The sequence below is a fragment of the Xanthomonas nasturtii genome (genome assembly GCF_001660815.1).
Classification (GTDB): Bacteria; Pseudomonadota; Gammaproteobacteria; order Xanthomonadales; family Xanthomonadaceae; genus Xanthomonas; species Xanthomonas nasturtii.
Map to the genome: position 1 here is coordinate 1 of NZ_LYMI01000019.1, position 57,671 is coordinate 57,671.

Annotated in this window: 45 protein-coding genes, 1 other RNA gene and 1 CRISPR repeat array (1 of these 47 running past the window's edge); of the genes, 19 read left to right on the forward strand and 27 right to left on the reverse strand. The window is 64.4% G+C overall.

Annotated features, from left to right (window positions below):
• Positions 1-163 precede the first annotated feature (163 nt).
• A CRISPR array of direct repeats spans positions 164-4,514; the repeat unit is 28 nt; unit sequence TTTCTGAGCTGCCTATGCGGCAGTGAAC.
• 129 nt (positions 4,515-4,643) lie between these two features.
• From cas6f to A7D16_RS08565, 7 genes are all read right to left on the reverse strand, one after another.
• The gene (gene cas6f / locus A7D16_RS08535) at positions 4,644-5,210 is read right to left on the reverse strand and encodes a type I-F CRISPR-associated endoribonuclease Cas6/Csy4 (protein WP_064631668.1); all 567 of its coding nucleotides are present in this window, start codon (positions 5,208-5,210) and stop codon (positions 4,644-4,646) included.
• A 4-nt stretch (positions 5,211-5,214) separates the two neighbouring features.
• The gene (gene csy3 / locus A7D16_RS08540) at positions 5,215-6,249 is read right to left on the reverse strand and encodes a type I-F CRISPR-associated protein Csy3 (RefSeq protein WP_064631669.1); all 1,035 of its coding nucleotides are present in this window, start codon (positions 6,247-6,249) and stop codon (positions 5,215-5,217) included.
• Between the two features lie 22 nt (positions 6,250-6,271).
• The gene (gene csy2, locus A7D16_RS08545; protein ID WP_064631671.1) at positions 6,272-7,270 is read right to left on the reverse strand and encodes a type I-F CRISPR-associated protein Csy2; all 999 of its coding nucleotides are present in this window, start codon (positions 7,268-7,270) and stop codon (positions 6,272-6,274) included.
• The gene (csy1, locus tag A7D16_RS08550; RefSeq protein ID WP_064631674.1) at positions 7,267-8,622 is read right to left on the reverse strand and encodes a type I-F CRISPR-associated protein Csy1; all 1,356 of its coding nucleotides are present in this window, start codon (positions 8,620-8,622) and stop codon (positions 7,267-7,269) included. The genes csy2 and csy1 overlap by 4 nt, the downstream gene beginning before the upstream one ends.
• Before the next feature lie 78 nt (positions 8,623-8,700).
• The gene (cas3f, locus tag A7D16_RS08555; RefSeq protein WP_064631676.1) at positions 8,701-12,066 is read right to left on the reverse strand and encodes a type I-F CRISPR-associated helicase Cas3f; all 3,366 of its coding nucleotides are present in this window, start codon (positions 12,064-12,066) and stop codon (positions 8,701-8,703) included.
• The gene (cas1f, locus tag A7D16_RS08560; protein ID WP_064631678.1) at positions 12,063-13,052 is read right to left on the reverse strand and encodes a type I-F CRISPR-associated endonuclease Cas1f; all 990 of its coding nucleotides are present in this window, start codon (positions 13,050-13,052) and stop codon (positions 12,063-12,065) included. Before cas1f ends, cas3f begins: the two co-directional genes overlap by 4 nt.
• A 232-nt stretch (positions 13,053-13,284) precedes the next feature.
• On the reverse strand, positions 13,285-14,241 hold the full coding sequence (locus A7D16_RS08565) for a LysR family transcriptional regulator (RefSeq protein WP_064631680.1): 957 nt from the start codon (positions 14,239-14,241) through the stop codon (positions 13,285-13,287).
• Between the two features lie 118 nt (positions 14,242-14,359).
• Between A7D16_RS08565 and aceB the strand changes: the two genes are divergently transcribed.
• From aceB to A7D16_RS08585, 4 genes are all read left to right on the forward strand, one after another.
• Positions 14,360-15,976: a malate synthase A gene (gene aceB, locus A7D16_RS08570; RefSeq protein ID WP_064631682.1), complete on the forward strand. Its 1,617-nt coding sequence runs from the start codon at positions 14,360-14,362 to the stop codon at positions 15,974-15,976.
• 172 nt (positions 15,977-16,148) lie between these two features.
• Entirely contained in the window at positions 16,149-17,444 is a 1,296-nt protein-coding gene (aceA, locus tag A7D16_RS08575) for an isocitrate lyase (protein ID WP_064631684.1), read from the forward strand.
• 305 nt (positions 17,445-17,749) lie between these two features.
• Positions 17,750-18,808, forward strand: coding sequence for a GGDEF domain-containing protein (locus tag A7D16_RS08580; protein ID WP_064631686.1), 1,059 nt, complete (start codon positions 17,750-17,752; stop codon positions 18,806-18,808).
• Between the two features lie 3 nt (positions 18,809-18,811).
• Positions 18,812-21,472 (forward strand): putative peptide modification system cyclase, encoded by a 2,661-nt coding sequence (locus A7D16_RS08585; RefSeq protein WP_064631688.1) that lies wholly within the window; start codon positions 18,812-18,814, stop codon positions 21,470-21,472.
• Here the strand turns inward: A7D16_RS08585 and A7D16_RS08590 are convergent.
• Positions 21,412-21,750 carry an NHLP-related RiPP peptide gene (locus tag A7D16_RS08590; RefSeq protein WP_064631778.1) on the reverse strand — a complete coding sequence of 113 codons (339 nt, stop codon included), beginning with the start codon at positions 21,748-21,750 and terminating at the stop codon, positions 21,412-21,414. The genes A7D16_RS08585 and A7D16_RS08590 overlap by 61 nt on opposite strands.
• 92 nt (positions 21,751-21,842) lie before the next feature.
• Between A7D16_RS08590 and A7D16_RS08595 the strand changes: the two genes are divergently transcribed.
• The gene (locus A7D16_RS08595) at positions 21,843-23,048 is read left to right on the forward strand and encodes a putative peptide maturation dehydrogenase (protein ID WP_064631690.1); all 1,206 of its coding nucleotides are present in this window, start codon (positions 21,843-21,845) and stop codon (positions 23,046-23,048) included.
• Positions 23,049-23,309: 261 nt separating this feature from the next.
• Here A7D16_RS08595 and A7D16_RS08600 read toward each other — a convergent pair whose 3' ends face one another.
• The 4 genes from A7D16_RS08600 to A7D16_RS08615 all read right to left on the reverse strand — a co-directional run bounded on the left by A7D16_RS08600 (position 23,310) and on the right by A7D16_RS08615 (position 30,547).
• The gene (locus A7D16_RS08600) at positions 23,310-25,394 is read right to left on the reverse strand and encodes a S9 family peptidase (RefSeq protein WP_064631692.1); all 2,085 of its coding nucleotides are present in this window, start codon (positions 25,392-25,394) and stop codon (positions 23,310-23,312) included.
• A 100-nt stretch (positions 25,395-25,494) separates the two neighbouring features.
• Positions 25,495-27,522, reverse strand: coding sequence for an acetyl/propionyl/methylcrotonyl-CoA carboxylase subunit alpha (locus A7D16_RS08605; RefSeq protein WP_064631694.1), 2,028 nt, complete (start codon positions 27,520-27,522; stop codon positions 25,495-25,497).
• A gap of 240 nt (positions 27,523-27,762) precedes the next feature.
• On the reverse strand, positions 27,763-29,373 hold the full coding sequence (locus A7D16_RS08610) for a carboxyl transferase domain-containing protein (protein WP_064631696.1): 1,611 nt from the start codon (positions 29,371-29,373) through the stop codon (positions 27,763-27,765).
• Positions 29,374-29,383: 10 nt separating this feature from the next.
• Positions 29,384-30,547 carry an isovaleryl-CoA dehydrogenase gene (locus A7D16_RS08615; protein WP_064631698.1) on the reverse strand — a complete coding sequence of 388 codons (1,164 nt, stop codon included), beginning with the start codon at positions 30,545-30,547 and terminating at the stop codon, positions 29,384-29,386.
• Positions 30,548-30,675: 128 nt separating this feature from the next.
• Between A7D16_RS08615 and A7D16_RS08620 the strand changes: the two genes are divergently transcribed.
• From A7D16_RS08620 to A7D16_RS08630, 3 genes are all read left to right on the forward strand, one after another.
• Positions 30,676-31,296: a TetR/AcrR family transcriptional regulator gene (locus tag A7D16_RS08620; protein ID WP_064631700.1), complete on the forward strand. Its 621-nt coding sequence runs from the start codon at positions 30,676-30,678 to the stop codon at positions 31,294-31,296.
• 82 nt (positions 31,297-31,378) lie between these two features.
• Positions 31,379-31,753, forward strand: coding sequence for a hypothetical protein (locus tag A7D16_RS08625; protein WP_064631702.1), 375 nt, complete (start codon positions 31,379-31,381; stop codon positions 31,751-31,753).
• Positions 31,750-32,277 carry an RES family NAD+ phosphorylase gene (locus A7D16_RS08630; protein ID WP_064631704.1) on the forward strand — a complete coding sequence of 176 codons (528 nt, stop codon included), beginning with the start codon at positions 31,750-31,752 and terminating at the stop codon, positions 32,275-32,277. Before A7D16_RS08625 ends, A7D16_RS08630 begins: the two co-directional genes overlap by 4 nt.
• Positions 32,278-32,316: 39 nt before the next feature.
• On the opposite strand, the gene A7D16_RS08635 is transcribed toward A7D16_RS08630, so the two are convergent.
• The 4 genes from A7D16_RS08635 to A7D16_RS08650 are packed head-to-tail and all read right to left on the reverse strand — an operon-like array spanning position 32,317 to position 35,243.
• Positions 32,317-32,652 (reverse strand): DUF3325 domain-containing protein, encoded by a 336-nt coding sequence (locus A7D16_RS08635; protein ID WP_064631706.1) that lies wholly within the window; start codon positions 32,650-32,652, stop codon positions 32,317-32,319.
• Positions 32,649-34,265 (reverse strand): PepSY-associated TM helix domain-containing protein, encoded by a 1,617-nt coding sequence (locus A7D16_RS08640; protein ID WP_064631708.1) that lies wholly within the window; start codon positions 34,263-34,265, stop codon positions 32,649-32,651. The genes A7D16_RS08635 and A7D16_RS08640 overlap by 4 nt, the downstream gene beginning before the upstream one ends.
• Positions 34,262-34,573 carry a DUF3649 domain-containing protein gene (locus A7D16_RS08645; protein ID WP_064631710.1) on the reverse strand — a complete coding sequence of 104 codons (312 nt, stop codon included), beginning with the start codon at positions 34,571-34,573 and terminating at the stop codon, positions 34,262-34,264. The genes A7D16_RS08640 and A7D16_RS08645 overlap by 4 nt, the downstream gene beginning before the upstream one ends.
• A 25-nt stretch (positions 34,574-34,598) precedes the next feature.
• Positions 34,599-35,243, reverse strand: coding sequence for a hypothetical protein (locus tag A7D16_RS08650; protein WP_064631712.1), 645 nt, complete (start codon positions 35,241-35,243; stop codon positions 34,599-34,601).
• Positions 35,244-35,522: 279 nt separating this feature from the next.
• On the opposite strand from A7D16_RS08650, the gene A7D16_RS08655 reads away from it, so the two are divergent.
• Both A7D16_RS08655 and A7D16_RS08660 read left to right on the forward strand, forming a co-directional pair.
• A complete protein-coding gene (locus tag A7D16_RS08655; protein WP_064631780.1) occupies positions 35,523-36,041 on the forward strand; it encodes a c-type cytochrome in 519 nt (172 codons plus the stop codon).
• A 395-nt stretch (positions 36,042-36,436) separates the two neighbouring features.
• Entirely contained in the window at positions 36,437-38,155 is a 1,719-nt protein-coding gene (locus A7D16_RS08660) for an ExeM/NucH family extracellular endonuclease (protein ID WP_064631713.1), read from the forward strand.
• A gap of 69 nt (positions 38,156-38,224) precedes the next feature.
• On the opposite strand, the gene A7D16_RS24075 is transcribed toward A7D16_RS08660, so the two are convergent.
• The gene (locus A7D16_RS24075) at positions 38,225-39,025 is read right to left on the reverse strand and encodes a hypothetical protein (RefSeq protein WP_239686969.1); all 801 of its coding nucleotides are present in this window, start codon (positions 39,023-39,025) and stop codon (positions 38,225-38,227) included.
• 624 nt (positions 39,026-39,649) lie between these two features.
• Between A7D16_RS24075 and A7D16_RS08670 the strand changes: the two genes are divergently transcribed.
• Positions 39,650-39,725: non-coding RNA, sX9 sRNA (locus A7D16_RS08670), on the forward strand.
• Positions 39,726-39,785: 60 nt separating this feature from the next.
• On the opposite strand, the gene A7D16_RS08675 is transcribed toward A7D16_RS08670, so the two are convergent.
• Positions 39,786-40,172: a MerC family mercury resistance protein gene (locus A7D16_RS08675; RefSeq protein ID WP_064631715.1), complete on the reverse strand. Its 387-nt coding sequence runs from the start codon at positions 40,170-40,172 to the stop codon at positions 39,786-39,788.
• A gap of 64 nt (positions 40,173-40,236) precedes the next feature.
• On the opposite strand from A7D16_RS08675, the gene A7D16_RS08680 reads away from it, so the two are divergent.
• A complete protein-coding gene (locus A7D16_RS08680) occupies positions 40,237-41,562 on the forward strand; it encodes a GTP-binding protein (RefSeq protein WP_064631718.1) in 1,326 nt (441 codons plus the stop codon).
• Between the two features lie 132 nt (positions 41,563-41,694).
• Here the strand turns inward: A7D16_RS08680 and xopR are convergent, their stop codons facing one another.
• Together xopR and A7D16_RS08695 are read right to left on the reverse strand one after the other, a co-directional pair.
• Positions 41,695-42,894: a type III secretion system effector protein XopR gene (xopR, locus tag A7D16_RS24240; protein WP_275655043.1), complete on the reverse strand. Its 1,200-nt coding sequence runs from the start codon at positions 42,892-42,894 to the stop codon at positions 41,695-41,697.
• Positions 42,895-42,992: 98 nt separating this feature from the next.
• Complete coding sequence (locus A7D16_RS08695; RefSeq protein ID WP_064631724.1) at positions 42,993-43,868, reverse strand: EamA family transporter; 876 nt, start codon at positions 43,866-43,868, stop codon at positions 42,993-42,995.
• A 66-nt stretch (positions 43,869-43,934) separates the two neighbouring features.
• Here A7D16_RS08695 and A7D16_RS08700 point away from each other — a divergent pair, with 66 nt between their 5' ends.
• From A7D16_RS08700 to A7D16_RS08715, 4 genes are all read left to right on the forward strand, one after another.
• Positions 43,935-44,597 carry an alpha/beta hydrolase gene (locus A7D16_RS08700; protein WP_064631785.1) on the forward strand — a complete coding sequence of 221 codons (663 nt, stop codon included), beginning with the start codon at positions 43,935-43,937 and terminating at the stop codon, positions 44,595-44,597.
• A 78-nt stretch (positions 44,598-44,675) separates the two neighbouring features.
• Positions 44,676-45,770, forward strand: a complete 1,095-nt coding sequence (zapE, locus tag A7D16_RS08705; protein ID WP_064631726.1) for a cell division protein ZapE — start codon at positions 44,676-44,678, stop codon at positions 45,768-45,770.
• Between the two features lie 182 nt (positions 45,771-45,952).
• Positions 45,953-46,414, forward strand: coding sequence for a MarR family winged helix-turn-helix transcriptional regulator (locus A7D16_RS08710; RefSeq protein WP_064631728.1), 462 nt, complete (start codon positions 45,953-45,955; stop codon positions 46,412-46,414).
• A gap of 104 nt (positions 46,415-46,518) precedes the next feature.
• On the forward strand, positions 46,519-46,947 hold the full coding sequence (locus A7D16_RS08715) for an organic hydroperoxide resistance protein (RefSeq protein ID WP_064631730.1): 429 nt from the start codon (positions 46,519-46,521) through the stop codon (positions 46,945-46,947).
• Between the two features lie 241 nt (positions 46,948-47,188).
• On the opposite strand, the gene A7D16_RS08720 is transcribed toward A7D16_RS08715, so the two are convergent.
• Positions 47,189-48,055 (reverse strand): DUF2884 family protein, encoded by an 867-nt coding sequence (locus A7D16_RS08720; RefSeq protein WP_064631732.1) that lies wholly within the window; start codon positions 48,053-48,055, stop codon positions 47,189-47,191.
• Positions 48,056-48,218: 163 nt separating this feature from the next.
• Between A7D16_RS08720 and A7D16_RS08725 the strand changes: the two genes are divergently transcribed.
• Positions 48,219-48,635 (forward strand): hypothetical protein, encoded by a 417-nt coding sequence (locus A7D16_RS08725; protein ID WP_064631734.1) that lies wholly within the window; start codon positions 48,219-48,221, stop codon positions 48,633-48,635.
• Positions 48,636-48,950: 315 nt separating this feature from the next.
• Here A7D16_RS08725 and A7D16_RS08730 read toward each other — a convergent pair whose 3' ends face one another.
• The 4 genes from A7D16_RS08730 to A7D16_RS08745 all read right to left on the reverse strand — a co-directional run bounded on the left by A7D16_RS08730 (position 48,951) and on the right by A7D16_RS08745 (position 52,647).
• On the reverse strand, positions 48,951-49,253 hold the full coding sequence (locus A7D16_RS08730; protein ID WP_064631736.1) for a hypothetical protein: 303 nt from the start codon (positions 49,251-49,253) through the stop codon (positions 48,951-48,953).
• Between the two features lie 368 nt (positions 49,254-49,621).
• Entirely contained in the window at positions 49,622-50,425 is an 804-nt protein-coding gene (dkgB, locus tag A7D16_RS08735; protein WP_064631738.1) for a 2,5-didehydrogluconate reductase DkgB, read from the reverse strand.
• 90 nt (positions 50,426-50,515) lie between these two features.
• Entirely contained in the window at positions 50,516-51,544 is a 1,029-nt protein-coding gene (locus A7D16_RS08740) for an NADP-dependent oxidoreductase (RefSeq protein WP_064631740.1), read from the reverse strand.
• Between the two features lie 131 nt (positions 51,545-51,675).
• Complete coding sequence (locus A7D16_RS08745) at positions 51,676-52,647, reverse strand: aldo/keto reductase (RefSeq protein ID WP_064631742.1); 972 nt, start codon at positions 52,645-52,647, stop codon at positions 51,676-51,678.
• 232 nt (positions 52,648-52,879) lie between these two features.
• On the opposite strand from A7D16_RS08745, the gene A7D16_RS08750 reads away from it, so the two are divergent.
• Both A7D16_RS08750 and A7D16_RS08755 read left to right on the forward strand, forming a co-directional pair.
• Complete coding sequence (locus tag A7D16_RS08750) at positions 52,880-53,734, forward strand: class I SAM-dependent methyltransferase (RefSeq protein WP_064631744.1); 855 nt, start codon at positions 52,880-52,882, stop codon at positions 53,732-53,734.
• A 140-nt stretch (positions 53,735-53,874) separates the two neighbouring features.
• On the forward strand, positions 53,875-54,447 hold the full coding sequence (locus A7D16_RS08755; RefSeq protein ID WP_064631746.1) for a pseudouridine synthase: 573 nt from the start codon (positions 53,875-53,877) through the stop codon (positions 54,445-54,447).
• Positions 54,448-54,556: 109 nt separating this feature from the next.
• Here the strand turns inward: A7D16_RS08755 and A7D16_RS08760 are convergent, their stop codons facing one another.
• Positions 54,557-54,988, reverse strand: coding sequence for a hypothetical protein (locus tag A7D16_RS08760; protein ID WP_064631748.1), 432 nt, complete (start codon positions 54,986-54,988; stop codon positions 54,557-54,559).
• Between the two features lie 382 nt (positions 54,989-55,370).
• Positions 55,371-57,671: the 3' portion of an ATP-dependent helicase HrpB gene (gene hrpB, locus A7D16_RS08765; protein WP_064631750.1), read on the reverse strand. Its footprint extends 201 nt past the window's final position; the window shows 2,301 of its 2,502 coding nt (coding positions 202-2,502); the start codon falls outside the window, past its right edge; its stop codon occupies positions 55,371-55,373.

Consider the following 57,671-nt stretch of genomic DNA (forward strand, 5'->3'; position numbering starts at 1 on the left):
CACTTGCAGGTTGGTCATGCCGACATTGCCGCGCTGCCTCGGCAGACACTGTTCGATGAGAGAAAATTGTGCGGGTGTGATTTCCATGCGCAATAGTTTAACCGCTCAGATCATTAGTGTTAACAGGCTCTAGCAAGTCCTCGATGCGCTCCAATGCTTCGTTTTTCTGAGCTGCCTATGCGGCAGTGAACCCGACGAAGAGCAGCTGGCCTTGCTCCTGTCGTTTCTGAGCTGCCTATGCGGCAGTGAACTCGGCGCGGGGGGGGGGTGTGGGCGCGGTTCATTTTCTGAGCTGCCTATGCGGCAGTGAACTGTCCAGCTATGCCGCGCGGCTCCCGTGGGTTTTTCTGAGCTGCCTATGCGGCAGTGAACTTCATCGATCGCAACAATGGTCCGCTGCTCCATTTCTGAGCTGCCTATGCGGCAGTGAACAACGCGGTCAACGCAGTCATGACGCCGGTGATTTTCTGAGCTGCCTATGCGGCAGTGAACAAGCCGCATCAATTTCGGCTCGGCGAAGATGGCTTTCTGAGCTGCCTATGCGGCAGTGAACCCGCACCAGTCTGATTGCAGAATGCAGCGTCTTTTCTGAGCTGCCTATGCGGCAGTGAACGAGTCCTGCAATTGGGATAAGGTCGAAGGAGGTTTCTGAGCTGCCTATGCGGCAGTGAACGCCGGATGACGTGACCCCAATGATTTGGCCGTTTTCTGAGCTGCCTATGCGGCAGTGAACGATCGAATAAGTATAGCGCGGGTTATCCGTCTTTTCTGAGCTGCCTATGCGGCAGTGAACGCTGCACGAGCCACCCGCCCCCAGCCGGCAGATTTCTGAGCTGCCTATGCGGCAGTGAACACGGCCTGGCTGGTCACCTGCACTGCGGCATTTTTCTGAGCTGCCTATGCGGCAGTGAACCCCAGAAGAAGAAGCGCACGCCGGCGGCCAGGTTTCTGAGCTGCCTATGCGGCAGTGAACAACGTCACGCTCGCGGTGCGCTCGGCGCAGTTTTTCTGAGCTGCCTATGCGGCAGTGAACAGCAGCCGCCGGGGGCGAATTGGAAGGCAGTTTTTCTGAGCTGCCTATGCGGCAGTGAACTGGTGAAGATCCATGCGGCTACCTCTTTCATATTTCTGAGCTGCCTATGCGGCAGTGAACCTGATGCTGGGGACCGGGATGGGGATCATTGTTTTCTGAGCTGCCTATGCGGCAGTGAACTTCAGCGTCGCCAGGGTTTCGTGGTCCTCGGTTTTCTGAGCTGCCTATGCGGCAGTGAACTTCGAAATGACGTTATAACGGCACGTGATCCTTTTCTGAGCTGCCTATGCGGCAGTGAACTTTACGTCCAGTTTCGACGGTTTATCCATCCCTTTCTGAGCTGCCTATGCGGCAGTGAACGGGGCACGTCGGCGCCCGCCTGTACTCATCCGTTTCTGAGCTGCCTATGCGGCAGTGAACTCCACGCTTTGCCCCGTAGTCTCTTTCGCGTTTTTCTGAGCTGCCTATGCGGCAGTGAACTCTCAAGCGGTTTGTAACCGACATTGGGCGGTTTTCTGAGCTGCCTATGCGGCAGTGAACATGAACTGCTCCTGGAAGTCGTCGATCTGCAATTTCTGAGCTGCCTATGCGGCAGTGAACATTTCCGCGCACTACAGCTGGACCGCAACGCCATTTCTGAGCTGCCTATGCGGCAGTGAACGCCCTGTACGATCCAGGTGCGGCCCACGTCGTTTTCTGAGCTGCCTATGCGGCAGTGAACTTGCCATTACAGGGCCCAATACTTCAGAAGTTTTTCTGAGCTGCCTATGCGGCAGTGAACGCGGTGGCCACCGCCGCGCCGGCCGGCTTCTTTTTCTGAGCTGCCTATGCGGCAGTGAACATGGTGATTGCGGCATTGTCAGCAGGCGCATTTTTCTGAGCTGCCTATGCGGCAGTGAACCGTTGGCTTGGCCGCGTCACCGACGAGGGTAGTTTCTGAGCTGCCTATGCGGCAGTGAACCCATCCCCTTGACCACGTTCAGCGCGCTTGATTTTCTGAGCTGCCTATGCGGCAGTGAACTACTCGAAATCGTATGTCAGCCACATCGCCGATTTCTGAGCTGCCTATGCGGCAGTGAACAGGAGCTGATGGGCGCGTTCGGCGCCGAGCACTTTCTGAGCTGCCTATGCGGCAGTGAACACTTGCCGGCCAATCACTGCCGGCTCGCTCATTTTCTGAGCTGCCTATGCGGCAGTGAACCGCCACTCGCGCTCGTACCCTTCGATCTGCTTTTTCTGAGCTGCCTATGCGGCAGTGAACGCTGCGGATTCGGTGGCGCCGCCGCCGAGGTATTTCTGAGCTGCCTATGCGGCAGTGAACCCTCATCGCGCTGATTCTGCGCAAAAGCAACTTTTCTGAGCTGCCTATGCGGCAGTGAACCGGGGCAAGGCGTTGCCGGAGGCCTTGCAGGCTTTCTGAGCTGCCTATGCGGCAGTGAACGCGCTGGTCAAGAAAGCTGCGCAGACGCTGCCTTTCTGAGCTGCCTATGCGGCAGTGAACGTTTTCCGGTATTGAGGCTGCCCACCTCGCATTTTCTGAGCTGCCTATGCGGCAGTGAACTCTGGCTTTAATCGCATGACCAACGGCCTCAATTTCTGAGCTGCCTATGCGGCAGTGAACCTGGTGGTGGCGAGCGCGTGCAGTACGTTGTCTTTCTGAGCTGCCTATGCGGCAGTGAACCGTCTCGCGGGTCTTGCCGGGCAGTGGCATCATTTCTGAGCTGCCTATGCGGCAGTGAACGCCAGTTCGGCGCACTCGGCGAGGTGCTTGATTTTCTGAGCTGCCTATGCGGCAGTGAACCAGCGGTTGGCTGCGTTGCTGGCGTTGCAGTGTTTCTGAGCTGCCTATGCGGCAGTGAACACCGATCCTGAAGGCAAGGCCGAGCTATCCAATTTCTGAGCTGCCTATGCGGCAGTGAACACGCGCGAGGCCGACGGCCAACTCAATTATTTTTTCTGAGCTGCCTATGCGGCAGTGAACAGTTCGCGATGTACGTTGTCGAATGTGGCCAATTTCTGAGCTGCCTATGCGGCAGTGAACTGCGCATCAGTTGTTCCTCAGGTCAGCAGGCATTTCTGAGCTGCCTATGCGGCAGTGAACACGCACGGCGCTGTACTTGCCGTGGTTGATCATTTCTGAGCTGCCTATGCGGCAGTGAACGGTAACAGTTCCTTTAATCGGAACGCCGAGGCTTTCTGAGCTGCCTATGCGGCAGTGAACGACCAGTTCAATTACGAGCAGGACGCATATCTTTTCTGAGCTGCCTATGCGGCAGTGAACAGAGCTGCATCCCGACATGCATAACATTTGCATTTCTGAGCTGCCTATGCGGCAGTGAACTGATGGGACGCTGCACGGCGCAATCGATCATTTTTCTGAGCTGCCTATGCGGCAGTGAACGCGGCAGCCGGTGCGGCACGATGGACCAAGCTTTTCTGAGCTGCCTATGCGGCAGTGAACCTGTCAATTTCATCGACGCGGATACCTATAGCTTTCTGAGCTGCCTATGCGGCAGTGAACGGCGAACTGGACGAGCGGCAGCTGGCCTACGTTTTCTGAGCTGCCTATGCGGCAGTGAACTGGGTCTATGACGGGAATGGATGGGGCGCAGCTTTCTGAGCTGCCTATGCGGCAGTGAACGTGAAAGGCGACGTCACCGTCGCACCGGTTCCTTTCTGAGCTGCCTATGCGGCAGTGAACCATGTGCGGGCCTTTTTCATGGGCGACCATATTTTCTGAGCTGCCTATGCGGCAGTGAACCAATGACCGCCGAGATTTACGGATGGGCTGGTTTTCTGAGCTGCCTATGCGGCAGTGAACCCAAGTATCTGGACCCGGTGAACTTTGCCGGATTTCTGAGCTGCCTATGCGGCAGTGAACGTTGAGGCCAAGCTACGTTTGAATGCCAAGGTTTTCTGAGCTGCCTATGCGGCAGTGAACATTTGGTGATGAGCGCCGACCAGCTGCTTTGTTTTCTGAGCTGCCTATGCGGCAGTGAACGTTGACCGGTACATCCGCAACCGAACGCCGATTTTCTGAGCTGCCTATGCGGCAGTGAACTGAGGTACGTCACTATCAACGACGCTGGTAGCTTTCTGAGCTGCCTATGCGGCAGTGAACGCGCCCTGCAAGCGGCTTCGCAATCAGCGTGATTTCTGAGCTGCCTATGCGGCAGTGAACCCCGAGGTCGTAGCGGTAGCTGTAGCCGACGTTTTCTGAGCTGCCTATGCGGCAGTGAACGGTTAGGCAGCGTGCCGATGGTTCCGTATGCCTTTCTGAGCTGCCTATGCGGCAGTGAACATGATAATCATCTGCCAGTACCGGTGCTTACCTTTCTGAGCTGCCTATGCGGCAGTGAACCGTGAGGTTGCGAGGAAACATTGAAGATCCTTTTTCTGAGCTGCCTATGCGGCAGTGAACGGGTGCCATCGATCACGTCGAAGTGAGTGTCCTTTCTGAGCTGCCTATGCGGCAGTGAACAAGGGTGTAATTTAAATAAATGATTGATAGATATAGGAATTGTGCCAAAACAAAGGCAGGCACCCTTTGAGAGAGGTGCTTGCCAAGTGCTTGATTCTAAAGCCGCCTTTTTCTACCCCGGAAAAAGGGTCAGAACCATGGCACCGTCGCTTCCTGGCTCAGACCATAGCTGTTGAAGCTGCCGTTCTTGGGCTCAGATAGCAGGGGGCCATGGCGGATAAACAGTGGGAACGATGCCTGTCCGGTGCTGCAACTGCCCAGTACCACGAAGGGAAGTGACAACTGTTCGGCTACCGCGTCCGGGATGCATTGGGCGGCTGTCACGGCATCGATCCCGTGCCGCCGCATGGCGCGGCGACGCAGGCGCGAGGGGCTGCTCTTGGCCTGCACGCGGGTGACCTGACGGTGCTGGCTGCCGGCCGGAGCGCGGACAATGGGCGATACCGTCAGGTGATCGTGTATCCCCTGTAGCCAGGCGCTCGCCATCAACGCTTGCAAGGCGGTGTGTCGGCCATGCAGGCGCAGGTTGGTGCCCAGATGCGGCTTACGCGTGTCATGGCATGGAAAGCTGACCCCGATGTCCTGTCGCTGTTGCTGCACCAGTGCGCGGTGCAGGCGCGCATACAGGCCGCTCAGCAGCTGATGCGGCGCAAGTTCCGGGTCGGGTCGAAGCTGGAGATCCACATAGTGGTCCATGGCCTCAGCCCGCATCGCCGAAGACGCCGCCACGGATCAAGGTGGCAATCACGAAGTGCTGCTGGTCGGGATCGGGCAGCTTGTCCTTGAGTACCCAATTATCGAGCAGGTTGTAGAAATCCAGCTTGGCCTTGGGCTGCCGGTAGGCCTTGCCTTGTGTGGTGACCGAGCCGTAGGGCTCCACCGCGATCGGGCCGTTGTCTTCTGCCTCCGGGTACCAGGTGTCGATGGTGCGCAGCGCATTGCCGATCTTCTGCGAATGGATCGCAGCCACTGCGTTGTCGCCATCGCCGACAGCGTAAAGGGTCTTGCTCTTCTTGCTGCCGCCCCTGTCAAGAATGAGTTCCTGCGAGGGGAATACCTCCTGGCCCGCACCCACCCGCGCGAATGCGGTCACCTGCAACAGCAGATGCGCACTGCCCGCCAGCGCGGCGGCAATCATCGAGGACAGGGCTGCCAGATCCGCAGCCTCGGCGGCCGGGGCCTGCAAGCTGCGCAGCGAGTGGTCGTGCGCCTGGAACGTCCACTGCGCGGCAGGCATACCGCTCTTCAGATGCGCGACATTCACTTCCACCTGCTCGGCGCCGATCCGGTTGCGCCACAGAAAGCGTCCGTTGGCCAGGTTGGCGGCATAACGCTGCGCCAGCGTATCGAAACCATGCTGTTGCACATAAGCGGCGACGGTAGTGGTGAGTTTGTTGCGGTAGTCGGTGTCGTTGCAGGCCGAGGGTGTGCCGGTGCCACCGAGCACGCGCAGGGTGAACTGCACCTTCAGCGTATCGGCATCCAGCGGCAGGGCGGCCACGTCCACGGTCTGCAGGTTGGGGCTCTCGATGGCCGCATCAAGTTTTGCCGGGTCCTGGTCCTTGGTCTTGAGCCGGTTGGAAATGGTGCCGCGCACGGATTTTTCGCGCAGTTTGACGGGCTGCCAGTCGGACGTGGCACGCGCTGCCCATGCGCCGGAAAACAACAGCGCGTCGGAGGGATCGAGCTTGCGCTCGAAGGCGAGGACGGAGGCGGTCTTGAGGTCGGTTGCCATGCTGGAATTCCTTGTCGTGAGGTCAGTCGAGAGAGAAAGTGAAATCCGGTGTTTCCTCGGCAATCACTGCCGCAGCGAAGTCGTTGCGACAGCGGTACAGGCCTTGGTCGGGGTCGCTGTTGGCGTACCAAAGCAACTGCTGCGGTATGTTCAGGCGGTGCGGGCTGATCCACTGACCGAGCGTATATAAGCTCTCGACGAAGCGGAACCGGGTACTAGTGTCGCGTGCATTGGCCACGCTGCCGGCTGCCTGGAGGTCGCCCAACGCGCCGTAGCCCACCGGGATCGGAACGGTCCAGCCACACCCGCTGCGGTCATGGCTCCATCCCGGCGTGTCGTCCGCGTGATAGCGCCAGTTAATGCGCGACAGCGACAACCAGGCATCCAATCGAGTGGCGTGGGGATTGGTCGCCTGTAGGTCGACCAGGCGGGCGTCGAGTAGATCGGCGCGTTCCACCAGCGCGAAGCCGGGCAGCAGCCGCATGCGTGCCTTACGGAACTGCGTCGCGCGGTCGTTCTCGGTGCCGGTCAGCTCCAGCGTCCATGGCTGATAGCGATGCCGCCAGGGCTGCGCTGGTGGCCGCACGCTGCCGCCGGCGATGCGCATGCTCGCAAGCAACTCGACCACGGTGGCAGTGTCGGCCTGCTGCGCCTGCGGGTCGTCCCGCCAGCGTTGGCTACGCATGCCCAGCACCAGGCTCAGTTCCAGGTGGATACGGCCTTCTTCGACGATGGCGGCGGTCCTGCCGTCCTTGCCGACCGGATTACGGGTCAGGTGAAAGGCCTTGACGAAGCTGGCTTCGGTCGCCTGTTCTTGTTGGGCGTGGCAAACCGCACCGATGGCGTGAAACGTCAGCTCCAGCCCGGCGGCGTGGACCTTGCGTTGCAGCGCCCACATCAGACCCAGCAGTGCGGTCATCGACGGGAAGCCGTGGGTGAGCGGGCTGGAAACGGCGTTGGCGTTGTGGACATGCAGATGCGGCAGCACCAGCAAGTGGCTGAAAGCTGGGCAGCCGCTCATGCCTGGCCTCCACCAGGTGCGCGCCGCTGCTGTGGCACCGGCCAGGCCGCCTCGACGATCGCCTGCCTGGCCCAGTGCCTGTACTCGTTATCGCCGACGGTGGTCAGCCCTACCTTGCGCAGCTGCGCATTGACCCAATTGGCAAAGCGGTCCGCCACCTGTTCCGGCCAGTCGCCGAAGGTGTAGGCGGCGTTGAAAGCCTCGTCGTCCTGGGTCCATTGCGGGTGTTGCAGGTCCTGGCGGACGGGGAGTTCGGTGCGCTCCGGGTCTAGCCACAACTGTTCGTAGAGCGGCAGCGTGCAGTCTGCATCGCGGGTCCAGCCGGGGGCAAAGCGCGCCTGGGTTTCAGCGGCGAAAACGGCCAGTTGAGCGCCCAGTTCCTGTTCGATGCGTTGGCGCGTCTGGCGCGTCTTGTCGTTGGCTTCCGGATCAGCGAGCAGAAAGTTCGCCAGCGCCTTCACTACTGCGCGCAGTTCCTTGCCGTAGCCGAACCGGTCCATCGCCGAGTCGATCTTCAGCAGGCTGTGTGGATGTTCCAGTGTCCAGCTTGGCGGCAGCGATGCCAGCAGGTAGTTCACTCCACCGCGTTTGCTGTTGAGCTGGGAGATGTTCTGTGGTTTGGTGCCGCCGAGTTTGCGTGCCACCAGGTTGCGGTAATCGCGGTAGCTGCCCTCGTGCGGTTGCTTGGTGCGCTGCGCCTGGCGGGCCAGCTTGTTGGTCTCGCCAAAGCGGGCATCCCGGATGTCGGCATGGACCACATGCGCCAGCGCGCTGGAGAACATCGGTTGCAGCAGGTGGTACTGCGTGTCATCGCTTGGTTGGTCGCCGACCAGCCAATAGACCTGCTTGGCCATGGCATGCGAGCTGAGTTGCGATTCGCTGCGGGCCAGTGCGGCGAAGGCCTGCATCCAGCCGGTGGCGATGTCGATATCGGGGTGCAGGGCATCGCGCAGATCGCTGTCGCCGGCCTGCATCCACGCCAGCAGACCCTGGCCCTCGACTTCGATCTTGAGAAATTTGAAGACATCCAGCGCGGCGGCATTGCCCACCACGTCCTGTGCGTAATGCGCCCCCAGCAGATGGCTGCCGATCTCGGCGTGCTGCGGCAGGCTGTCGGGCGGCACATGCAGGCTGCTGCCGCGTGCGTCCGGGTGGGTGGCCTTGAGCACATGGGTAACGGCCTGGATCTGCCCGACCCGCCGCGCCGCATCGGCCAGCCAGGTCGTGTAGTCGTACTTCGATGCCACTCCGGCATCGTCTTCGTCTTCCTTCAGCTTGGCCAGTCGCCGGGCCTGGATGAACTCGGCGATGGCGGAGCGGAAGCGTTCTGGTCTCTCGGTTGGTTCTGTCATCCATGCTCTCCTTGTCGATACATCAAGCGTCGTCTTGATAACCTCGTGCAGAATCACCGGCTGAGACGCAGTAGCCGATTAGCCTTTGAACTTCGCAAACCCCAGCCATGGGTGATAGCGCCAGCCGGTGTCGCTGGCCGGCACGTCCACTGATGCGAACTTCCTGGCGCACACCTCCAGTGACACGTTCAGGGACTCGGCCTGCTCGGCGAGCAGATCCATCAATTCGAAGCGGCCCCATGGACCGATGCCTGGAGCGGATGCCAGTGCGATGTCATGGCGCTGGCTCTGCTCGATGCGGATGTACAGATCGGCGGCATGACGGTCGCGGGATCTCTCGACGCGATGCAGTCGCGGCACCTCGTCGTCGTCGGGCAGGAACACCAGGGTGACCCGTGCCTGGTTGTCCTCACGGAACGGTTGCTGTTGCGGCAGCACACCGGTCAGCGCGGCATGCGGGTGTGCCCGGGCGGCGAAGGCGTGGTCGCGCTCCACCGACGTGGCGTTTGGCTGCCTCAGCATGCTGGCGGCGATACGCGTCTGCTCCAGATCCACCAAGCGTTCGGAAGGCTTCCACTGCGCATTATCGGGCCTCGGGCGGATGCGCGGCACGGCGGTGAGCGTGCGGTATTCCTCCTCCTGCAACAACGCATGTAGCCAAGGCGTTACCAGTTGGAATCTGCATGCGTCAGGGCCACTTCCTTCCTTCTCGAAGCCGGGCCTGAGATAGCTGGGCTTGCCCTGTTTGGTGCGGCGAAACTGCAGCAGGTTGGTATCGAAGATCAGCACGTTGGGCGTTGCGCTGGCCTTTCCGCGATGGCGTTGCACGCGCCCGGCCAGTTGGATCAGTGAGCGCATCGAAGAAGGTTCGGCCACCGCCCAGTCGGCATCCCAATCGCGGCCGACCTCGCAGACCGGCGAGGCCAGCACCACGAACAGCTGCTCGGCTGCGGGATGCGCGTCGATCAGGGCGCGGATGCCCGGCACGCGGTAGGCGTCGGTGCCATCGCCGCGCCGGTTGAAGGCCTGGTCGAGTTGGTGCTCGATGGCCGAACGCTGCACTAGCGGAAAGCGGGCGTGATAGACGCACAGGTGGATCTGCGTGCCCTCCGGCGCGCCGGCCGCATGCAGTGCCTGCGCTACGTCGAACAGCGGCTCGATATTGGCCATGCGTACCAGCCCAAAGCTGATGCGCTTGCCGCTGACCGGATCGGGTTCGGCATGCGCGTGGTGCAGTCGCAGGCAGGCGTCGCGTACATGCGGTGCGAATCGCGCATACAGTTGTGCGTCCGGCAGGTTGCGCGGCAGATCCAGCGGCAACAGTTCGCCACGTCGTAGGGCCGGAGCCTTGGCGAGCGTGGTGATACGTTTCTCGACGAACTGCATGTGCTGGTCGAGAAAGCTTGTGCCGCCGACGCAGGTGGCGGACTGCACACCGAACTCGTCGCTCCACAGGCAGGGAATCTCGATCGCGGCGTCGGCTTTAGCCCCGTCCTGGCCGCGGTTATGCCGATACTGCTGGCGGCCGGCGCGGTAGGCCAGGTACATGCCGGCCACCAGCGATGGCGGCAGCGTGGCCGAGGACAGCAGCACGCGCGTGCCCAGCATGCCGGCCCACTGCACCAGCCGTGTCAGCGCGGGCAGATCGTTGAGGTCGTAGTCGTCCAGCTCGTCGAGGATCAGATCGGCACTGAGCAAGCGCAGCATCGGTGCGATCTGGCGGCCGGCGCGCAGAGATTCGGTCGCCGGCACCATGTGGTCCACGGTGCAGACCAGCATCGGTGCCGACAGCAGTTTGCGAATGTCCGGGTCGTGCAAGGCACGCGACAGCAGTGCGTGATTGGCAGTGACTCCTTCGTAGAACACATGGCTGTCTTCGTCGAGCAGATCCTGCACGGAGGCTGAGCCTTTTGCTTCGGCTTGTTGCGCGTAGAACTCGAACAAGGCACGGCTGGCTGAGCCACCCACGCGGATTGCCAGTTCGTCTTCGCTCAGATGCAGATCGGTGCGAAAGCTGCGCCCGGTCTGCAGGGTGAGCGTGCGCAAGCCCAGTGCATAGGTGGCACGTAGGCCCTGTTGCGGATCGGCCAGAGCATAAAGCATGCGCGCGTTGGCCAGAGTCTTACCGCAGCCGGTAGAGGCCATGTTGACGATGAAGGCACCGTGCTCGCGCGCCGCCTCGCGCAGTGCAGTGGCAGCGTCGAACGCCTTGTCCTGCCAGGCGAAACGTGCATCGGCGCTGCGTTTGCGCAGGCCGCGATGGTTGGCTAGCCTGGGCAGGTGGCGCTCGAAGCCGGGCAAGGCATGCGCAATCAGCCCTGCATCACGGGCGACGCCAAGCAGGTGCTCGTCCAACGGTTGCTTGAGGCCGTCGCGGTCGGTATTGGCGTATAGCTGCGTCGTGCCATCGCTCTGCACGCGCAGCGGCGAGCTTCTTGGCAGGGCCGAGTAGTGATGGTCGGCCAGCATCAGCGCCAGTCGCGCAAGATGCATGACATAAGGATTGTCCAGCCAGGCATGGTCGCGCCGCAGGCGTAGTGCGAGCAGGCGCTTGGCCAGTCGCGCGGCCTGTGCACGCCATTTCGGTTCCATCACCGGCAATGGTCCGGCGGTTGTCCAATAGGGCAGCACGTAGTCGGGTTCTGCGGGCTGGTAAATCTCGTTCCAGTCATGCGCCACCAGTGCCAGAGGCATGTCCAGCCAGGCCGGATTGAAATGCGGCGCCCGCTTGCCCAGCCAGTCCTGCCCGCCGTTGTCCTTCTGGACCGGTACGACGGGAAGCCGGTGATGCGTGAGCACCAACCACGCCACGGCTGCGGCAAGCGGTGGCAGGCCGCGAAAGGGATAGCGTGCGGTCGCATCGATGCCATCGCGTTGATAGCGCCCGTTGGCAAGCCAGTCCGCCTCGACGAAGGCGTGCGGGTCGGCCAACCGTTGCAACCAGCCTGCGTCTTCGTCGCTGCCGACGAATGCCTGGAACAGCCGCAGCGACACCCATTCGTGGCGATACAGATTGCGTTCGCGCAATGTACCCTTCAGGCGTGCCTGGAACGCAACGCTGGCCTTGCCCAGGTCGTGCAGCAAGGCGGCAAGCTGGGCGAGCAGGCGGATGTCTTCGGCGTGGTGCCAGTCGTTTTCGTCCTCGCGGCGCAGGATATTGCGCGTGCTGGTGTTGGTGGGCACCGCTCCTTCGACATTGAAGCGCCGCGCGTCGCCGACGATCCACAGCAGCTCGGAATGATCGCGCCCACGAATCCAGTGGCAGGCGATGGCGCTGTTCTTGCGCGCGGTCTTGCGCAGCAGCTTACGCAGTGTGCTCAGGCCAGCGTCGGTGATGGGCGTCTGCCAAGTGCGATCACCGCGCCGTTCGGCAAATTGATCGAGGATACGGCGGGTTTCGGTCAGTGCCCGCTTGTCGCATTGCGAGATCAGCAGGATGTTCACCGCGCCGGATCCGTCTGCCTTGCCGCGGCTGTGTGCAGTGCCACGGCCTTGAGCGTGTCGAGCATGAAATCCAATGCTTCGCTGCGGGTGAGCGCTTCGATGCAGCTGCGCCGAAACGCCTGCTCGTCGTCGCCGCGCATCGCCGACAGGAACGCCTGCGGCAGGATGCTGGCGTCCTTCACTAGATCGGCGATGTCGAACACCAGCCCGCCGCGGCGCGTCTTGCCATGCAGTACGGCCAGCCCATGCGGCAGGCCAAGCACCCAGCTCGCGGTAGCGCCCAGTCCGTAGGCGAGGTAGTTGCCATGGTCGAGGAAGCGATTGGCCGGATCGGCCCCGGTGCCGCGCTTGGCGCGGGTGAAATCGCCATAGCCGACGGTGTCGACCGCGAGCTTGAACAATGCCTTGGTCAGCCTGGCTTCTTCGGTCAGCAGCGATACGTTGTCCTGTGCCTGTTCGATGTTGCGGCGTGTTTTGGCCAGCAAGGCGTCCAGCCTGGCCGCATCTGGCACAAAGCCAGCGTCCTTGAGGGTACGCTGCTGCCACTGTTCGCCGATCCGCACCGCGCGTGCCTGCTGAAACGCCTTGGCCGCCATGAGCCGCAGGTCGTCGTCGAACCAGAACGATACCCAGGCCTGCAGATACTCGGTGGGGCGATACTCGCTCTGCGGCGAGAACCAGGCCACTTCCACATCCATTTCATTGGCCGAGAATAATGGTGTCCCGCCGCCACCGCAGAACCCGACCAGCACCCCCGCCTTGGCCAGCTCACGCATCGCGGCCTGGGTGATGGAGGTGCCGGTGCCGAGCAATACCGTGGTGGTGTTGGCGATAGGGATATTCCAGTACAGCGAGCGTTTGCCTGCGTCGGTGACGTACTCCACGCGACCGCCATTGACCAGTACGCGGCAATGCTGTAGGTAATAGATGTTCGCGCGCTTGGAATGCAGGATGGTCTTGAGATCCGAAGCCGATAGCTCTTCCATGTGCTCCGTTTCCTTGCTTGTCAGTGCTTAATGTTAGCGAGCTCGATCCTATGGCGCTGCAGCTTGGTCGCGCAATCCCGGGGATTCTTTTCGGCAAGTGCACGACGTGGGCCGATGCAGGGGATTATCGACCCGCAGTTGCAGAATGTCGCCGGAAAGATATCGCTGGCCGGGCATGACAGAACTCGCCACTTTCCGAAATGCAAGTTTGGTCACACCCGACGTTGCACGCTCAACGCTCCGAATCGCCACTTTCGTCATACCCGCGCTGGGTAAATAGATCCGGCTGGATCAACTCGATAAACGCGCGTGCCTGCGGCGACAGATACTTGCCCTTGCGCACCACCACGCCGTAGCTGCGGGTGGGGAAAAAATCCTTCAGCGAGCGGGTGGCGAGCTTGTCGCGGTCGGCTTCGGTCACGCAGATCGCGGTGACGATGGAAATGCCCATGCCCATCGCCACGTACTGTTTGATCACCTCCCAGCCGCCCACTTCCAGCGCCACGGTGTAGGGCACGCGCGCCTGCTGAAAGATCAGATCGACCAGACGGTAAGTGACCTGCCGGCGTGGCGGCAGGATCAATGGATACGGCGACAGATCCTGCAGCGAGACCTCCGCCTTGCCGGCCAACGGGTGGTCGGGCGGGGTGATCAGCAGTTGCTCGAACCGGTAGACCGGTGCGTAGTTGAGGTCGGCCGGCACGTCCAGCATCGAGCCGATCGCCAGATCCACCGCGTCTTCGCGCAGCAAATCGGTGCCGTCGGCGCTGATGGCGTTGTGCAGGGTCAGCCGCACATCCGGATGCCGCGCGCGGAAGTTGGCCACGATGCGCGGCAGCAGGTACAGGATGGTGGAGCTGTTGGCGGCGATATTGAGCTCGCCTGCATCCAGCCCACGCACCTTTTCGCGAAAGCTGGCCTCCAGCCCGTCCAGGCTTTCCACCAGCGGCAGCGCCATGTCGTACAGCAGTTGGCCTTCGCGGCTGGGCGCCATGCGCCGCCCGGAGCGCTCGAACAAGGCCACGCCCAGGTCGCGCTCCAGCGCCTGCAGTTGCAACGTCACCGCTGGCTGGCTGACGTATAGCGCCTCAGCTGCCCTTGAGACGGAGCCCAGTCGTACGGTCTGGCAGAACGCGCGCAGTGGCTTGAGGCGGTCGGATTTGTAGGAAAATCGAGGGGTTGGCGCCATGAGGATGCGTTGTAACCAATCAATATAAGTCCAGCTTATTTACAACATTGATAAAACTGCTTTGTCAAATAGTTGTGGTGGGCGCACGGTGCAGGTCCGGATGCACAAGGACCTCCACATGGCTGCCACTGCGTTTGCTCCCCGTCCCACCGACCACGCCACCCCCGGCATTTCGCTGACCACCCAGGTTGCCGGTCAGTCCGAGTTGCTGCCCGCGGCCGCGCTGGCCTTGCTGGTCTCGTTGCACCGGGCGATCGAGCCCGGCCGCCAGCAGCGGTTGGCGCGGCGGCGCGAGCGCCAGGCCGCCTTCGATGCCGGCCAGCTGCCGGACTTCCGCACCGATACCCGCGCCATCCGTGCCGGCGACTGGCGCGTGGCCGCGCTGCCGGCGGCGCTGCAGGACCGCCGCGTCGAAATCACCGGCCCCACCGACCCGAAAATGGTCATCAACGCGCTGAACTCCGGCGCCAAGGTGTTCATGGCCGACTTCGAAGATTCCACCGCGCCGACCTGGCGCAACCTGCTGGCCGGCCAGCGCACCCTGGCTGCGGCGGTGCGCGGCGATCTCAGTTTCGATGCCCCCAACGGCAAGCACTACGCACTGCGCCCGGAAGCCGAACGTGCGGTATTGATCATGCGCCCGCGCGGCTGGCACCTGGACGAAAAGCATGTGCTGATCGACGGGCAGCCGCTGGCCGGCGGCCTGTTCGATGCGGCGCTATTTGCCTTCCACAATGGCCGCGCGCTGCTGGCCAAGGACCGCGGCCCGTATCTGTATCTGCCCAAGCTGCAGAGCATGGAAGAAGCGGCGTTGTGGGACACCGCGCTGGCGCATATCGAAGCGATGCTGGGCCTGCCGCATGGCCAGATCAAGGTGACCGTGCTGATCGAAACGCTGCCGGCGGTATTCGAGATGGACGAGATTCTGCACGCGCTGCGCGAACGCATCGTGGGCCTGAATTGCGGGCGCTGGGATTACATTTTTTCGTATCTGAAAACCTTCCGTGCGCACCGCGACCGCGTACTGCCCGAACGCGGCCAGGTCACCATGACCCAGCCATTCCTGAAGGCGTATTCGGAGCTGTTGATCAAGACCTGCCATCGCCGCGGCGCGCATGCGATGGGCGGCATGGCCGCGCAGATTCCGATCAATCACGACGAAGCCGCCAACGAACAGGCCATGGCCCGTGTCCGTGCCGACAAGCTGCGCGAAGTCAGCGCCGGCCACGATGGCACCTGGGTGGCGCACCCGGCGCTGATCCCGGTGGCAATGAAACTGTTCGACGAACACATGCCCACCGCGCATCAGCAACATGTGCTGCGCAACGACGTGCAGGTGACGCGCGAGATGTTGATCGCCCCGTCGCCGGGCACCATCACCCGCGCCGGATTCGAAGGCAATGTCGAAGTGTGCGTGCGTTATCTGGCCGCCTGGCTGGACGGCAATGGCTGTGTGCCGATCCACAACCTGATGGAAGATGCCGCCACTGCCGAAATCAGCCGCGCGCAATTGTGGCAGTGGCTGCATCGCGGCCAGCATCTGGACGATGGCATCGCCATCGATCAACACCTGTTGCAGGCCACGCTGCGCGCGCTGCCGGCGCGGTTGGGGACAGCCACCGCACTGCCTGGCGCGGCACGAATCAATGAAGCGATTGGCTTGCTGGAAACGTTGAGCGGCGCCGATGAACTGGCGGACTTTCTCACCGTGCCGGCATACCGCCTGATCGACTGATTGCACCGCTGCGGTGGCGCCCGGCCACAGGCGTCCCCCGCAGCGCTGACTTCATTGCACTACCCCGCCCGCTGCGCACAGACGCGCAACGACGGCTTCGCCATGCCGCATGCCTTGGCATGCCCGCCATTCTTTCTCGTTCCATCCGTCGTACCTCTCAGGAGAACGCAAGATGAGCACCACACTGCAAAGCGCCGAACAACTGCAGCAGGACTGGGCCAGCAACCCGCGCTGGAACGGCATCACCCGCAATTACAGCGCCGCCGACGTGGTGCGCCTGCGCGGCACCGTGCATGTCGAGCATTCGCTGGCACGGTTGGGTGCCGAAAAATTGTGGACCTCATTGCACGCCACGCCGTTCGTCAACGCACTGGGTGCGTTGACCGGCAATCAGGCGATGCAGCAGGTCAAGGCCGGCCTGAAGGCGATCTACCTGAGCGGTTGGCAGGTGGCGGCAGATGCCAATCTGGCCGGGCAGATGTATCCGGATCAATCGTTGTACCCGGCCGATTCGGTGCCGGCGGTGGTCAAGCGCATCAACAACACCTTGCTGCGCGCAGATCAGTTGCATCACGCCGAAGGCAACGATGACATCGACTTCCTGCAACCGATCGTGGCCGATGCCGAAGCCGGTTTTGGTGGGGTGCTCAACGCCTTCGAATTGATGAAGGCGATGATCGAAGCCGGCGCTGCCGGTGTGCATTTCGAAGATCAGCTGGCCTCGGTCAAGAAGTGCGGCCACATGGGCGGCAAGGTGCTGGTGCCAACGCGTGAGGCGATCGAAAAATTGAATGCCGCGCGTCTGGCCGCCGATGTGCTGGGTGTGCCCACAGTATTGATTGCACGCACCGACGCCGAAGCCGCCGACCTGATCACCAGCGATGTGGATGCCAACGATCAGCCGTTCACCACCGGGCAGCGCACCGTCGAAGGCTTTTTCAAGACCCGCAACGGGCTGGACCAGGCCATCAGCCGCGGCCTGGCCTATGCCCCGTATGCCGATCTGATCTGGTGTGAAACCGGCAAGCCGGATCTGGAATTTGCGCGAGCGTTTGCGCAGGCCATCCATGCCAAGTTTCCCGGCAAATTGCTGGCCTACAACTGCTCGCCGAGCTTCAACTGGAAGAAGAATCTGGACGACGCCACCATCGCCAAGTTCCAGACCGAGCTGGCAAGCTATGGCTACAAATTCCAGTTCATCACCCTGGCCGGTTTCCACGCCTTGAACTACGGCATGTTCCATCTGGCGCACGGTTATTCGCGCCGTCAGATGAGCGCGTTCGTGGAACTGCAGCAGGCCGAATTCGAAGCGGCGCAGATGGGGTTTACTGCGGTCAAGCATCAGCGCGAAGTCGGCACCGGTTACTTCGACGCGGTGACGCAGGCCATCCAGCAGGGGCAATCGTCCACCACTGCGCTGCGTGGCTCGACCGAGGAAGAGCAGTTCCATGGCGAGAAGGCGGCCTGACCGCTGGTCACGCGGCAAAGCCCAAGCAGGTGGGCGTGCGGGCCCTGCAGTGGCGCGGTGCCTGGGTGCTTCGAGCGTAACGCCTGCCTCTACGGCACCGAATGACCACACCCGCTGCAACAGGCGCGGGCTTGCGCCACCCTGGGAGGGGACGAGGGCTCGGGAAACCGAGCCCTCTTTTTTGGCGCAATACCCGTCATTTCGTCTCTTCACCCGTGAGAAATAGTGTGACCTGGTGCTGAACAAAGGGGTCCTGTAGGATTTGTCCATGGGCTAGCGTTGCAGGCTGGCCTAAGGAAAGATCGATGACTTGCCACAACACCGCAGGCGCAGTCGAGCCAACGGGGAGCGTTGCCAAAACGCTCTCCGACGGGCTGCATGCGTTGATGAACGCTGAGGAGCTGGCGTTCTTCGCCCGTTTCGGCCGTTCGCGCGAATTGTCCGCGGGCCAGTCGCTGTTCGAGCGCGGTGCAGTGGGCACGCAGATGTACATCGTGGTCAGCGGCCAGATCGACCTGGATTTCGGCGAGGATCTGATGCTCAAGCATCTGGGCCCTGGCGAATTCTTCGGCGAGCTTGGCCTGTTGATCGGCGACCACGCGCGCAGTGCCGGCGCCAGCGCCTCCACCGATAGCCGCCTGATCGAGCTGGCGCACGACGATTTCCAGCGCCTGGTGGATCACGACCCCTCGATGGTTGCGCACTTCCTGCGCCGCTCCATCGTGCGGGTGGTCAACAACGAGCAGCTGCTGATCCGCCAGCTGCGCCGTCGCAACCACGACCTGGAAGCGGCGCTGGACAACCTCTACGTCACCTCGCACCAGCTCAACCACACCGAAGAACTGAGCCGCACCGACGAGCTCACCGGCCTGCACAACCGGCGCGGGCTGGCGTTGCATCTGCAGGAATGCCGACGTGCCGGGCAGGTGCCGGGGGTGGGCCTGATCCTGATCGACTGCGACCGGTTCAAGCGCATCAACGACGAATTCGGGCATCTGGCCGGCGACCGCGTGTTGCAGAACGTGGCGCATGCCTTGCGCTCGGTGATCGCAGATGGCGACCTTGCCTGCCGTCTTGGCGGCGACGAGTTCTGCGTGCTCGTCGCGCAAGGCACCAGCGAGTTGGTGCATCACATCGGCGAATGCATCGTGCGGGCAGTGGAAGCGCGTCTGGGCAATGGCCAGAACGAACAGGGCTGCTCGGTCAGCGTGGGCCTGTGCATGATCGATGGGGACGCGGCCTGGAACGACTGGTACACGCTGGCCGACAGCGCCTTGTACGAGGCCAAGCGGCAGGGCGGCAATGTCCTGTGCATGCAGGAGTCGCTGGCCCTGGATCAACCGCCTGCGTCGGGTCAGCGCTAAGCGATGAGCGCACGCGCCCACGCACGCAAGGATGCGTCGTCGGAAGCGATCCAGGCGCCGCGTCTGCGTACCTTGCTGTTGACCGATCTGTGCGACTCGACCGCACTGGTCGAACGCATCGGCGACAACGCCGCTGCCGCATTGTTTCGCGAGCACGACCGCCTGGTGGTCAAACTGCAGCAGCACTGGCGCGGCCGCCTGATCGATCGTTCCGACGGGCTGTTGTTGTTGTTCGATCGCCCCATCGACGGCCTGGGCTTCGCGCTGGACTACGCGCGCGGGCTCAAGGCGATGGGCGACGCCCACACGCTCACGTTGTGCGCGCGCCAGGGCCTGCATGTCGGCGAAGTGCTGACCTGGCGCAACAGCGACGAAGCGGTCAGCATCGGTGCCAAGCCGCTGGAAGTCGAAGGGCTGGCCAAGCCCACTGCCGCACGCCTGATGTCGATGGCCCGGCCTGGGCAGATCCTGATCTCGGCGGTGGCCGAATCGTTGACCCACCGCGCCGCACGCGAGCTCGGCGACCGCGCCGAACGGCTGTTGTGGAAATCGCACGGGCGCTGGCGCTTCAAGGGCATGCCCACCGCGATGGAGATCTACGAAGTCGGCGAAGTCGGCCTGACCCCGCTGCGCATGCCGAAAAACTCGGCAAAGGCCTGGCGCGACGTGCCGCTCTGGCGCAGGCCGGCGGCGCTGGTGGCTGAGCTCGCATTGATCTTCGTCACCGCAAGCATTCTTTGGTTCTTTGGCCGTCCAGAACCCGCAATCGCATTCGCCGAACGAGATTGGGTCGTGGTCGGCGATGTGCGAAACCTTACTGGCAATACGGTGCTGGATGGCACGCTGGAACAGGCGCTACGCATCAGCCTGGAGCAGTCGCGGTATGTCAATGTATTGAGTGACCTGAAGGTGCGCGACACCGTTGCGCGAATGAAGCGCGATCCCAACACGATTGTTCTCGATCGCAGCGTAGCCTCGGAAGTGGCCTTGCGTGACGGTGCCAGGGCAGTCCTTCTGCCCACGGTAGCCGAAGTCGGGGGGAAGCTACGCTTCAGCGTGGAGCTGGTGGACCCGCGTACGCAAACGACTTGGTATTCTGAGTTTGTGCAAGGCGATGGCTTGCCATCTGCTCTGTCCTCGGTGGATCAGGTCACTCGCAAGCTCCGGCTTGGGTTGGGCGAGATGGTCGCCTCGATCGACAAGAATTCGGTGCCGTTACCAGCTGTCACAACATCGAGCCTGGACGCGTTACGCGCGTATGCACTTGGCGTGGACGCCACTGCAAAAGGTCGTTGGCGTGAGGGTCTGGAGCTGTTTGATCGAGCGGTCGGGATTGACCCGACGTTCGCGTTGGCCTACCTGGGCGCGGCGCGCATAAAGGTCGCAGTGTCCGACCGCAACGGCGCGCTTCCGTATCTGGACATTGCGGTTCGGTTCCGCCAGCGTTTGCCAGCGCGTGATCAACTCTATCTGGATGCTTGGGTTGCCGAGTTGCGGGCAGTGAATACCGCACTTCCACTGTGGCGAACCTTGGCATCGCTGTACCCGGACAATTTTGCCGGTGCTGCCAATACATCGTGGCACCTGTTTGTGGCCAATCGCTTTGTGGATGCTCTGCCATATGCGCAGGCCGCCGACGTCATACAGGATCCGTTGCGCTCCATTGCGTCCGATCGGATTGGACGCATCCTGCTGGCACAGGGGAAGGTCGACGCCGCGTTGCAGCGCTTCGAAAATTCAGGTGATGGTGATCGCGCAGGACCATTGCGACGCAAAGCCAATGCCTTGGCAGTGTTGGGTCGTTATGCCGATGCACAGCGAGCGCTCGACCGGATTGTAGAGAACGGCTACGCCAATGACGACGTGGTGCCGCTGATTGACCGCACCAGCCTCGCCCTGGATCAGGCCAATTGGGCAGATGCGAATGCCGCCATGGCACAAGCGCTGGCACGCAGCAAGCACAGCGATGATTTCAGCTACCGGCAGTTCCTGGTGATCGGGGTTACAACAGCCGCCATCACCGGTGATGCGACACGCGCAAGTGCGATGGTGAATTCGGCTTTTGATGAGTTAGTGGCTGCGATAACGACTAATGGCTCGGCCGGACCAAACCTGCAGGATGACGCCGCGATGGTGCTCACGCTGGTCAGCCAGGCCCAGCGAAATGGTGACGATCACTTCACCGCACGCGCGCTTTCCGCGATCAAACCTGCGCTCGCACATGAAACCCCTGTCCTTGCCGAATTACGTGCGATCGTCGAAGCCCAGCATCTGGCACTGTCCGGCGATCGTGCAGGAGCCATCGCCCGCCTGCCTGCGTGCCCCGACGATCTGTTGCAAACGCGCGTGACCTTGTACACGTTGTTGCATGACAGTGGACGGCATGCGGAAGCACTGCAACAGGCGCGCTGGCTTTCTCTTCAGCGTGGGCGCGCCTACATCGAAGCAAACGCCTCGCAGACGCTACAGCCGCTCAATGTGGCACACACGCGGTTGGCCCAGCTATGGGCCGCCGAGTCCTTGTATGCACTGGGGCGTACCCAGGAAGCCCGTGAGCAAGCGCAGGCGTTCGTACGCGCCTGGCCTGCATCGCGTCTTCCCGCCTACTTGCGAAGCAGGGTGGAGCGAATACTTTCGGATTCGAAAGCGAAGATGACGGTGTGATTGGTCTTTTCGGTCAGATAGCTCTGTAGTTCTGCACGCGCAAGCGCAATGTCCTCCTTGGAAGCGAGCTGGCTGGTGGTCATGCAGTAATACGGCTGTCCTGCAGTGGGCACGCTGTTGTCAGCGCTCACTCCGGCGATGCCGATCTGCGCAAGCGCCTGCGTGGGGTTGCATTGAAAGCAGTCGCGAAAATCGTCGTCGTTAGACAGCAGCTCCAGCAGCCTGTCGGCAGTGGATACATCGAACGGAAGGTGCGCGTTTTCGGCTGAGTCGGTCATGGTCTTGTCCACAGGATGAGGGGGCTGGTGCATGGAATGACGGGAGAACTGAGACAATATCGACCGTGCTCATGTGTCCTTGAGATGTCTCCATGCAGATTCGTCGCTGTGCCACACTGTTCTTCGAGCTTCGCGACGATGCGACGTTCGATCTTGCCCAGTTGCTTGCCGGTGGCGATGGTCTGCGTCGCGGTACACGCTGGCTGGCACTCGCCCCCCACCTCGATGCAGAAGTCGAGGTCACTACTGCCGAACGAGATTGGCTGAGTCAGCTCAGTCCTACGCGCTGGCAGCCATTCGATCCACTACAACCGCCGCCCTGCTTAGAGCGTCTGATCGAGCAGGGTCTTGCAATCAGCGATCAACCTGAGCACGCAACGCATCGGCAGCACGACGAGCGGGTTCAGCAACAGCGCTGGTGGCCACTTGCCGCGCTTTGGCATCGCTTTGCGCGCTGGAAGGGCGAGGACAGCGTAGCAACGATGGAGAAACACGGCCTGACGACCGCCGAAGGCATGGTGGAGCGACTCGGTGCACCGCCAACAGAAGTGGTGGAGCGCGGCGTAGGAGGCGTTAGCGCACGTATCACGCTGCCGCGAGCGACCCCCGGCAGCTTCGACGACCTGTTGTCACGTCGCGTGACCTGCCGCAACTTCGACACGCAGCGCGCACTGTCAGGTGAGGTGTTGAGCCATATGCTCCAACGTAGTGTCATGGCGAATGCACGCGTTGCTGTGGGACAAGACACTGCATTCTTGAAGAAGCCGGTGCCTTCGGGAGGAAGTCTGCACCCCACCGAGACGTATCTGCTGATTCAACGCGTCGAATGCATGTCGAGCGGCTTGTATCACTATCGTCCGATCGACCACGCACTGCAGCCCCTGGCGCTGCCGCCTGAGCCGCTGTCGGTTGTCGCACGTCGGGCGCTCTCTGGACAGCACTGGTTTGCTGAAGCGCCGGTGCTGCTGATTCTGGTGCCTCGTTTCTTGCGTAGTTTCTGGAAGTACCGAAACCATGCCAAGGCCTATCGCGCGATGATTCTCGACGTCGGCCATATCGCGCAAACGCTTTATCTGAGTGCGACCGACCTGGGGCTGGGGGCGTTTGTGACGTCAGCCATCAATGAGGTGGACATCGAGCAGGCACTGGGCCTGGATGGACTGCAGGACGGTCCACTGGCCATCTGCGGATTCGGCTGGCGTGCCGAGGAGATGACAAATACCGAGCTGGATCCTGATGGAGCCGTGTGGTCGTCCGTTCGCGATCAGGAGATATCCAAGGATCTTGAGCAGCACTGACCGAGTCCGCAATCTTGCGACGCATGAACACGACAAAGAGGCTGTTTTCGAGCTGGGAGTTGTTACGTCGTCGGCAGCAGTAAAGCAGCCATTTAACGTAACTGCTTTGGTGCTGGCTCGACATGTCGGCTTCGGTAGGTAGGCCGGCGATGGCACTGCTTGGTCACGATGCAACGATCACGACCTACAGTGCTCGCCGTAACCGGCGAGCACTGTCTTGGATGGCGTGTTCTCTCAAGGCATCGCGCCAACGGAGGTGACCTACTTCCGAATCGCTTGCGTATGCGTCTTCAAGGCATCGCCGAGCCCGTTGATCTTGTCGGCACCTTCCGGGACGGTGATGCTGGAGCCTTCCAGATCCGCGCCGATCGGTTGCACGCGGCCGCCCAGGCACTGGCTCAGGAAACTTTCGGTCACTGCGTTGAAGGCCTTGCTGTTTTCCGGGCGGCGGAAGCCGTGGCCTTCGTCGGGGAACAGCACGTAGGTGACCGGGATGTTCTTGGCCTTCATGGCGTTGACGATCTGATCGCTTTCGGCCTGCTTGACGCGTGGGTCGTTGGCGCCCTGGCCGATCAGCAGCGGTTTGCTGATCTTGTCGACATGGGTGAGCGGGGAGCGTTCGGTCAGCCACTGCTTGCCGGCCTCGGTGGCCGGGTCGCCCATGCGCCGGGTCAGCTGCTTGTAGAAGCTGGCCCAATACGGCGGTACGGTGCCGAGCAAGGTGTTGAGATTGGCCGGGCCGACGATATCCACGCCGCATTTGAAGGCGTCCGGGGTAAAGGTCATGCCCACCAGGGTGGCGTAGCCGCCGTAGCTGCCGCCCATGATGGCAACGTCTTGGGGCTTGGTGACGCCTTGCTTGACCGCCCATTGCACCGCATCGAGCAGGTCGTCGTGCATCTTGCCGGCCCACTCGCCGTTGCCGGCGTTGGTGAATGCCTTGCCGAAGCCGGTGGAGCCGCGGAAGTTCACCGACAGCACCGCATAGCCGCGGTTGGCCAGCCATTGCTCGTACGGGCCGTAGCCGTAGCTGTCGCGTGCCCACGGGCCGCCGTGCACGAACAGCACCAGCGGTACCGGCTTGTCGGCCTTGCCGTCATGATTGGCGTCGGCTTCAGCAGGCAGGGTGAGGTAGCTGACCAACTTGAGGCCATCGCGTGCAGTCAGTTCCTGCGGCCACATCGGTACCAGCGGCTTGCCCTCCAGCGCAGGCCGTGCGGAGAACAGCTTGGTCAGCTTGCCGCCATCGGCGCGATCGTAGCGGTAGTACGTCAGTGGCGTTTCTGCTGCCGAATAGCCCACGATCCAGATGCGGTCGTCGAGCGTACGTGCGGCAACGCTGGCATCGCCGCTGCCGAGTGATTTGAGCTTTTGCAGATCCGCGGCAATGCCGGTGTCCAGCGGCTTCCACTCTTCGCGCAGGTAGTCGGTGGACACGGCCTGCACCACGCCGGTCCTGGGGTCGTTCAAGGTGGCACCGACATCGGCGCGCGGGTTTTCGAACAGCAGCGTGCGGGCGTTGCTGGCAGTGTCGATGGCATACAGCGCTGCGGTATCGCGGTTGCGCGAATCCTGCATGTACAGCGTCTTGCCGTCATTGGTCAGGCCATCCGGAGCGGTGTTGGTGACATCCTCGAACGGGATGCGGTCCACGCTCTTCCAGCGTTTGCCATCGGGCACCAGCAGCTCTCTGCCGGCATCGTCGGTGGCGCGCGTGACGTAGCGCAGCTGGTAGTCGCCATCGAACAAATAGGAGTCCAGGCTGTCGGTGTTCTTCTGTACCAGCGTGCGCGTGCCGGAGGCCAGGTCCACGCGATACACATCGTGCCACTTGGCATCGCGGTCGTTCATGCCGACCATGATCGATTCGGGATGCTGCGCGCTGACCCGATACACCTCGGCGTTGGTCTTCTTGAACGGGGTGAGGTCCTTGCTGCTGCCATCGGCCAGATTGACCGAGTACAGGTGGAAGTCTTCGTCGCCACCGTTATCGCGCAGGTACAGCAGCGTATCGGCCCGATGGGTCCAGAAATAATTGCGGATGCCGCGCGCGGTGTCCTTGGTGATTGCCCGCGCCTGATCGGGCGCATCCACTGGCGCAACCCAGACGTTGAGCACGCCCTCCAGCGGCGCGACCCAGCTCAGATACTTGCCGTCCGGGCTGATGCTGACACTGGCACGCTCGGGGTTGCCAAACAGTGCGTCGCGGGTGATCAGCTCGGGCGGCGCCGCAGGCGCTGCTGCCGCCGGTGCAGGCGTTGCCGCTTTGTCGGGTGTGGGCGCGGTTTTGTCGCTGCAGGCAGACAGCGCGAGCAGCATGCTGGAAACAAGAAGCAGGCGTTGCATGGGGCCTCCGGTGGCAATGCGGCCGAACCGGCCGATTTGCCACGCTAGCGGCAGGGCCTGCGCAGGCGAACGTGCCGTTGGTCACGCCGGCATTGCGCCGCTACGCAGACGCGGACACAAATTCCACCAGCGCCACGCCGTCGGCCACCAGATCGCCTTCGGCCACCAGATACGCCTGGACGGTGCCGTCGCTGGGCGCGTGCAAGGTGTGCTCCATTTTCATGGCTTCCAGCACCACCAGCGCCTGTCCACGGCTGACCGGCTGGCCCACCGCTGCGGCCAGGGACACGATGCGGCCGGGCATCGGCGCGGTCAGCCCGCCCGCGTCCTGCGCCGGTTGATCAGCTTCCGCCAGCACATCGTGGTGACGGAAGGCCGCGCGCTGCGTGGCGCCGATCAGGGTCAGCATGCTGCCATCGCGCAACACCTGCGCACGCCATTGCCGGCCCTCCATTTCCACCCGCAAGCCAGCATCGTGCCGGTGGTAACGCAACGTGTGCGTCTCGCCCGCACAGCCGACCTGCCAGCCATCGGCATCTCGGCGCACATCGAGCTGGCGGCGCTCGCCATTTGCCTCCAGCATGACGCGCCGGGTTGCATGCGCACCGATGCGCCAACCATCGCCGTGCTGCCACGGCGAGTGCGGATCGGCCGGATCAACGGCAGCGGCTGGCGCTCCGTCGGCAATCAACACCGCCGCCAGGCACCACCACGCGCTGTCCGGGCTGCGCGCCTCGGGAAACAGCACGGCGTGTTCGCGCTCGATCAGGGCGGTGTCCAGATTGGCCGATGCGAAGGAGTCGGTGGCAATCAGGCGCGCAAGAAACGCGCTGTTGGTGGTGACCCCCACCGCATGGAACTGCGCCAACGCCGCGCGCATGCGTGCCAGCGCTGCGGGGCGGTCGGTATCCCAGACGATCAGCTTGGCGATCATCGGGTCGTAGTAAGGGCTGATGGTGTCGCCTTGCTCCACGCCGGCATCGATGCGCACATGCGCGCTGGTGGCGGGCAAGTGCAGCTGGCGCAGCGTGCCGGTCGACGGCAGAAAGCCGCGCTCGGCATCTTCGGCATACAGGCGTGCTTCGAGTGCATGGCCTTGAATGCGCAGCTCGTGCTGACGACGCGGCAAGCGCGCGCCCGCGGCGACCCGCAATTGCCATTCGACCAGATCGGTGCCGGTGATCAGCTCGGTCACCGGGTGCTCCACCTGCAGCCGGGTGTTCATTTCCATGAAATAGAAATCGCCATCCGGGCCGGCAATGAATTCCACCGTGCCGGCACCGACGTAGCCCACGGCTTGCGCTGCGTCCACGGCCGCTTTGCCCATCGCCGCGCGCCGCGTCTGGCTCATGCCGGGCGCAGGCGCTTCTTCAAGCACTTTTTGGTGGCGGCGCTGCACCGAGCAGTCGCGCTCGAACAGGTACACCACCTCGCCATGCGCATCGCCGAACACCTGGATTTCGATATGCCGCGGTCGCTCGACATATTTCTCCACCAGCACCTGCGCATTGCCGAAGGCCGATTGCGCTTCGCGCTGACAGCTGGCCAATGCCTCTTCGAAGGCTGCGCTGGCATCCACCCGGCGCATACCCTTGCCGCCGCCGCCGGCGCTGGCCTTGATCAGCACCGGATAGCCGATTGCGTCGGCTTGCGCGCGCAAGAATGCAGGTGCCTGCTCGTCGCCGTGATAGCCCGGCGTCAGCGGTACGCCGGCACGTTGCATCAGCGCCTTGGCGGCGCTCTTGTCGCCCATCGCGCGAATCGCCGCTGCCGGCGGGCCGATAAACACCACGCCGGCGTGCGCGCAGGCCTCGGCAAATGCCGCGTTTTCCGACAGAAACCCATAACCGGGGTGGATCGCCTGTGCACCGGTTGCGCGCGCCGCGTGCAGAATCGCCTCGCCACGCAGATAACTCTGCTGCGCCGGAGATGCGCCAATGTGGACCGCCTCGTCGGCCAGACGCACATGTCGCGCATCGCGGTCTGCATCCGAGTACACCGCCACCGTGGCGATACCGAGTTTGCCGCAGGTGGCGATCACCCGGCAGGCGATCTCGCCGCGATTGGCGATCAGGATCTTGTCGAAGGGCGGCTGCGTTGCTGCGGCGATAGGGTCGCGCTGGGTCATCGGGTCAGTCTCTGCACGTCGCCGTAGCGGCGGGTCGTCCTACGAAGAAAAAACGGCTAGTTGTGTGTATCACGACTGCAGCAAGCGCAAGGCAGGCGATTGCCGCAAGGCGCTGAGTGCATCCAGACCAGCACAGCGAACGCTTGCCGGCACGTACACACCACATCTCACTGCAACGTGCCTGCCACCAGCATCCGCCACCGCAGCGCGCATGGAGCGGCCGCAGCGCACTCAATCCCCTCACATACGAAACACGCCAAAGCGGGTCGGCTCGATCGGTGCATTCAAGGCCGCCGACAACCCCAGGCCCAGCACACGGCGCGTATCGGCCGGGTCGATAATGCCGTCGTCCCAGAGCCGTGCGCTGGCGTAATACGGGTGGCCTTGTTGCTCGAACTGCGCGCGGATCGGAGCCTTGAACGCTTCTTCTTCCTGGCCCGACCACGCGCCGCCCTTGGCTTCGATGCCGTCGCGGCGCACGGTGGCCAACACGCTGGCAGCCTGCTCGCCGCCCATCACGCCAATGCGCGCGTTCGGCCACATCCACAAAAAGTTCGGCGAATAGGCGCGGCCGCACATGCCGTAGTTGCCTGCACCGAACGAGCCGCCGATGACCACGGTGAACTTGGGCACCTTGGCGCAGGCCACCGCCATCACCAACTTGGCCCCATCCTTGGCGATGCCGCCATGTTCGTATTTGCGCCCGACCATGAAGCCGGTGATGTTCTGCAGAAATACCAGCGGGATGCCGCGCTGCGTGCAGAGCTCGATGAAATGCGCACCCTTGAGCGCCGACTCCGAGAACAGGATGCCGTTGTTGGCAATGATGCCAACCGGGTAGCCGTGCAGATGCGCAAACCCGGTAACCAGGGTGCTGCCGTAGCGCGGCTTGAATTCGTCCAGCCGCGAGTCGTCGACGATGCGCGCGATCACTTCGCGCACGTCGAACGGCTTGCGCGTATCGGCAGGGATCACGCCGTATAGTTCGTCGGCGGCATAACGCGGCGGCAGCGGCGGTTGCAGCGCCAACGATGCAGGCGGCTTGCGCCAGTTGAGCTGCGCGATGATGGCGCGCACGCGTGCCAACGCCTGCAGATCGTTGTCGGCAAAATGATCGGCCACGCCGGAAATGCGCGTATGCACGTCCGCGCCGCCAAGCTCTTCAGCGCTGACTTCTTCGCCGGTGGCTGCTTTCACCAACGGCGGGCCGCCCAGGAAGATGGTGCCTTGCTCGCGCACGATCACCGTTTCATCGCTCATCGCCGGCACATACGCACCGCCAGCGGTGCACGAGCCCATCACGCAGGCAATCTGCGGAATGCCGCTGGCCGAGAGGTTGGCCTGGTTGTAGAAGATGCGCCCGAAGTGGTCGCGGTCCGGAAATACCTCATCCTGCAACGGCAAAAACGCACCGCCGGAATCGACCAGGTAGATGCACGGCAGCCGGTTCTGCTGCGCGATTTCCTGCGCGCGCAAATGCTTTTTCACCGTCATCGGGTAATAGGTGCCGCCCTTGACGGTGGCATCGTTGGCCACGATCACGCATTCCACGCCGGACACGCGGCCGATGCCGGCCACCACGCCCGCGCACGGCACTTGGTCGTCGTACATGCCGTGCGCCGCGAGCGGTGCGATTTCCAGCAAGGCGCTGCCCGGATCCAGCAGCGCATCGATGCGCTCGCGCACCAGCAATTTGCCGCGCGCGGTGTGCTTGGCGCGTGCAGCGTCGCTGCCGCCGCGTGCCGTCTGCGCCAGGGTGTGGCGCAGGTCCTCGATCACCGCACGCATCGCGGCGGCGTTGTGTTGAAAGTTTTCGCCGCTGACCTGCAGCTGGCTGTCGATCACGCTCATGGTGGCTCCGTCAGGCGGTGCGTTCGAACAGCTCGCGGCCGATCAACATGCGTCGGATTTCCGAGGTGCCCGCGCCAATCTCGTACAACTTGGCATCGCGCCACAAGCGCCCGGTGGGGTAGTCGTTGATGTAGCCGTTGCCGCCCAGCACCTGGATCGCCTGGCCGGTGAGCCAGGTCGCCTTTTCGGCGGCATACAGAATGGCGCCGGCAGCGTCCTGGCGGGTGGTACGCCCGGCGTCGCAGGCGCGCGCCACCGCGTACACGTACGCGCGGCAGGCATTGAGCCCGACGTACATGTCGGCCAGCTTGGCCTGCATCAACTGGAAGGTGCCGATCGGCTCGCCGAATTGCTTGCGCTCATGCACGTACGGCAACACCACATCCATCGCGGCCGCCATCAATCCAAGCGGGCCGCCGGCCAGCACCACACGTTCGAAATCCAGCCCGGACATCAGCACGCGCACGCCGCCGTTGAGCGTGCCGAGCACATTTTCCGCGGGCACTTCGCAATCGGTGAACACCAGCTCGCAGGTGTTGGAGCCGCGCATGCCCAGCTTGTCGAGCTTTTGTGCGGTGGAAAACCCCGGCATGCCCTTTTCGACGATGAAGGCGGTGATGCCGCGTGCACCGGCGTCCGGGTCGGTCTTGGCGTACACCACCAGCACATCGGCGTCCGGGCCGTTGGTGATCCACATCTTGCTGCCGTTGAGCACGTAGCGGTCGCCGCGCGCATCGGCACGCAGCTTCATCGACACCACGTCAGAGCCAGAGCCGGCTTCGCTCATCGCCAGCGCACCCACATGCTCGCCGCTGCACAGTTTGGGCAGGTAGCGCTGTTTCTGTTCGGGCGTGGCGTTCTTGCGCAGCTGGTTGAGGCACAAGTTGGAGTGCGCGCCGTACGACAGCCCGATCGCGCCACCGGCGCGCGAGATCTCTTCCATCGCCACCACATGCGCCAGGTAACCCATGCCGCTGCCGCCGTATTCTTCTTCCACGGTCAGCCCCAGCAGGCCTTGCTCACCGAACAGGCGCCACAGTTGCGACGGAAAGACATTGTCGTGATCGGCCGCCGCGGCGAGCGGGGCGATATGGTGGCTGGCGAATGCCGCGACGCTTTCGCGCAGCAGATCGATCTCTTCGCCTAACTCGAAATTCAAGGACGGCACATGCATGGAGCGACTCCGCAAGGATCGGGACGTGCCGGGTGGGAGCGGGCGGGCCGCGCGGCGTTTGCGGGCAGCCTAGCGGTCCGCGACGAAAAAGTGAACTAAAATTCAACTATTGAACCCAGAATCACACCATGGCTTATCGACGCTCCGCCCTGATGGAAGAACGCCTGGCCGGCAACCGCGAACGCATCCTGCACGCGGCTCGCGGCCTGATCGCCGAAGGCGGCTACCGCAACGCCCCGATCACCGCCGTGGCCGCCGCTGCTGGAGTCTCGACCGGGCAGATTTATCGGCATTTCCCGTCCAAAGCCGATCTTTTCGTGGAAGTTCTGAACGAGGCCGTGCAGCGCGAGATGACCATCCTGCGCGCCATCGCCACCACCGGGGCCAGCGCGGCCGAGCGCCTGCGCAGCGCGATCGCCACCTTCGTGCGGCGCGCCTTGGCTGGTCCGGCGCTGGCGTACGCCTTCATCGCCGAGCCGGTGGAGAGCGAAGTGGATGCCGAGCGCATCCGCGGCCGACGTCTGTTCGGTGAAGTGTTCCGTCAGCTGCTCGCCGAAGGCGTGGTGGCCGGCGAGTTCCCCGAGCAGTCGCTGGACGCGGCAGCAGCTTGCATCGTCGGTGCCTTCACCGAGGCCCTGGTGGGGCCGATCGCCCCCAGCCGCGGCGACCCGCAGCAGGGTGAGCAGTTGGTCGAGGCGATCTGCGGCTTCTGCCTGCGCGCGGTAGGAGCGCAACAGCCAACGTGCTGAGTACGCGCTGACCCGCGATGACTGTGCTTCACGAAAGCGCATTACTGTGCATATACTGTGCATCACCTGCCGGAGTCGCGCGATGGTCGCCGTTCTCAATCCCCTGGCCCTGACCGAACGCCTGCGCGTGCCGGACCGGACCATCCTGTCGCCCTTGGCCATGGCTGGCCTGCTGGATCTGTCGCAGCAGGAGCTGGCCGAACTGGCCGGCGTGCATCGCAACAGCCTGCGGGTGCATCCGGAAAGCCCGCGCGTGCAGGACCTGCTGCGCAATCTGTCGCGTCTGCTGGTGGCGATGGCGCAGGTGCAGCCGGACGAACGCCAGGTGGTGTTCCATCTCAAGAACACCCCCATTCCCGCGTTCGAATTCGCCACCTTGCTGGAGGTGGTCAAACAGGGCCGTACCGATGATGCGTTGACCTACCTGCGCACCGTCGCCTCGGGGGCCGCCGGTTGAAGCTGAGCGCCCCGGCGCACTGCACGCTGTATCGCGCCTTCACTCCGCGCTGGGCCGCCGAACCGCTGAGCGGTGCCGGTGCGGCGCGCTCGGGCGGGCGCTTCAATCGGTTCGGTCAGCCGGCGCTGTACCTGTCGCTGCAACTGGAAACCGCCGCGGCCGAATATGCGCAGGCCGCGCCGTTCCTGCCGCCATTGACGCTGGTCAGTTACGCCGCAGAGCTGCCGGCGCTGGCCGATCTGCGCCTGCTCGATGCGAGCTGGGATGCAGTGTGGGCCGACTGGGCCGACGACTGGCGCAAGGCGCTGGTCAACAAGATCGAACCGGTGAACTGGGTGCTTGGCGACCTGCTGCGTGAAGCGGAGATCCCCGGCGTGATCTTCCCCAGCATGGCGCGGCCCGAAGGCGTCAACGTGGCGCTGTTTCTGGACCTGCTGCAGCCCGAACGCGTGCTGCAGGTACTCGACGATGGCCGTCTGCCGCGCGATGGCCGCAGCTGGGGCGACCCGCCGATGGTGGTGTAGCGGCATGCGTGCAGGATGAGCGCGGCAAACGGTCGCGCTTCAACCCATTAGCACCTGCATCACGCCGACCAGCACCGGTGCGACCAGGGCTGCCGGCACGATCGCACCACGCCGATACGGCAACAACCACAGCGACAACACCGCTGCAGCCCCGGTCAACGTGCCCAGCCACAGCACCGGGCCGATGCCCCAGCCCTGCGCATGCACTGCCAGGCCAAAGGTGAGCAATATCAACACCCACCCCAGCACCCGCAGTTGCCGTGAACGGGCGGCGCCCAGCAGGCGGCCACGGAACTCCTGCTGATGCTTGTCCATCGCCAGGCATAGCGCAGCAAAGCCGGAAAAATTCAGTGCCAGCAACAGCAGCACGCTCATGCGCCTTCCTGGATCGGCGCGGCGTGCTGCACAGGCGTTGCGGCAGCGGCGCGCGCGCGACGCGCAGAGGCGGGCTGCGGTGCCTTCCAGCGCTGCAGGCGAAAGCCGGCAACGCCCAGGCAGACGCCCAGCAACAGACAGACCAGATCGACACCAGCCAGCGCCCATTGCCCGGCTGGCAACGTCACGCCCAGATGCATGTCGGTGGTGATCGCGTTCAGCACCGGCACCAGCGCGAACAACGCCGCGCCCAGATACAACTGCCAGCTCCACATCGCACGCCGCGGCCATACGAAGGCGGCCAGCAACGCGGTGGCCCACGCCGCGAAAAACAGATTGGCTTCCATCGCTGCACGCGCTTCCAGGCCCACCGGCAACACGCGGTTGGCCCATAAGAAACTGGCGAAGGCGATCGGCAAGCCGGCCACGGTGCCGATATTGAGTGCGTCCACCAGCCGCAGGCCGAAGCCGATGCGCCCGGCCTTCAGATGTTTGGGGCGTTCCTTCACTGCCCACATCACCACGCCGCTGGCCACCATCAAACAACCGAGCAAACCGGAGCCGAAAAACAGCGCGCGCATCCAGGGCCCGGCAAAATGGGCGGTGTGCAGGCCCACCATCACCCCGCGCGTCTGGCTGGCATCGCCGGGCGGCCCGCTGCGTTGCAGGCGCTCGCCATTCACTGCATCGAACAGGATGGACGGCGCATCGGTCGAGAGATTGTCGGCCAGCTGGCTCACGCCCACGGCGGCATGTACATCGTTGGGAAAGGACACCGCCACGCTGCCCACCTCGCCGCCGCGCCAGTCACTGCGCGCGCGCGTCACGAACTGCTCCAGCGGCAGCATGCGCGCCGGTGTGCCGGCTGCCTGCCGCGTGTCGGCCACCCGGTTGGCTGCCTCTTCGTAGAAACGCATTTCGTTATCGGCGTACTGCGCCTTGATGCCCCACGGCAGGTACATGAACATCAAGGTCACGATGCCGGTGTAGGTGATCATCGCGTGGTACGGCAACGCCGTCACCGCGCTGACGTTGTGGAAATCCAGCCACGAACGCAGCCCCTTGCCCGGGCGGAAGGTGAAAAATTCCTTGAAGATCTTCTTGTGCGTGATCACCCCGCTGATGATCGCCACCAGCATGAACATCGCGCAGAAACCCACGATATAACGCGCCCACACCACCGGCAGATAATGCAGATCGAAGTGCAGCCGGTAGAAGAATTCGCCGCCCAGGGTGTCGCGTGCGGCGATGTTCTTGCCGGTGGCCGGGTCGATGATGGCGTTGCCGTACATCTCGCGCCGGCTGGCAGGTTTGCCGTTGGCCGGCGCAGGATTTTGCCAGTACATGCTCACTACCGGAGTGCGCGCGTCCGGCAAGGTGATGTTCCAGCTCACGGCTTCCGCGGCGTGCGTCTGCAGGTACTGCTCGGCGCTGCGCAGCGCAGTGGCGTCGCTCACCGTGGTGATGGGCAATTCCGGACGCATCCAGCGGCTGATTTCGTCGCGGTAATAACTCGCGGTACCGCCCATGAAGATCAGCAGCAGTACCCAGCCAACCAGTAATCCGGTCCAGGTATGCAGCCACGCCATCGACTGGCGAAACCCCTGCTTCATGCCGCGCTCCGCTGCAGCCACTCGGCCAGCGCGAACATCAGCGCCGCCGGCACCGCAATGCCGGCCCACGCACGCCACACGCTGGCGGTGGCAAAGGCCCACAGCGGCGCACAGGCGCACACCACGATGCCGACCAGCATGCTGGTCAACACCGCTTCACTGCGCGGCAGCGGCAACACCAGCGCCAGCAACAGATTGGTGGCGCTGGCGAGCGCATAACCACCGAAGATCGCCGCCAGCGTGCGCACAAGCACGCCCAGCCAGGGGCGCTTGAGCCAGGAGCGCGGCAGGGACGGTGCGGTAGACATCGGCGCGACTACAGGCGTGGCCGACTCACTCGGCCAGGAAAGTCAGCGTGCTGATGTGATGCACCATCGACACCTGCTTGCCGGCAACCTCGCGCTTCACCGGTTCCTTGTTGGTGGCCACCAGGATGTGGCGGCCGGCACGCAGCTTGGGCAGGGTCACCTGGCCCTTGGCATCGGAGATCAGCGTCTTCTGCCACTTCTGCGGGTCGATCACCGTCACTTCGACCTTGGGCAGCGGCGTGTTGCGATAAAGCACGGTCAGCGTGTTGCTGTTGGCGGCAGTGGGCACCAGCTCGAAATCCAGCTTGGCTGCGGGCGTGGCGCGGCCGGCGCGGGCGTAATAGCTCACCGTCTCGAAACCGCCGGCTTCGCCCTTCCACGGCTCGAACACGCTGTCGTCGCTCAGCCAGGCATCGCCGCTGCCGGCCAACGGCGCGGTCAGAAACTCGGTGCCACGTTGCAGTGCGCCGGCCTTGCCGGCAGTGCCGAACACGCGCGGCTTGACCACGCGCTTGATCTCGTCCTGGCCGTGATCGAGGGTTTCCTGCGCCGGCTCGCCGAAGAAGATGCGCACCGGGCCGCTGCCGTCGCGCTCGATCCAGATTTCATGGGCCTGGGCAGACAGGCTGATGCTGGCCAAGGCTAGGCAGGACAGCAGGAAAGACTTCATCGCGGCGACTCCTCAAGACAGGACCGGGCGAGGCGAGAACCGCGTCACCGTGGATTGATGGGAATGATACGCAATCCCTTCAATGAGACCAACGTGCCATGCGGCATTGCGGCAATTCATCGGCGGGTGCGCGCCTGAGCCGGCATTGGGGCGACAGCGCGTCAAGGCGCAGCGCGCAAGGCGGCGAAAACTGTCACGCAGGCTGGTCAGACTGGCGCGAAGTGTGCTCTATACTCCGGCGCTAGCAGAGGTCTTCGACCAACAGCCATGGGTGAGCGCGTGCGGAATTACGACCTCGAGTTCCTGAAAAAATTCTCGATGGTGATCGGATTACTGGTAGTGATCACCCTGGGCCTGATCGCCCTGGCAGCCTATTTGCAACGCGCTATCCCCGACGAAGTCTCACCCACTGCCGTCAAACGCGTGCAGCAACGCATCGCGCCTGCCGGTGCGGTCTATGCCGGCGCCACCGGCGCGTCCGCCCAGGCCGCAGCCCAGGCCGCAGCGCTGGCCAAGGCCGCCTCGCAATCCGCTTACGGCGGCAGCACCGACGGCAAGACCATCTTCGACAACCTGTGCACCGCCTGCCACACCACGGGGGTGGGCAAGGCGCCGACGCTGGATCGTTCGCATTGGGATGCGCGCATCGCCCAGGGCAAGGACACCTTGTACAAGCACGCCATCGAGGGCTACACCGGCCCGGACGGCGGCATCATGCCGCCCAAGGGCGGCAACCCGGCGCTGACCGAAGAACAGGTGCGCGCCACCGTCGACTGGATGCTTGCCAATCTGAAGTAAGCGCCTGACCTAGCACCGCGCCCGCAACACGCGGCTGGCTTCCAGTGGCTGGTGTGCGGACAGGTCGTCGGATGTGCCGTGCGGATGCGTCGAGCGGGCCAAGTGCGAGGCTGTGCGCGCTGCCGTTCGCTTTTTGTTTTACAGGCAGCAGGCATCGCGCGTGCGGTGGGCCTGGCTGCAACGCTCTTTTCAGGCAATCGCGGCCTTGCACGATCATGCAGTGCCACTGCAAAGGCTGTTGCGTGCACCTGCAAAGGCTAACGATGTACCGGCCACGTCACGCGCCAGCTGGTCGCCACGCGTAGCGTATTGTTAGCCTCTCACAACGCCTTGTCTCCACGCGCTGCCTTCGGGGTGGCGCTTGCAGGTGGTTTACGTCTTTCCGGAGTGTGTCGATGTCGCGTTGCTCGCTGGTTGTGCTCGGTGTGATCGGTCTGTTGGCTCCGCTGCTCGGCAGTGCCGCCGAGGGCGCGCCGCAACGTCTGTCGATCGCCGACGTGCAGGGCGAAGACGGCCGCAGCCCATACGATGGCCGCATGGTCGAGGTGGAAGGCATCGTCACCGCCGATACGCGCACGGGCCTGGCCGGCCTGTTCGTGCAGCAGCCCGGCTTCGAGCCGCGGCGCTCGCATGGCCTGTTCGTCACCGGTGCCGGTAATGCCGAGGTCGCGGTGGGCGACCGCGTGCGCCTCGTCGGTCGCGTGCGCGAGGTCTCGGCAGGCGGCGAGGCGAGCCTGACCACGGTGGACGCCAGCACCATCGAGCGGCTCGCCGGCGGCCAGCCGGTGCCGGTGCGCATGCTCAGTGGCCCGCCGGCCAATTGGGAAGCGCTGGAAGGCGAGCATGTGCGCATCGCCGCGCTCACGCTCAACGGCAGCGACCGCCTGGACACGTACGGCGAACTGGTCGCTGCGTTCGGTGGACGCCTGTGGCAGCCGAGCGAGGTGGCCGCTGCCGGCACGCAGGCGTTCGCGCAAGTGGACGCCGATAACGCACGCCGTCGCGTGCTGCTGGACGATGCGCGCAACGGCCGCAGCCCCAAGACGGTGTCGTATCTGCCGGCCGAGCCGGTGTTGCGCAGCGGCAGCCTGCTCAAATCGGTCGATGGCATCGTCGATCAACGCTACGACGGCAACTACCGCATCCAGGTACTCACTCCGCTGACCTTGCCGGCGATGCCTACCGCAGTGGCGCCGCAGGTGGGCGGCGATCTGCGCATCGCCTCGTTCAACCTGGAGAATTTCTTCAACGGCAATGGCCGTGGCGGTGGTTTTCCGACCAAGCGCGGCGCACGTACGCACGAACAGTTCCAGGCGCAGCTGGCCAAGCTGGTCGCCACCATCGTGCCGTTGCGCGCCGATGTGGCCGCGTTGATGGAAGTGGAAAACGACGGCACCGGCGCCGATGCGGCGGTGGCACAGCTGGTGGCCGCGCTCAATGCCGCCGGCACGGACAAGGATTGGCAGTTCGTCGATACCGGCAGCGGCCCGGGCGACGATGCGATCCGGGTCGGCATCGTGTACCGCAGCTCGCAGGTGACCCCGGTCGGCAAGCCGGCCACGCTGACCGGCGGGCCGTTCGAGAACCACAGCCGCGTGCCGCTGGCGCAGGCGTTCCGTAGCACGCGCGGGGCGACGTTCGTGGTGGTCGCCAATCACTTCAAATCCAAGGGCTGCGGCACGGCCAGCGGTGCCGATGCCGACCAGCAGGACGGCCAGGCCTGCTGGAACGCCACCCGCACCGAATCGGCCAAGCGCCTGCACCAGTGGTTGCAGACCGACCCCACCGGCGCGCAGACCAAGCTCGCCGTGCTGCTGGGCGACTTCAATGCCTACGCGATGGAAACCCCGATGCGCAGCCTGCGCGCCAGCGGCTGGCAGGACGCGTTTGTGGTGGCCGGGGTGAAACAGCCTTACAGCTACGTCTACGATGGCATGAGCGGGCGGCTGGATCATGCCCTACTCAGCCCGGCGATGGCCAAGCAACTGCGTGGCGCGGTGGAATGGCACATCAATGCCGATGTCATGGACGAGGCCGGCTACGCCAAGCGCAATCTGCCCGGTCCGTGGCGTAGCTCCGATCACGACCCGGTAGTGCTGGGCTTTTCGCTGTAGCAAGCGCGATGAGGCGGCGTGTGCGGGTAGCTGCTGGACCGGGCGCCGATGGGCAAGCGCATGCGCGCGTCAGTCCGACCGCTCGCGCTGCGTAATGGCCTCGCCGAGCCGCCGCTGCAGGGTCAGCGTCCTGTAGTCATGCATGAGGCAGTGCAGTTGCTGGATCAGCGCACAGGGCGCGGCGCTGTCTTGCAGGATGTCCAGCTGTTCCAGTGCGTCCCGGTACGCCTGGGCCAAGCAGGTCGACTGGGTGCTTGTTTCCTGTCCCGGTGTGTATGCATCGTCGTGGCGTATCCGAGCCTGCGAGTCGGTTAGCGGTGCGGTGCCGCGTGCGGCCCCCTGCGCACGCACACGCTGCAGCGGTGAGAGCGCTGCGAGCAGGGCATGCAGCTGGAGATCGCGTAGCTGATTGCGTTGCGCCAACAGCTCATTGCGCTGATCGAGCGCGCGTTGTTCCTGCGGCAGCGCGTCGCGATCCTCCAGGAACAGACGGGTGGTGAGGGCGTGATACTGCGGGTTCAATTCGAGTAGGCGGCGATTCATGGCCTTCAGCCGCAAAGGCGCATGCGTAGGCGCCTGCGATGTGTCCTGCGCCTCCGGCTTCGATGCGATGACGAGCGTGCAGACAGGCAAATCCGCACGCCGCTGCAGTACCCGCTGCTGCGAGTTCTGTCCGCACGATGACGTGCGCGTGCAAGCACCCTTCTGCTGCGCTGGTGCGACAGTACAGCACGGGTCTGCTGGTCGCGCCGGCATCAGCTGTGTCGGCGGTTGGGACGGCCAGCACCTTGTCACGACGTGGGATGCACCGACTGCAGCCCAGAGATCGGGCACCCGTTGAATACTGTTCGACACCGATTTCAGGCGCATGCTCGCTCCAACCGGGCAAAGCGCCCTGCTCATGCGTCTACGCTAACGGCTTTGTTTGACCGAACGCCGTGCGCTGCGAACGCAGGGCGCGTGAACCGAACACACGATCGCTCACACGTGGGACATCTTCCCAAGTGATGAAGCCGATCGCCGATAATGCGAGCAGAAGAACGCGCGCGATGCATGCGTCGCGTCACTCACATCAGCGCGAAGGCATGGCGAAGCGATGTGGGCGTCGGCTGCCAAGTAGATGACCGCCTGGCACTCGATTGGTCATCGCTGTGTCAGTGCTCAGGCATGGCCTGATACTCCGAGCACCGAGTGTGGGGGGAAACGTCTTTCAGGATTCACGGTTCAGTCAAACCACTGACGCCACCACCATGCAGGAGAGTGCGTATTGGGTTCGATGCGCTGCGACAGTCTCACCCAGCAGAAGACAGCCCCCGGAGTCGCGCTGCATCCTGATGGACGTGGATCGAGGACGATGACAATGCCTTGGTCGTTGGCGTCGCGTGCTCGGGTTGGGTTGGTATCGGGTGTAGATCCGATCCATCTAATGCCGGGACTGAACAACTAGACGACTGTGCTCACCGCCAGGCGGACGCGGCCGGCGCTCGGTGCCGCATGGACCACGTGTACGCTCAGGTTCCTCCGCGCCGTCCACACCGATCTGACGACTGCTCGCTACGTGTTGTTAGCCGCTCCTGGCCGCGTTGCTGCCCACACCCGACAGCCTGATCGCTGTGCGCGGTGCACGTGACTATCCAGCGCAGCTGCCACGACGGCGGCGCAGCCCCAGGTTGAGCAAGTGCGCGCTGGCCAGCATCAGGCTGGCGGTCACTGTGATCGGTGTTTCCAGGTGTTCGCCGACGACACCGCTGGCGCCCAGCACCAAGCCGGCCAGCCCGCAGCCTGCCAAGGCCCACACTGCTGGCGGCAGCGCATGGCGCCGATGCGTGCTCCACAGCGCGTAGCTGCTCAGCGGCACCGCCGCAGCGGCAAACATGACGTGCACCCACTCGGCGCGGCTCCACGCTGCCAGCAGCGGCAGCGCAACGGACAGCAAGGGAAGGGCCAGGCAATGCAGCAGGCACAGACTGGACAGCGCGATGGCCGAGGTATCCAACACGGAAGCCGTTGTACGCATGGACGCGGTCTCGTCGAGTAAGTGTTATATAGTAACACTTCATCTCCCCAGCAAGGTTGCCTGGATGTCCCTGTCTCCCGTTCGCGATCTGCGGCTTCCCGTCACCGTGTTGTCCGGTTTTCTGGGTGCCGGCAAGACCACCTTGCTAAACCGGATCCTGCACAACCGCGACGGCCTGCGCGTTGCGGTGATCGTCAACGACATGAGCGAGGTCAACATCGATGCGCAGCTGGTACGCGACGGCGGTGCGGCGTTGCGACGCACCGAAGAAACGCTGGTGGAGTTCAGCAACGGCTGCATCTGCTGCACGCTGCGCGACGATTTGCTGCAGGAAGTGCGCAGGCTGGCCGAACAGAAGCGCTACGACTATCTGCTGATCGAATCGACCGGCATCGCCGAGCCGATGCCGGTGGCGGCCACCTTTGCCGTGCGCGATGCGGACGGCTTCAGCCTGTCGGATATCGCCCGCCTGGACACCATGGTGACGGTGGTGGACGGCAACCGGTTTCTTCAGGATTTCGGCTCGGCTGCCACGCTGGCCGAGCTGGGCCAGCAAGCCGGTCCGGACGACACGCGCGGGCTGGTGCAGCTGCTGGGCGAGCAGGTGGAGTTCGCCGATGTGCTGGTGATCAGCAAGTGCGACCGTATCGATGCATCGCAGCTGCAGCGTCTGCGCGCGGTGTTGCGTGCACTCAATCGCGACGCAGCGATCGTGGATGCGGCGCATGGCGAGGTGCCGTTGCAGCAGTTGCTTGACACCGGGCGCTTCGATTTCACCCGTGCGCAGTTGGCGCCGGGCTGGATGCAGGAACTGCGCGGCCAGCACACACCGGAGACCGAGGAATACGGCATCAGCAGCTTCGTGTATCGCGCGCGCCGGCCATTTCACCCGCAGCGCTTTGCGCACATGGTGCACAACGGGTTGCCGCAGGTGATCCGCAGCAAGGGTTTCTTCTGGCTGGCCAGTCGCATGGATTGGGTCGGCGAACTGTCCAGCGTGGGCGGCGCCACCCAGACCAGTGCAGCCGGTTTCTGGTTTGCCGCGCGCCACCGCGTGGATGCGCAATCGGTCGGCCAACCATTGCAAACCAGCATCACGCCGCTGCCCTACACCGATATCGGTTGGCAGCGGCAACAGACGCATTGCTGGACCGCGCCGCTGCCGCACCTGCACGAGGTTGGCGATGCCAGCGAATACGCCGCGATGCAGCGGCTGTGGCATCCGCTGTGGGGCGACCGTCGCCAGGAGCTGGCGGTGATCGGCGTGGACATGGACGCACCGCGCACGCGCGCTGCGCTGGACGCGTGCCTGCTCAGCGACCAGGAACTACGTCAGGGACCGGCGCACTGGCAGCTGCTGGACGACCCGTTTCCGCATTGGGAGCGGTGACGGCAGTACTGCCTCCGCTTGCCAGGCAAGTCGCCACTATCGCCAGCCCCATCGAGCTGGCGGCACCGCAGTTTGAGGTCGGTGGTGCATCGTGTCGCGCATGCTTGCGCGACACGATGAAGTGCTCAATCCTCAGTAATAGCCGTTGTCGATCGCCTCCTGATGGGCATCACGTTCGCTTTGCTCGGACCGCGCACGCTCCCGCGCGGTCGTGGGGATGCTGTCCATCAAGCGTGGCGCTCCCATCCGATGCAACTGGTCGTCGGTGCGCTTGACGATCTCTTCCAGTGCCAGCACGTTGGTGTAGCCCTGCATCATGCGTTCCAGGCGTTTGATCTTGTCGGCCGGAGCACCGCTCTCCTTCAAAGACTCCAGGCGCCGCTGTGCGCGTGCGTAATGCGTTGCCATCTTGGTCATGTCGATATTCTCGCGACGGACCGCACGCAACGCACGGTGATTGGAATGCATCACATCCTGTTGGACCATGGCCAGCCGACTACTGGTGGTTTTCGGCGCGGCGATCTTTTCCAATGGCGCCAGCGCCGCCAACATTCCGTCAAGCTGCAGATCGCGCACTGCGTCGCGCTCGGCGATCAGGGCCGCACGCATCTCGAACACCGATCTCTCGTCCGTGCTAGGGGCGCGGCCCTCTTTGTAGAGACGCTGGTCGATGCGGTGGCACTGCTCGTTCAGCGCGGCCAATTCCACATTCATGTTGCGCACGGGGCGTAGTCGCCTGGACGACGAGGGCGGAGCCGGTGTCGCCACTCTCGGGGACGCAGCCGGTGCCGGCCGCGAGGAGAGGGTTGGCTGCTGCGGCTGCCGTAGCTGTTGGCGCCTGGGTGAGCCTGGAGCATGCTGCTGCCGCTGTTGCTCGGGGGCGCCCTGACGTTGCTGGAAGCGGTCTGCCGTGCGTGGCGCCGACGGCGGTTGCTGCGGTGGCGGCGCTGTGTGCAACGGCGCACGACTGCGCCGCTGAGGCACCGCATCGCCACCAGCCTGCGGTACCTGTGGGCGCTGGTTCGCGTGTTGCCTGGCGGCGCTCGGTGCGGGTGTGGCCAGCCCAGGGTGGCTGTGCGCTGCTTTTGTGGCTGGCGCTCCCATGCACATCGGCGGCAACTGTTTGCGCAGCGTCTTCAGCGACTTGCGCGCCGATGCCATCATGCCTTGCCGGGATTTGGACGTGCCCTGCGCGGTGCCGGCCTTGGGCGCGTGAGACAGTGAGTGTGGCCACGGCGAACCTGCAGCGGTCGCTGTCGCATCGGTGGTTGCCGGATTGGACGGCTCGGGGGCAACCGGATGAGTGCTTCGAAAGAGCGAAATCAGGCGCATCACAAACTCCCGCGGGAATGCAGGCTCATGCTAGCGACCGCCAACCGGCGCGGGAGGCGGATGGCGAACCGGCGTCGCGTAGGCCGAAAGCAGGAGCATCAACCCAGACGTATTCCCCAGGCGATCGCTGCGATGGCCGGTGCAGCCAATGCCAGCCCCAACCAGCCACGCAGGCCTAGGCGTTCGGAAAATCCCAACTTGCCGACCAGCGCCCCCAATACGACCACGCCCAGATTCATGCTGGCAAAAACGGTCGCCGGGCTGTGCGGCAGCAGCTGGTGCGCACGCACGTAACACAGGATGTTGCCGAAATTGAGCGCACCCAACAGCACGCCGGCAAGCATGCTGCGGGTGCTCAGGCGTACGCCACGTGCCCAACGCACGCTCTGCACGCCAAGCATCAGCAAGAAGGCCAGCGCAAAACACAACGTCAACGAGGTCAGCGATGGTGTTCCGGCCTGCGCAATGTGCTTGAGCAGCAGGTCGATAAGCGCAAAGCCCATCCAGACGCCAATCAGCCAGGGCAGGCCGATTGTGCTCGGTAGCGGATCGGTCGCGACGTGGTGACGGGGGCGTCGCACGATGCACATGATGGCCACCATGCCTAGCGCCAGCCCTGCCAGTTTCCAGCCATTGACCGGTTCGCCGAAAACGGTGAAGGCGGCGGCCAACGAGAGCACCAACGACAAACGTTGCGCAACATCGGTGCGCACGATGCCGGCCACCGCGACCGACCGCGCCAGCACCAGGAAGATGGAGGGCAGCGCCACGGCCAACAGCAGCAACGCCAACCAGGGCGCGGCCGTGGAGTGCAGTGTTTCCAGCGCAGGATGCAGGATCAGCCAGGCCAGGAGTGCAGCGCTGGCGTAGTTCCAGGTGATTGCCTGAAAGACGTCGATGTTGTGGCGTGGCGCCAGCTTCAGCAGCACCGACACCAGGACACTGCAGACAACGGCAAACAGCAGAAAATGCATGGGCAACGCAACGAAGTGTGCAGGCAGGGCGATGAACGCGGCCGGCGGGGCGGCTATTATGCAGGCATGTCCAATCCACTATTCCCCACCGAATCGGCTGCGTTGACGCTGGAGGGGCCGGTCGGCCCGCTGGATGTCGCGGTCGATCTGCCCGAGCCGGACGTCACCGCGCAAGCGGTCACCGCCATCCTTTGTCATCCGCTCTCCACCGAGGGCGGCAGCATGCACAACAAGGTCGTCACCATGGCCGCGCGCGCGCTGCGCGAGCTGGGCATCACCGTGGTGCGCTTCAATTTCCGCAGCGTCGGCAACTCGGCTGGCGCGTTCGACCATGGCGATGGCGAGCAGGACGATCTACGTGCGGTCGCCAACTGGGTGCGCACGCAGCGGCCGGGCGACACGCTGTGGCTGGGCGGTTTCAGCTTCGGTGCGTATGTGTCGTTGCGTGCTGCCGGCGCGCTCGCACCGCAGGTGCTGATCTCGATCGCGCCGCCGGCCGGGCGCTGGGATTTCAGCGCGATCCAGCCGCCTGCGCAGTGGTTGGTGATCCAGGGCGATGCCGACGAGATCGTCGACCCGCAAGCGGTCTACGACTGGCTGGACACCCTGGAGCAGCAGCCCGAGCTGGTGCGCATGCCCGACACGAGCCACTTCTTCCACCGCAAATTGATCGACCTGCGCGGTGCGATCCAGCATGGTGTCCGGCGCTGGTTGCCGGCCGCAGTCTGACCGCGGCACGGCCCACGCGTATCGCCCGGCGATGCGCCGTTGAGCGGGTCAGGCAGCAGCCGGCCCGCGGAGAATGCAATGAGTGAGATGACCCCGTCGCAGCGCTACGCCGCCGGCGTACAACGCGGCGACTGGCGTGCCGACCCTGCGCAGCAGGCGGCCCTGGCGGAGCTGGACCGTATCCACGACGCACTGGTGGACAGTGCGCAGGACGGCTGGCTGGACCGGCTGTCGGCGTTCTGGAAGAAACCCGAGCCGGTACGCGGCTTGTACTTCTGGGGCGGAGTGGGGCGCGGCAAGACCTTTCTGGTCGATCTGTTTTACGACGGCCTGCCGATCAAGCAGAAATACCGCACCCACTTCCACCGCTTCATGCGCGGCGTGCACGAGCAGTTGCGCGAGCATGCCGGGCAAAGCGATCCACTGGCCCGGATCGCCCAGCAATGGCGCGAGAATCTGCGCGTGCTGGTACTGGACGAATTCTTCGTCACCGATATCGGCGATGCGATGTTGCTGGCGCGCCTGCTCGAACGGCTGTTCGCCGAAGGCGTGACGCTGGTGACCACCTCCAACACCGCGCCGGAAAATCTCTATGCCAACGGATTGCAGCGCGACAGCTTCATGCCGGCGATCGGCTTGCTGCAGAAGTTCTGCGTGGAGCTCTATGCAGAAGGCACCGAGGATTACCGCATGCGCGCATTGACGCGCTCGCCGGTGTACCGCGCGCCGCTGGACGCGCAGGCCGATGACTGGCTTGCGCAGCGGTGGGGCGAGTTGAGCGGCAATGCCGAGGCGCGCGCGGGCACTATCGAAATCGAATCGCGCAAGATTCCAGTGCGCGCACGCGGCAAGAGCATCGCCTGGTTCGATTTTGCCGCGCTGTGCGAAGGCCCGCGCGGACCCGGCGACTACATCGAGATTGCACGCGAATTCACCACCGTGTTGCTGGGCGGCATCCCGCACTTCGACCGCATGAACGAAGATGCCGCGCGCCGCTTTGTCAACCTGATCGACGAGCTGTACGACCGCCACGTCAATCTGGTCTGCACCGCACAGGACGCCCCGCCCGCGTTGTACAGCGGCCAACGCCTGGCCGGTGCCTTTGAACGTACCGCCTCGCGCCTGATCGAGATGCAGAGCGCGGACTATCTGGCGGCTGCGCATCGAGCCTAAGTGCACGCGTCCTGGGTCGGGACGCGACGGCCATTGTTCGCATCGACATGGCCGTCAGTACGGTCACTGTCGATGATGTTGTGTCACTCAGGAGTTCAGCTATCCCTGACCACCGCAGCGGATCATGGCGCCTCAACTTAAAATCGCTTGCAATTGAATCGCGCGCTATGTAAATTGCAGCCATGCACACCGCCACGGCCACCACCGCCCGCACCGACGCACTGCTCAAGCTGGATAACCAGCTGTGCTTTGCGCTGTATTCGGCCAACCTGGCGATGCACAAGCTCTACCGCGGGCTGCTGAAGGACCTTGACCTCACGTATCCGCAATACCTGGCAATGCTGGTGTTGTGGGAGACCGACGAACGCAGCGTGTCGGAGATCGGCGAGCGGCTGTATCTGGATTCGGCCACGCTGACGCCGTTGCTCAAGCGCCTGCAGGCGGCCGGCCTGGTCACCCGCACCCGTGCGGCCAGCGACGAGCGTCAGGTGATCATTGCGCTGACCGAAGCCGGCCGCGCGTTGCGCAGCAGGGCAGGTGCGGTGCCGGAGCAGGTGTTTTGCGCGTCGGCCTGTTCGTTGGATGAACTGCGTCAACTCAAGCAGGAATTGGAGAAGTTACGCTCCAGCCTCGGCACCGGGTAACTGCAGCAGCGCCACCTCCCTTATTTTGCAACATGTCGTACACGATTCAATCGTCAACTATTCAATTCCTCATGCGCTGACCGCGCTCACCCAGGAGAATCACCATGGCCTCACCCGAAAACGTCCTCTACACCGCCCATGCCACCGCCACTGGCGGCCGCGAAGGGCGTGCCGTGTCCTCGGACAAGGCGCTGGACGCCAAGCTGTCCACCCCGCGCGAACTCGGCGGCGCTGGCGGCGACGGCACCAACCCGGAACAGTTGTTCGCAGCCGGTTACGCCGCCTGTTTCATCGGTGCGATGAAGGCCGTGGCCGCACAGGACAAGCTCAAGCTGCCGGGCGAAGTGAGCATCGACAGCAGCGTCGGCATCGGCCAGATCCCGGGCGGCTTCGGCATTGCGGTGGAACTGCGCATCGCCGTGCCGGGCATGGATCAGGCCGAGCTGCAGACGCTGGTCGACAAGGCCCACCAGGTCTGCCCGTACTCCAATGCCACCCGCGGCAATATCGACGTCACCCTGACCCTGGCGTAATGCCGGCCTGACCGTCGTGCGCATTGCGCGCGACGGTGTCAGCAACGGCCCGGCGCATGCGTCGGGCCGTTGTTCGTTGTGGCTTGAGAAGGTTTCCAAAATCCCGGCATACGCCTTGCGCGATGACTCGACCGCCGGCACCGGCATCGGCTGTCCGCGGCGTGCACTGTCTGCAACGCAGGCAACGCAGTTTGCGCGACGAACGCATCGACTGGACGCGCGCATTGCGATAGCTGTTGTCTCAGCGCGTCGCTGTCGCCACGACGCTGTTGGAAACCGTTGCATCCTCCGGTGGCGTCTGCGGATGCGTATTGCGTTTCAGCATCTGCAGGCGCTCGCCATCGAAGCGGTACTCCAGCGCCTGCTGCACCGCGTAGAGCGCCTGCGCCTGCACACACAGGGTGCGGGCCTGCGCTTCCAGCACGTGGCTGCGGCCTAGCAGTTGCTGCTCCATCTGCGCGTCCAGTGCTGCGCCACGGCGCTCCAGCTGCGCGGCGCGTCCGGTCATCACCGTCCATAGCACGCTGCGGGCCAGGCTGCCGGCCAGCTCCTCGGCCGCGTCCTCGACGCTGGCTTCGAAGCGCTCGTCGAAGGCATCCTGCTCCCAGCGCCCACGCCCGAGGCTGCCATCGACCTGCGCACGTGCGGCGGTACGCAACTGCCCGACCTTGCGTTGCTGGCGCGCGCTGCCCGACAGCACGTGCACCACGCCACCCAGCGCATCGAAGGAGATGTCGACCACCGACTGGGCGATGGACGTCACTGCCGGCATCAACGCGCGGGTGCTCTGTTCGAGCTCGCGCAACCGTTGCGCGTCGGCGGCGCTGACCGGTTGCGGCTGGCGATCCACGTTGAGCTCGCCACCGTGGAAGAAGATCTCGCGCGGGACGCCCTGCTTGCGGCGCAGCCAGATGCCACCGCTGTCTGCCAGTACGTCGTAGGAGGTGCTGACATCGCATTGCTGCGACGACAGCTTGGGTGTCGCGGTCTCGGCATGCGCAGCGCAGGCGGCCACCAGCAGCAGCGGTGCCAGAAAGAGGGTGCCGCGCATGGCAGTGGCCTTGGAATCGGGGCCTGCAGCATTGCGCAGTGCGGTGGACGTCGCCATGGGAAGAAAGTCAGGGTGCCGCAGGTCGTCGCCGACGGGCGGTTGCCGCAAAGCGTGAACCGGGTCGTGCATCGGCACATGGACCGCGTTTAAACGATTAGCTCACTTGATTCTCACGGCAGATGGTGTGAATTATGTTGCACAGCAGCATCGGAGCTCCGCAATGCTCGACCCACGCATCGAAAAGGTAGACCTGGCGCTGACCGAGATCGCCCAGGACCCATCGGAGAAGGTGGCGCTGTGGCAGTGGGCGTGCCGCGAGATGCTGCACGAGACATTGATCGGCATGCACCAGCTGTCGCACCTGGCCGGCATCGCCCGGCAGGTGGCCAACGACTGGCGCGCGCCAGTCGACGTCATCGCACCGGCGAAGCCCTACCTGGCTGCATCCGCATTGGCCGACCGCCGCCTGCCGCAGGTGCTCGACGGCCTGGGCAATACGCACGACGACGACGACCGCGCCACGTTGTGGCGGCTGCGCTACGCCAGCCTGATCGCCTCGACCTTGCAGGGCATGCAGGCACTGGCCGAGAAGCACCGTATCGACCGCCAGGCAATGGCGATCGGTCAGCTGAACTAGCGCGGCTATCGGGTTGACGCGCCGGTTGTAGGGCGAGTTGTGCTGCAACGCACGGTGAGTTTGGCCGCGTCTGCCGATACGGTTTGGCACGCTATGGCGAATGCTCCCCCGAGCGAGAAAACGCTGCCGGCGCAACACTGCGCCGCTGCCTGATTCGCACTGCAATGGACTGGCTGCTTGGTGGAGTCGAGTCCAGGCAGCACATCATCGTGTGCAGGCTTTGCAGCGCCGCCGAATTAGGGGCAGGTACGAAGTAGCGCAGCGTTTTACGGGTGCGCTCTACGCCGATTGCTCAGCAAATTCTCTGTACCCGGCTCAATGCCGGACGGCTGCATCTTCCAGATGCCGCCAAGCGTGCCGCACGATCCAGCGCGCCTGATCCCATGGCACCGACAGCATCGGCAGGCACTGGTAATAGCCATCCTGCAGCACGCGATAGAGCTGTGCTTCGGTGGCGCGCGGGTAGGCCAGGTAGATGTCGTAGCCAAGGGTAAGCAGCCGGGTGTAGTCGGCGAAGGCATAGCCACCCAGATGCCCTTCGGCGTGCACGTCGCGCCAGTAGGCGATCTCGGCGTCGAGATTGACGCTGCGGCGGGTCAAGACGGATGCGCTGTGCATGGGTAGGACTCCGTGACCGGGACTACCCCCTGTGCGGGCACCGTAGCAGCGGCTGCGCAGGTGGGCCAGCCTGCGACGACGAGCGGTCGTGATGCAGTGGCTGCCACTGACCGAGCGATGCGGCTGGAGCTTTCAACCGCGGAGCTGCAGCGACTGCGGCGCCCCGCAGTCGTCGTGCCGCAGATATTTCAGGCCAATGATCGATGCGCGGGCCTGGCCGCAGACAACCTCAGCAATAAGCGACGCGGTGACGTGTGGGCGACGCGCCCGCCTGCGCGGGAGTCAGAAAGATTCCTGAGGCAACCTGTCGATGTCGCATGCCGGCAGCGCTCGCCTGATGCCGAGCGCTGCCGGCATGCATCAGACAATCAATCCCACTCGGGCGCGATGGCCTTGGGGTTGGCCAGGCGATGCCCGCGGTCGAGTGCGGCGATGTCGCGCATGTCCTGCTCGCTCAACTGCAGCGTCTGCGCCTTGAGGTTGCTCTCCAGATTCTCGCGCTTGGTCGAGGATGGAATCACCGAGTAACCCTGCTGCAATGCCCAGGCCAGGGTGACCTGCGCCGGGGTGGCAGCATGGCGTGCGGCGATCGCCTGGATCACCGGATCCTTGAGCACTTCGCCCACGGCCAACGTCATGTACGAGGTGACATGGATGCCTTGCTCGCGCAGGAAATCGGTCAAGGCACGATTCTGCAGATAGGGATGCACTTCGATCTGGTTGGTGGCGATGGCGTCGGCGCCCAGGATCTCGATGGCCTGCCTGGTCAGCGCGATGGTGAAGTTGGACACGCCGATCTCGCCGGTCAGGCCCTGCTGTTTGGCCTGCGCCAGCGCTTCCAGATACGCGCGCATCGGCACCTGATCGTTCGGCGAAGGCCAATGGATCAACGTGAGATCGACATACCCGGTGCCGAGCTTGCGCAGGCTTTCCTGCAGGCTCGGCAGCAAGGCGCCGTCACCGAACTTGTCGACCCAGATCTTGGTGGTCAGATAGAGCTGGTCGCGCGGCACGCCGGAAGCTGCGATCGCTGCGCCGACCTGCTCTTCGTTGTCGTAGATCTGCGCGGTATCGACAGCGCGATAGCCCAACTCCAATGCGTTGCGCACCGAGTCGATGACCACCTGGTCTTTGAGGCGAAAGGTGCCGAGGCCGAATGCGGGGACAGTCATTTTTTTCCTTTGGGAATGGGGAATGGGGAATGGGGAATGGGGAATGGGGAATCGCAAGAGCGAAAGGTGCGCAAAGCACCATGAGTTTGGTTAGTCGAGGGCGACGACGGCTTTTCCGAAATTCTTGCCGCGCAGGAGGTCGATCAGGCCCTGCGGTGCGCTGTCCAGGCCGTGCAGCACATGCTCGCGGTATTGAATCTTGTCCTCGCGCAGCCACTGGCCCATCTCGCGCAGGAAGGCCGGCATCAGGCGGATGAAATCGTGCTGGATGAAGCCGCGCACCGTGAGGCGCTTGCGCAGCACCTGGCCCATGAACCCGGGCAGGCGATCCGGGCCGGGCAGCGCTTGCCCACGGCTGTTGTAGGTGGCAATCACGCCGCAGACCGGGATGCGGGCGAAGTCGTTGAGCTGCGGCAACACCGCATCGAAGACCTTGCCGCCGACGTTTTCGAAATAGATATCGATGCCGTCCGGCGTGGCGGCACGCAGCTGCTCGGCAAAGTCGTCGGCACGGTGGTCCAGCGCCGCATCCACCCGCAGCGTCTCGCGCAGGTAACGCACCTTGTCTTCGCCACCGGCGATGGCCACCACACGCAGGCCTTGCAGGCGTGCCAGCTGCGCCACGGTGGCACCGACCGGGCCGCTGGCGGCGGCCACCACCAGCGTTTCGCCGGGCTGCGGCTTGCCGATTTCATGCAGGCCGGCATACGCGGTAAAGCCGGGCATGCCATACACGCCGAGCGCGGTGCTCAGCGGCAGGCTGTCTTCCTTGGGCAGCTTGCGCAGCGGCGTCGTCGGGGTGAGCAGGCTATGCGTCTGCCAGCCGCCGGGCAGCACCAGCAGATCGCCAGGGTGATAGTCGGCGTTGTGTGAGTGGATGACTTCGCCGACGGTGCCGCCTTCCATCACCGCATCGATGGCGACCGGCGCGGCATAGGACGGGCCTTCGTCCATGCGTCCGCGCATGTAGGGATCCAACGACAGGAAACGGTTGCGTACCAGGATCTGATCGTGGCCGGTGGGTGCGACGGCCACCTCTTCGAGACGGAAGTTGTCGGCGCTGGGTTCACCGTGCGGGCGCGAAGCCAGCACGATGCGGCGGTTGGTAATCGATGGCATGGGGATTTCCTCGCAAGGAGGCCGCGCGTGCGCGGTCGAGGGAGCACAGCTGCCGGGGCAGCTGCACGAGGGAGGGAAGAGGGGCGACAGGGCGCGTGCGCGGCAAGGAACACGACGTCGCTACGGCTGCATTACGCGGCTGCCGATGGCTCCGGGGCGCTGGCGCTGTCGAGCTGGGCAATCTGCTCGGCACTCAGCGACACGCGCGCAGCGGCCAGCACGTCGTGCAGCTGGGTCACGCTGGTGGCGCTGACGATCGGCGCGGTCAGGCCAGGGCGTGCGATCAGCCAGGCCAGTGCGATCTGTGCAGGCGTGGCGTTGTGCGTGACGGCCAGATCGTCCAGCGCCTGCAGGATGCGCAGACCACGCGGGTTGACGTATTGCTTGACCACCGACGCACCACGCGCGCTGCTCTTGCCGGCATCGTCGGCGCTGCGGTACTTGCCGGTGAGAAACCCGCTGGCCAGCGAGTAGTAGCTGATCACGCCAAGCTCCCGCTCGCGTACCAGCGGTTCGAGTTCGGCTTCGTAGCCGGCGCGGTCGTAGAGGTTGTATTCCGGCTGCAGGCTTTCGTAGCGCGGCAGTGTGTATTGCTCGGAAATGTCCAGCGCATCGCGCAGCCGTGCAGCGCTGTAGTTGGATGCCCCGATCGCACGCACCTTGCCTTGTTCGATCAGCCGGCCGAACGCGGCAAGCGTGGCTTCCAGCGGAATCGATTCGTCGTCTTCGTGGGCCTGGTACAGATCGATCACATCGGTCTGCAGACGCGTCAGCGAGTCTTCTACCGCCGCGGCGATGTTGTCCGGCGACAGGCCCGGGTGCTCGCTCCACTTGGCCACCTTGGTGGCGAGCAGCACCTTGTCGCGCTTGCCGCTGCGCGCAAGCCAGCGCCCGATGATGGTTTCCGATTCGCCGCCGCGATTGCCCGGCACCCAGCCCGAGTACGCATCGGCGGTATCGATCAGATTGAAGCCGGCATCGACGAAGGCATCGAGCAAGGCGAACGAGGTCGCTTCATCGGCGCTCCAGCCAAACACATTGCCGCCAAAGACGATCGGTTGAACCTGCAGGCCGGAGCGGCCGAGTGCACGGGCTTGGGTCATCGTGGATGCTCCTGATGCGAACTGCGCACAGGATAGTCACGCCTACCGATGTTGCGTGTGACACCTGCGTGGATTCAGCGTTCCGCCGATCGTCCTCGGCGGCTCACAGGATCTGAACATGCCGATGGCAGGGCGCGCCGCAACACGTCCAGCGCCACGCCGCTGCGGGCACATGGCAGGCTCAGGAACGCATGCTAGGCTCGCGCTACTTTTTCCCGGAGAGGGCGCTGCGATGATCCGCAACAAGCTGGCCTGTGCATGTGTGATGAGTGTGGTGGTGGCGCTGAGCGCACCGCTGGCGATGGCCGTGAAGCCTGCCGATAGCGCGACGTTGCCGGCGCCCGATACCGCGTTGCAGGCGGCCATCGACGGCAACTGGCGCGACCGCGTGTACGTGCAGCGCGACCAGTATCGCCACCCCGGGCAGACGCTGGCGTTCTTCGGCATCAAGCCGACCCAGACCGTCATCGAGATCACCCCGGGCGGCGGCTGGTATTCGGAAATCCTGGCGCCATACCTGCGCGAGAAGGGCAAGTACGTGGCTGCGGTGGTCGACCCGGCGTCGGCACCCGAAGGCCGTAGCCGCGACTACGCGCAGCGCGCGCGCGACGAGCTGGAGAAGAAGTTCCAGGCCAAGCCCGAGTTGTATGGCAAGCCCGCGTTCGTGTCGTATGTGCCCAAATCGCCATCGTTCGGCGTGGATAACTCGGCCGACCTGGTGCTGACCTTCCGCAATGTGCACAACTGGCGCATGGCCGGCAATGCCGAGGCGATGTTTGCCGGCTTCTACAAGGTGCTCAAGCCCGGCGGCGTGCTCGGCGTGGTCGAGCATCGTGCCAAGACCGACGTCCCGGCCGACGACAAGAGCGGCTATGTCGGCCAGGCGCAGGTGATTGCGATGGCCGAAGCGGCCGGCTTCACCTTGGCCGGCAAGAGCGAGGTCAATGCCAACCCGCGCGACACCAAGGATTACCCGGGTGGTGTGTGGACGCTGCCGCCGAGCAACAGCCATGACAAGGCCGACGATGCCAAATACAAGGCGATCGGCGAGAGCGACCGCATGACCTTGAAGTTCGTCAAGCAGTGATAGGGAATGCGTGCATGCCGGCGCGCAGTGCGCGTTAGGCATGCACGCAGTTGTCAGCGCTGCATTGACGATGGTGTGGATGCACAGGGAGTGACTGTGCGGCATGCGGGCACTGCTCGCTTTTACGCAACAGGATTGGCATGTTGGTGCTGTTGAACAAACCCTACGGCGTGCTGTCGCAATTCAGCGACCGCTCGCAGCCGCCCAAGCGCACGCTGGCCGAATTCGGATTGCCGGCCGATGTGTATGCGGCAGGCCGACTGGATCACGACAGCGAAGGACTGCTGTTGCTGACCGATGACGGCGCATTGGCGCATCGGCTGACCGACCCGCGCCACAAGCAGCCCAAAACCTACTGGGTGCAGGTGGAAGGCGAACCGCAAGCCGAGCAATTGCAGTTCTTGCGCGAGGGTGTGCTGCTCAACGACGGCCCGACCCGGCCGGCCCAGGTGCGCAGGCTCGACCCGGCACCGCAGCTGTGGCCGCGCGATCCGCCGGTGCGCGTGCGCAAGACCGTGCCCGATGCCTGGCTGGAACTGCAGATCACCGAAGGCCGCAACCGCCAGGTGCGGCGCATGACCGCAGCGGTGGGCTTGCCCACCTTGCGTTTGGTGCGCGTGGCGATCGGCCATTGGCAGCTGGACACGCTTGCACCGGGCCAGTGGCGCGTTGAAGACACGCCCAACGCGCGGCCGGGGCGGAGCCGGCGTTGAGGCGTTACGTGGGTCGCATGCAGTTACATGCAACGCATTGCGTAGATGCCATAAACGACAACGCCACGGCGCAGGGCCGTGGCGCTTAGGTCTTGCCTGAAGCGGTGGCCTATTCGATGCCGTCGCTCGGGGTCACTGCACCGCGACGCTGATAGGCCGCGCGGCGTGCGTTGGCATTGCTGGCGTGTTCGCGGTCCAGACGATGCACATTGCCGCCGAGCACCTGCTGATCGCGCTGGCGCTTGCGGTACACCGCATAGCCGATCAGGCCCAGGCCTGCGACCGCTGCGGCAACCGTGACGGCCGGATTGCGCTTGACCAGCTTGCTGGCCACCTTGCCACCGGTGCGCACTGCACCGAGCGCGGCGCCGGTCTTGAGCCATTCGCTGGCGCCAGGGCCGAAGTGGCGCAGGCTGCTGCCGGCGTGACGTGCCTGATCGCCCGCACTGGACGCGGCGTGACGCAACTGGTCGCCCGCAGTGCCGGCCAGTTCCAGGGCACGCTCCAGGGCGCGTTCGGTGATGACAGTCAGCTTGCTCATTGGAGGCGTTTCCTTTCTCAGTACGTGGTGCGCAGTCTGTGGGTTGGTGCGTATAGACGGTGTTAGCGGGTTCGGGGGCTGTTTGGCTGACGGTTAAGTAGTGCCGCGCTGCGTTGGGGCACGCGAGTAGGTGGTAGCGATGAAAGCGGATCCGCTGGGCACGTGCTGCGCTTCCTTTTCCCGTCGGGCGAAGGTGCCCGCAGGGCGGATGAGGGTGCGGGCGAAGCCTGGTGTGGTTGAACAACGCGATGGCTTCGCCCCGTACCCTCACCCCAACCCCCGCTTCGCGCCACGACCCGCGCTTGCGGCGCAGGCGCTCCAAGGCACGCGCGCCAGTGGCGCCGCCAGCCGTGCCTTCTCGCCCCGCCGGGAGAAGGAGCTATTACGTGCCACGTGGTTTTGCTCTGTGCGTTGCCGCTGCGGTCCACGGATCGTCCGGCCACGGATGCCGCGGATACCGCCCCTTCATCTCTTTTTTGACATCCGGATAGGTATTGGCCCAGAAGCTCTTCAGGTCTTGGGTCACCTGCAGCGGGCGCCCGCCCGGCGAGAGCAGATGCAAGGTCAACCGGATGCGGCCATCGGCGATGCGCGGGGTTTCGGCCAGGCCGAACAGTTCCTGCAATTTGACCGCCAGCACCGGCGGCAACGGTTGGCCGGCATGGTCGAGGGCGTAGCTGATCTGCCGCTCCATGCCGGAGGGCACGCTGATGCGGGTGGGCGCGTGGCGGTCGATGGCCTGGCGGCGCTCCCACGGGAGCGCGGCCTTGAGCGCCTCGCCCAGGCTGGCTTCGTCCAGCGCGTCCAGGCGGGTCTTGCCGGCGAAGGCCGGGCGTAGCCAGCTGTCCAGCGTGTCCAGCAGCGTGCTGTCGGAAAGATCGGGCAAGGCGAGCTCCGGCATCCACACGCGCAGCGACTGCACGCGTGCGCGCCACTGCTGCAGGTTGTCAGTCCATGGCAAGGCGTCCAGACCGAGTTGACGGACCGCCTCGGTGAGCGCGCCGGCCGCATGCGCGGGGTCGACGCGGCCGGCCGGGCGACTGTCGAGCACGATGCGGTCGAAACTGGATTGCCGGCGCGCGACCAGGGCGCGCTTGTCCGCGTCCCACTGCACTACGTCCTGCTGCACGAAGCGCTCGGGCACGCTGCGGCGCAGATAGCCTTCGTCCACCGGTGCGGCGCGCAGCAGCAACGCGTCCTTGGCTTCGTAGCGCAGTTCGCTGGCGACCAGCCATGGTTCGCCGCGTAGATCGCTGTGGTCGAACAGGCGCGCGCTGCGGCCGTTGGCGAGCAGGTAACGCAGCGGGTCGGCCGGGTGGCGTGCGGCGATGCGGTCGGGGAATGCGTGCGACAGCAGGTCGCCGAGCGCGTGCGCTTCCACGCTGGCGGGTGGGGCGCTGTCGCAACGCAAGCGGCGGCGCCATTGTCTGGCGGCGCTGTCGATCGCGGCCAGGCCACCGCGATTGGCATCGGCGGCGCTGCGGCCCTGACGAAATGCCGCCAGCGCGCGCCAACGCGCGGCCAGTCCGTCGCCGCCCTGACGCAGCGGGTCGCGTGCTTCCAGCAACGCGGCCAGGTCGCAGGCCAGCGCCACACGCGGCGCATCGCCAGCTTGCGCCAGCATCGCGGCCAGACGCGGATGCGTGCCCAGCGCGAGCATGCGCCGGCCGAGTGCGGTGATGCTGCCGCTCGCGGTGAGCGCGCCCAGCCGCTGCAGCAGCTCGTGCGCGGCGGCCAGCGCACCGCTCGGTGGCGCATCGACAAAGCGCAGCGCAGCGCTGCCCCAGGCGGCCAGTTCCAGCGCCAGTCCGGCCAGTTCCACCTGGGTGATTTCGGCGCGGCGCTGCGGCTCCAGCCGCTGCGATTGCGGCCACAACCGGTAGGCCCAGCCACTGGCCACACGCCCGGCGCGGCCGGCGCGTTGGTCGGCCGAGGCCTGCGCAATGGTGGCCACGTCCAGCCGCGAAAAGCCGCTGTTGGGGTCGTAGTGCGGCTCGCGCGCCAGGCCGCTGTCGATCACCACGCGCACGCCGGGCAAGGTCACCGACGATTCGGCGACATTGGTGGCCAGCACCACGCGCCGGCGTCCCTGCGGGTCGGGCTGCAGCACCTGGCTTTGCGCCTCCACCGACAGCTCGCCATGCAGCGGCAGCACCTGCACGGCCGGGTCCAGGGCTTCCTGCAGCGCGGCATGCACGCGTGCGATCTCGCGCTGGCCAGGCAGGAACACCAGCACATCGCCGGGGTGGGTGGACAGCGCGTGCTCCACGGCGCGCCGCGTCTGCGGCTCCAGCGCTTCGTCGCGGCGTGCGGCAAAGTGCGCGACCTCCACCGGGAAGCTGCGCCCGGCGCTGCTCAAACGCGGGGCCCCAAGAAAGCCGGCCAGCCGCTCGCCATCCAGGGTGGCCGACATCGCCACGATGCGCAGGTCCTCGCGTACCTGGGCCTGCACGTCCAGCGCCAGCGCCAGGCCGAGGTCGCCGGCCAGATGGCGTTCGTGGAATTCGTCGAACAACAGCACACCGATGCTTTCCAGCATCGGGTCGTCCTGGATCAGCCGGGTCAGGATGCCCTCGGTGACCACTTCGATACGGGTGCGCGCGGAGGTCTTGTTCTCGAAGCGGATGCGGTAGCCCACCGTCTCGCCGACCGGTTCGCCGAGCTGGCGCGCCATGAACGTCGC

Coding starts and splice junctions, on each gene's coding strand:
- cas6f (WP_064631668.1), bottom strand. CDS start 5,210: ATGGACCACTATGTGGATCTCCAGCTTCGACCCGACCCGGAACTTGCG.
- csy3 (WP_064631669.1), bottom strand. CDS start 6,249: ATGGCAACCGACCTCAAGACCGCCTCCGTCCTCGCCTTCGAGCGCAAG.
- csy2 (WP_064631671.1), bottom strand. CDS start 7,270: ATGAGCGGCTGCCCAGCTTTCAGCCACTTGCTGGTGCTGCCGCATCTG.
- csy1 (WP_064631674.1), bottom strand. CDS start 8,622: ATGACAGAACCAACCGAGAGACCAGAACGCTTCCGCTCCGCCATCGCC.
- cas1f (WP_064631678.1), bottom strand. CDS start 13,052: ATGGAAGAGCTATCGGCTTCGGATCTCAAGACCATCCTGCATTCCAAG.
- A7D16_RS08565 (WP_064631680.1), bottom strand. CDS start 14,241: ATGGCGCCAACCCCTCGATTTTCCTACAAATCCGACCGCCTCAAGCCA.
- aceB (WP_064631682.1), top strand. CDS start 14,360: ATGGCTGCCACTGCGTTTGCTCCCCGTCCCACCGACCACGCCACCCCC.
- aceA (WP_064631684.1), top strand. CDS start 16,149: ATGAGCACCACACTGCAAAGCGCCGAACAACTGCAGCAGGACTGGGCC.
- A7D16_RS08580 (WP_064631686.1), top strand. CDS start 17,750: ATGACTTGCCACAACACCGCAGGCGCAGTCGAGCCAACGGGGAGCGTT.
- A7D16_RS08585 (WP_064631688.1), top strand. CDS start 18,812: ATGAGCGCACGCGCCCACGCACGCAAGGATGCGTCGTCGGAAGCGATC.
- A7D16_RS08590 (WP_064631778.1), bottom strand. CDS start 21,750: ATGACCGACTCAGCCGAAAACGCGCACCTTCCGTTCGATGTATCCACT.
- A7D16_RS08595 (WP_064631690.1), top strand. CDS start 21,843: ATGCAGATTCGTCGCTGTGCCACACTGTTCTTCGAGCTTCGCGACGAT.
- A7D16_RS08600 (WP_064631692.1), bottom strand. CDS start 25,394: ATGCAACGCCTGCTTCTTGTTTCCAGCATGCTGCTCGCGCTGTCTGCC.
- A7D16_RS08605 (WP_064631694.1), bottom strand. CDS start 27,522: ATGACCCAGCGCGACCCTATCGCCGCAGCAACGCAGCCGCCCTTCGAC.
- A7D16_RS08610 (WP_064631696.1), bottom strand. CDS start 29,373: ATGAGCGTGATCGACAGCCAGCTGCAGGTCAGCGGCGAAAACTTTCAA.
- A7D16_RS08615 (WP_064631698.1), bottom strand. CDS start 30,547: ATGCATGTGCCGTCCTTGAATTTCGAGTTAGGCGAAGAGATCGATCTG.
- A7D16_RS08620 (WP_064631700.1), top strand. CDS start 30,676: ATGGCTTATCGACGCTCCGCCCTGATGGAAGAACGCCTGGCCGGCAAC.
- A7D16_RS08625 (WP_064631702.1), top strand. CDS start 31,379: ATGGTCGCCGTTCTCAATCCCCTGGCCCTGACCGAACGCCTGCGCGTG.
- A7D16_RS08635 (WP_064631706.1), bottom strand. CDS start 32,652: ATGAGCGTGCTGCTGTTGCTGGCACTGAATTTTTCCGGCTTTGCTGCG.
- A7D16_RS08640 (WP_064631708.1), bottom strand. CDS start 34,265: ATGAAGCAGGGGTTTCGCCAGTCGATGGCGTGGCTGCATACCTGGACC.
- A7D16_RS08645 (WP_064631710.1), bottom strand. CDS start 34,573: ATGTCTACCGCACCGTCCCTGCCGCGCTCCTGGCTCAAGCGCCCCTGG.
- A7D16_RS08650 (WP_064631712.1), bottom strand. CDS start 35,243: ATGAAGTCTTTCCTGCTGTCCTGCCTAGCCTTGGCCAGCATCAGCCTG.
- A7D16_RS08660 (WP_064631713.1), top strand. CDS start 36,437: ATGTCGCGTTGCTCGCTGGTTGTGCTCGGTGTGATCGGTCTGTTGGCT.
- A7D16_RS24075 (WP_239686969.1), bottom strand. CDS start 39,025: ATGCGCCTGAAATCGGTGTCGAACAGTATTCAACGGGTGCCCGATCTC.
- A7D16_RS08675 (WP_064631715.1), bottom strand. CDS start 40,172: ATGCGTACAACGGCTTCCGTGTTGGATACCTCGGCCATCGCGCTGTCC.
- A7D16_RS08680 (WP_064631718.1), top strand. CDS start 40,237: ATGTCCCTGTCTCCCGTTCGCGATCTGCGGCTTCCCGTCACCGTGTTG.
- xopR (WP_275655043.1), bottom strand. CDS start 42,894: ATGCGCCTGATTTCGCTCTTTCGAAGCACTCATCCGGTTGCCCCCGAG.
- A7D16_RS08695 (WP_064631724.1), bottom strand. CDS start 43,868: ATGCATTTTCTGCTGTTTGCCGTTGTCTGCAGTGTCCTGGTGTCGGTG.
- A7D16_RS08700 (WP_064631785.1), top strand. CDS start 43,935: ATGTCCAATCCACTATTCCCCACCGAATCGGCTGCGTTGACGCTGGAG.
- zapE (WP_064631726.1), top strand. CDS start 44,676: ATGAGTGAGATGACCCCGTCGCAGCGCTACGCCGCCGGCGTACAACGC.
- A7D16_RS08710 (WP_064631728.1), top strand. CDS start 45,953: ATGCACACCGCCACGGCCACCACCGCCCGCACCGACGCACTGCTCAAG.
- A7D16_RS08715 (WP_064631730.1), top strand. CDS start 46,519: ATGGCCTCACCCGAAAACGTCCTCTACACCGCCCATGCCACCGCCACT.
- A7D16_RS08720 (WP_064631732.1), bottom strand. CDS start 48,055: ATGGCGACGTCCACCGCACTGCGCAATGCTGCAGGCCCCGATTCCAAG.
- A7D16_RS08725 (WP_064631734.1), top strand. CDS start 48,219: ATGCTCGACCCACGCATCGAAAAGGTAGACCTGGCGCTGACCGAGATC.
- A7D16_RS08730 (WP_064631736.1), bottom strand. CDS start 49,253: ATGCACAGCGCATCCGTCTTGACCCGCCGCAGCGTCAATCTCGACGCC.
- dkgB (WP_064631738.1), bottom strand. CDS start 50,425: ATGACTGTCCCCGCATTCGGCCTCGGCACCTTTCGCCTCAAAGACCAG.
- A7D16_RS08740 (WP_064631740.1), bottom strand. CDS start 51,544: ATGCCATCGATTACCAACCGCCGCATCGTGCTGGCTTCGCGCCCGCAC.
- A7D16_RS08745 (WP_064631742.1), bottom strand. CDS start 52,647: ATGACCCAAGCCCGTGCACTCGGCCGCTCCGGCCTGCAGGTTCAACCG.
- A7D16_RS08750 (WP_064631744.1), top strand. CDS start 52,880: ATGATCCGCAACAAGCTGGCCTGTGCATGTGTGATGAGTGTGGTGGTG.
- A7D16_RS08755 (WP_064631746.1), top strand. CDS start 53,875: ATGTTGGTGCTGTTGAACAAACCCTACGGCGTGCTGTCGCAATTCAGC.
- A7D16_RS08760 (WP_064631748.1), bottom strand. CDS start 54,988: ATGAGCAAGCTGACTGTCATCACCGAACGCGCCCTGGAGCGTGCCCTG.